43 protein-coding genes and 1 tRNA gene (1 of these 44 only partly in view) are annotated in these 45,983 nt (G+C 51.7%); 32 read left to right on the forward strand and 12 right to left on the reverse strand.

Features of this window, described 5'->3' with window-relative positions; all coding sequences use genetic code 11:
* Both bacA and folB read right to left on the reverse strand, forming a co-directional pair.
* On the reverse strand, positions 1-747 hold the 5' portion of the coding sequence (gene bacA, locus A1SC_RS09385; protein ID WP_016249227.1) for an undecaprenyl-diphosphate phosphatase. The gene continues 75 nt to the left of window position 1, outside the view; the window shows 747 of its 822 coding nt (coding positions 1-747); it begins with the start codon at positions 745-747; its stop codon lies beyond the left edge, outside the window.
* A gap of 90 nt (positions 748-837) precedes the next feature.
* Positions 838-1,206, reverse strand: a complete 369-nt coding sequence (gene folB / locus A1SC_RS09380; RefSeq protein WP_010378860.1) for a bifunctional dihydroneopterin aldolase/7,8-dihydroneopterin epimerase — start codon at positions 1,204-1,206, stop codon at positions 838-840.
* A gap of 105 nt (positions 1,207-1,311) precedes the next feature.
* Here folB and plsY point away from each other — a divergent pair, with 105 nt between their 5' ends.
* The gene (gene plsY / locus A1SC_RS09375) at positions 1,312-1,929 is read left to right on the forward strand and encodes a glycerol-3-phosphate 1-O-acyltransferase PlsY (RefSeq protein WP_001272800.1); all 618 of its coding nucleotides are present in this window, start codon (positions 1,312-1,314) and stop codon (positions 1,927-1,929) included.
* A 44-nt stretch (positions 1,930-1,973) separates the two neighbouring features.
* Here the strand turns inward: plsY and tsaD are convergent, their stop codons facing one another.
* A complete protein-coding gene (gene tsaD / locus A1SC_RS09370; RefSeq protein WP_016262566.1) occupies positions 1,974-2,987 on the reverse strand; it encodes a tRNA (adenosine(37)-N6)-threonylcarbamoyltransferase complex transferase subunit TsaD in 1,014 nt (337 codons plus the stop codon).
* 237 nt (positions 2,988-3,224) lie between these two features.
* Between tsaD and rpsU the strand changes: the two genes are divergently transcribed.
* The 3 genes from rpsU (at position 3,225) to rpoD (ending at position 7,332) form a co-directional block, all read left to right on the forward strand.
* Positions 3,225-3,440 (forward strand): 30S ribosomal protein S21, encoded by a 216-nt coding sequence (gene rpsU / locus A1SC_RS09365; protein WP_001144069.1) that lies wholly within the window; start codon positions 3,225-3,227, stop codon positions 3,438-3,440.
* 110 nt (positions 3,441-3,550) lie between these two features.
* The gene (dnaG, locus tag A1SC_RS09360; protein WP_016262567.1) at positions 3,551-5,296 is read left to right on the forward strand and encodes a DNA primase; all 1,746 of its coding nucleotides are present in this window, start codon (positions 3,551-3,553) and stop codon (positions 5,294-5,296) included.
* A gap of 194 nt (positions 5,297-5,490) precedes the next feature.
* Complete coding sequence (rpoD, locus tag A1SC_RS09355; RefSeq protein ID WP_000437384.1) at positions 5,491-7,332, forward strand: RNA polymerase sigma factor RpoD; 1,842 nt, start codon at positions 5,491-5,493, stop codon at positions 7,330-7,332.
* A gap of 79 nt (positions 7,333-7,411) precedes the next feature.
* Here rpoD and mug read toward each other — a convergent pair whose 3' ends face one another.
* A complete protein-coding gene (mug, locus tag A1SC_RS09350; RefSeq protein ID WP_000227305.1) occupies positions 7,412-7,918 on the reverse strand; it encodes a G/U mismatch-specific DNA glycosylase in 507 nt (168 codons plus the stop codon).
* Between the two features lie 125 nt (positions 7,919-8,043).
* Here mug and A1SC_RS09345 point away from each other — a divergent pair.
* Positions 8,044-8,119: transfer RNA gene (locus A1SC_RS09345), tRNA-Ile, on the forward strand.
* A 58-nt stretch (positions 8,120-8,177) separates the two neighbouring features.
* Here A1SC_RS09345 and nfeF read toward each other — a convergent pair.
* Entirely contained in the window at positions 8,178-8,942 is a 765-nt protein-coding gene (gene nfeF / locus A1SC_RS09340; RefSeq protein ID WP_016262568.1) for an NADPH-dependent ferric chelate reductase NfeF, read from the reverse strand.
* 277 nt (positions 8,943-9,219) lie between these two features.
* On the opposite strand from nfeF, the gene nfeR reads away from it, so the two are divergent.
* Positions 9,220-9,849 carry a DNA-binding transcriptional regulator NfeR gene (gene nfeR / locus A1SC_RS09335; RefSeq protein WP_000017992.1) on the forward strand — a complete coding sequence of 210 codons (630 nt, stop codon included), beginning with the start codon at positions 9,220-9,222 and terminating at the stop codon, positions 9,847-9,849.
* Between the two features lie 117 nt (positions 9,850-9,966).
* Here the strand turns inward: nfeR and aer are convergent, their stop codons facing one another.
* Positions 9,967-11,487, reverse strand: coding sequence for an aerotaxis sensor receptor Aer (gene aer, locus A1SC_RS09330; RefSeq protein ID WP_000094660.1), 1,521 nt, complete (start codon positions 11,485-11,487; stop codon positions 9,967-9,969).
* Between the two features lie 418 nt (positions 11,488-11,905).
* Here aer and ygjG point away from each other — a divergent pair, with 418 nt between their 5' ends.
* Entirely contained in the window at positions 11,906-13,285 is a 1,380-nt protein-coding gene (gene ygjG / locus A1SC_RS09325; protein ID WP_032141512.1) for a putrescine aminotransferase, read from the forward strand.
* 43 nt (positions 13,286-13,328) lie between these two features.
* Here ygjG and A1SC_RS09320 read toward each other — a convergent pair whose 3' ends face one another.
* Positions 13,329-13,661, reverse strand: coding sequence for a tRNA-binding protein (locus A1SC_RS09320; protein ID WP_000450593.1), 333 nt, complete (start codon positions 13,659-13,661; stop codon positions 13,329-13,331).
* Positions 13,662-13,879: 218 nt separating this feature from the next.
* Between A1SC_RS09320 and ebgR the strand changes: the two genes are divergently transcribed.
* The 7 genes from ebgR (at position 13,880) to fadH (ending at position 25,921) form a co-directional block, all read left to right on the forward strand.
* Positions 13,880-14,863, forward strand: coding sequence for a transcriptional regulator EbgR (ebgR, locus tag A1SC_RS09315; RefSeq protein WP_016262569.1), 984 nt, complete (start codon positions 13,880-13,882; stop codon positions 14,861-14,863).
* A 183-nt stretch (positions 14,864-15,046) separates the two neighbouring features.
* Positions 15,047-18,139: a beta-galactosidase subunit alpha gene (ebgA, locus tag A1SC_RS09310; RefSeq protein WP_016262570.1), complete on the forward strand. Its 3,093-nt coding sequence runs from the start codon at positions 15,047-15,049 to the stop codon at positions 18,137-18,139.
* Positions 18,136-18,585 carry a beta-galactosidase subunit beta gene (locus tag A1SC_RS09305; protein WP_016262571.1) on the forward strand — a complete coding sequence of 150 codons (450 nt, stop codon included), beginning with the start codon at positions 18,136-18,138 and terminating at the stop codon, positions 18,583-18,585. Before ebgA ends, A1SC_RS09305 begins: the two co-directional genes overlap by 4 nt.
* Before the next feature lie 62 nt (positions 18,586-18,647).
* Complete coding sequence (locus A1SC_RS09300) at positions 18,648-20,081, forward strand: amino acid permease (RefSeq protein WP_001285444.1); 1,434 nt, start codon at positions 18,648-18,650, stop codon at positions 20,079-20,081.
* A 140-nt stretch (positions 20,082-20,221) separates the two neighbouring features.
* Positions 20,222-21,292: a protein YgjJ gene (ygjJ, locus tag A1SC_RS09295; protein WP_000671503.1), complete on the forward strand. Its 1,071-nt coding sequence runs from the start codon at positions 20,222-20,224 to the stop codon at positions 21,290-21,292.
* Positions 21,293-21,308: 16 nt separating this feature from the next.
* Positions 21,309-23,660: an alpha-glucosidase gene (gene ygjK, locus A1SC_RS09290; RefSeq protein WP_016262572.1), complete on the forward strand. Its 2,352-nt coding sequence runs from the start codon at positions 21,309-21,311 to the stop codon at positions 23,658-23,660.
* A gap of 242 nt (positions 23,661-23,902) precedes the next feature.
* Complete coding sequence (gene fadH / locus A1SC_RS09285; protein ID WP_016262573.1) at positions 23,903-25,921, forward strand: NADPH-dependent 2,4-dienoyl-CoA reductase; 2,019 nt, start codon at positions 23,903-23,905, stop codon at positions 25,919-25,921.
* A gap of 117 nt (positions 25,922-26,038) precedes the next feature.
* On the opposite strand, the gene rlmG is transcribed toward fadH, so the two are convergent.
* The gene (gene rlmG / locus A1SC_RS09280; RefSeq protein ID WP_000018671.1) at positions 26,039-27,175 is read right to left on the reverse strand and encodes a 23S rRNA (guanine(1835)-N(2))-methyltransferase RlmG; all 1,137 of its coding nucleotides are present in this window, start codon (positions 27,173-27,175) and stop codon (positions 26,039-26,041) included.
* 84 nt (positions 27,176-27,259) lie between these two features.
* Between rlmG and A1SC_RS09275 the strand changes: the two genes are divergently transcribed.
* The 5 genes from A1SC_RS09275 to sstT all read left to right on the forward strand — a co-directional run bounded on the left by A1SC_RS09275 (position 27,260) and on the right by sstT (position 32,646).
* Complete coding sequence (locus A1SC_RS09275) at positions 27,260-27,763, forward strand: M48 metallopeptidase family protein (protein WP_001517132.1); 504 nt, start codon at positions 27,260-27,262, stop codon at positions 27,761-27,763.
* Between the two features lie 75 nt (positions 27,764-27,838).
* Entirely contained in the window at positions 27,839-28,531 is a 693-nt protein-coding gene (locus A1SC_RS09270; RefSeq protein WP_000942580.1) for a SanA/YdcF family protein, read from the forward strand.
* Positions 28,532-28,609: 78 nt separating this feature from the next.
* Positions 28,610-29,596, forward strand: coding sequence for a Gfo/Idh/MocA family protein (locus A1SC_RS09265; RefSeq protein ID WP_016262574.1), 987 nt, complete (start codon positions 28,610-28,612; stop codon positions 29,594-29,596).
* A gap of 282 nt (positions 29,597-29,878) precedes the next feature.
* Positions 29,879-30,844: a TerC family membrane protein Alx gene (gene alx, locus A1SC_RS09260; protein ID WP_001098824.1), complete on the forward strand. Its 966-nt coding sequence runs from the start codon at positions 29,879-29,881 to the stop codon at positions 30,842-30,844.
* A gap of 557 nt (positions 30,845-31,401) precedes the next feature.
* The gene (sstT, locus tag A1SC_RS09255) at positions 31,402-32,646 is read left to right on the forward strand and encodes a serine/threonine transporter SstT (RefSeq protein ID WP_000211634.1); all 1,245 of its coding nucleotides are present in this window, start codon (positions 31,402-31,404) and stop codon (positions 32,644-32,646) included.
* A gap of 3 nt (positions 32,647-32,649) precedes the next feature.
* On the opposite strand, the gene A1SC_RS09250 is transcribed toward sstT, so the two are convergent.
* The 3 genes from A1SC_RS09250 to uxaC form a co-directional block, all read right to left on the reverse strand.
* Positions 32,650-33,201, reverse strand: a complete 552-nt coding sequence (locus A1SC_RS09250) for a YgjV family protein (protein ID WP_001517134.1) — start codon at positions 33,199-33,201, stop codon at positions 32,650-32,652.
* A gap of 82 nt (positions 33,202-33,283) precedes the next feature.
* Positions 33,284-34,771 (reverse strand): altronate dehydratase, encoded by a 1,488-nt coding sequence (gene uxaA / locus A1SC_RS09245; RefSeq protein ID WP_001199399.1) that lies wholly within the window; start codon positions 34,769-34,771, stop codon positions 33,284-33,286.
* 14 nt (positions 34,772-34,785) lie between these two features.
* Positions 34,786-36,198: a glucuronate isomerase gene (gene uxaC, locus A1SC_RS09240; RefSeq protein ID WP_000187442.1), complete on the reverse strand. Its 1,413-nt coding sequence runs from the start codon at positions 36,196-36,198 to the stop codon at positions 34,786-34,788.
* A 483-nt stretch (positions 36,199-36,681) separates the two neighbouring features.
* Here uxaC and exuT point away from each other — a divergent pair, with 483 nt between their 5' ends.
* The 11 genes from exuT to A1SC_RS09185 all read left to right on the forward strand — a co-directional run bounded on the left by exuT (position 36,682) and on the right by A1SC_RS09185 (position 43,957).
* Complete coding sequence (gene exuT, locus A1SC_RS09235) at positions 36,682-37,980, forward strand: hexuronate transporter ExuT (protein WP_001517135.1); 1,299 nt, start codon at positions 36,682-36,684, stop codon at positions 37,978-37,980.
* A 129-nt stretch (positions 37,981-38,109) separates the two neighbouring features.
* Complete coding sequence (gene exuR / locus A1SC_RS09230; protein ID WP_000406032.1) at positions 38,110-38,886, forward strand: transcriptional regulator ExuR; 777 nt, start codon at positions 38,110-38,112, stop codon at positions 38,884-38,886.
* Positions 38,887-39,229: 343 nt separating this feature from the next.
* Positions 39,230-39,892 carry a DedA family general envelope maintenance protein YqjA gene (gene yqjA / locus A1SC_RS09225; protein ID WP_000422149.1) on the forward strand — a complete coding sequence of 221 codons (663 nt, stop codon included), beginning with the start codon at positions 39,230-39,232 and terminating at the stop codon, positions 39,890-39,892.
* Positions 39,893-39,895: 3 nt separating this feature from the next.
* On the forward strand, positions 39,896-40,279 hold the full coding sequence (gene mzrA, locus A1SC_RS09220) for an EnvZ/OmpR regulon moderator MzrA (protein ID WP_016262575.1): 384 nt from the start codon (positions 39,896-39,898) through the stop codon (positions 40,277-40,279).
* Between the two features lie 146 nt (positions 40,280-40,425).
* Positions 40,426-40,794, forward strand: a complete 369-nt coding sequence (gene yqjC / locus A1SC_RS09215) for a DUF1090 family protein YqjC (protein WP_010379140.1) — start codon at positions 40,426-40,428, stop codon at positions 40,792-40,794.
* A 37-nt stretch (positions 40,795-40,831) separates the two neighbouring features.
* On the forward strand, positions 40,832-41,137 hold the full coding sequence (locus A1SC_RS09210; protein ID WP_000031410.1) for an ElaB/YgaM/YqjD family protein: 306 nt from the start codon (positions 40,832-40,834) through the stop codon (positions 41,135-41,137).
* A 2-nt stretch (positions 41,138-41,139) separates the two neighbouring features.
* Positions 41,140-41,544 (forward strand): phage holin family protein, encoded by a 405-nt coding sequence (locus tag A1SC_RS09205; protein ID WP_001517136.1) that lies wholly within the window; start codon positions 41,140-41,142, stop codon positions 41,542-41,544.
* Positions 41,534-41,833: a YqjK-like family protein gene (locus A1SC_RS09200; RefSeq protein WP_000015590.1), complete on the forward strand. Its 300-nt coding sequence runs from the start codon at positions 41,534-41,536 to the stop codon at positions 41,831-41,833. The genes A1SC_RS09205 and A1SC_RS09200 overlap by 11 nt, the downstream gene beginning before the upstream one ends.
* A 186-nt stretch (positions 41,834-42,019) precedes the next feature.
* On the forward strand, positions 42,020-42,412 hold the full coding sequence (locus A1SC_RS09195) for a DoxX family protein (RefSeq protein ID WP_000732229.1): 393 nt from the start codon (positions 42,020-42,022) through the stop codon (positions 42,410-42,412).
* 68 nt (positions 42,413-42,480) lie between these two features.
* A complete protein-coding gene (gene yqjG, locus A1SC_RS09190) occupies positions 42,481-43,467 on the forward strand; it encodes a glutathionyl-hydroquinone reductase YqjG (protein ID WP_016262576.1) in 987 nt (328 codons plus the stop codon).
* 121 nt (positions 43,468-43,588) lie between these two features.
* A complete protein-coding gene (locus A1SC_RS09185; RefSeq protein WP_000384147.1) occupies positions 43,589-43,957 on the forward strand; it encodes a DUF805 domain-containing protein in 369 nt (122 codons plus the stop codon).
* 33 nt (positions 43,958-43,990) lie between these two features.
* Here A1SC_RS09185 and yhaJ read toward each other — a convergent pair whose 3' ends face one another.
* Entirely contained in the window at positions 43,991-44,887 is an 897-nt protein-coding gene (gene yhaJ, locus A1SC_RS09180; RefSeq protein WP_001041020.1) for a DNA-binding transcriptional regulator YhaJ, read from the reverse strand.
* Between the two features lie 104 nt (positions 44,888-44,991).
* Here yhaJ and A1SC_RS09175 point away from each other — a divergent pair, with 104 nt between their 5' ends.
* Positions 44,992-45,693, forward strand: coding sequence for a pirin family protein (locus A1SC_RS09175; RefSeq protein WP_000633605.1), 702 nt, complete (start codon positions 44,992-44,994; stop codon positions 45,691-45,693).
* A gap of 22 nt (positions 45,694-45,715) precedes the next feature.
* Positions 45,716-45,880, forward strand: a complete 165-nt coding sequence (gene yhaL, locus A1SC_RS09170) for a protein YhaL (RefSeq protein ID WP_010379152.1) — start codon at positions 45,716-45,718, stop codon at positions 45,878-45,880.
* Positions 45,881-45,983: the final 103 nt, after the last annotated feature.

Here is a 45,983-nt window from a genome sequence, read left to right on the forward strand (position 1 = left end):
AATTAATTGCAGGAAGGTTTTAATCGCAATCAGCGCCACCACAAAGGCGGTGAAAAACCCAACGGCAAACATCGGGATATCACCGGTTGTCAGGAACCCCCAACTTTTGTAGAGATCGAGCGCCGTTGCGCCCATCATCATCGGCACCGCCAGCAGGAACGAGAACTCAGAAGCGGCGTAACGACTCACGCCCATCAGCATCCCACCAGAAATAGTCGCTCCGGAGCGGGAGAAACCCGGCCACAGCGCCAGACACTGGAAACAGCCAATCATAAACGCCTGACGATATGTCATATCATCCAGACCCGGCGCGCGCGGCTCTTTCGGCTTCAGGCATTCCGCGGCAATCAACAATAGACCGCCAACGACCAGCGCGTACATGACATTTATCGGGTTAAACAATGACTTAATCGTATCGTGGAATAACAGCCCCAGGACAACTGCCGGGATCATCCCCAGTAAAATGTGGATCAGCGTTAACCGGCCTTTGCTTTCTCCTTCGCGCTGCAATGGACGGCCAAAATGAATGCCAATCAGGCCAAACAAACGCCGCCAGAACATGACAACCACAGCCAGAATCGATCCTAACTGGATAACGACTTCAAAGGTTTTCGCCGTATCGCCCTCAAATCCCAACAAATGACCGACAATAATCATGTGGCCCGTGCTGGATACCGGCAGAAATTCTGTCAATCCTTCGACCACACCCAATATTGCCGCTATCAGCAGCGAGTGCATATCGCTCATCAATAAACCCCTAAATTATAAAAATATACCGCTTGTCCAAACTACTGCAGTATGACCCGCTTATAACCATTTGGTTTAACAGCTATAAAATTAATTATTCTCTTTCAGATTATTGCCACGCTCAATGATTACGCCAACATTAACAGCGCGCGCCACTGCACCTGGCTTGCTGAGTTTGATGCGCACCCACGGAGAGTTAAAGCGAGTCAGTAGCAATTCCGCCACCTCTTCCGCCACGCGTTCCACTAACGCAAAACGCGCCCCCTCGACGTGGCTAACCACCGTTTCTGCGATGTCTGCGTAGCTGAGGCAGTCCGCCACATCATCGCTTTTCGCCGCTTTACGGTTATCCCACGCCATTTCGATATCGAACACCAGCTTCTGCTCGATGGTCTGTTCCCAGTCGTAAACACCAATAGTGGTGATTACCGAAAGTTGCTCTATAAATACAATATCCATCACGACCTGCTCGCTTTTTGGCTAACCCGGATACCACTTCCGGCGAAATGTGCGTATTATCCACGGATTCATCGTTAAACACGAATTTTCAAAACGGAACAGCTTATGAGTGCAATCGCGCCTGGAATGATCCTCATCGCGTACCTCTGCGGCTCCATTTCCAGTGCCATTCTGGTTTGCCGCTTGTGTGGTCTGCCCGATCCGCGAACCAGCGGCTCCGGTAATCCTGGCGCAACCAATGTATTACGTATCGGTGGCAAGGGAGCAGCCGTAGCAGTACTGATTTTCGACGTTCTGAAAGGAATGTTGCCCGTTTGGGGCGCGTATGTATTAGGTGTCAGCCCCTTCTGGTTAGGCTTAATTGCCATAGCTGCCTGTCTTGGACATATCTGGCCGGTTTTCTTCGGTTTTAAAGGGGGGAAAGGCGTTGCCACCGCTTTTGGTGCAATAGCCCCGATTGGCTGGGATTTAACGGGCGTGATGGCGGGAACCTGGCTGCTTACCGTGCTATTGAGTGGATATTCGTCGCTGGGGGCGATTGTCAGCGCGCTGATTGCTCCGTTTTATGTCTGGTGGTTTAAGCCACAATTCACCTTCCCGGTTTCGATGCTCTCTTGCCTGATCCTGCTGCGTCATCATGACAACATCCAGCGTCTGTGGCGTCACCAGGAGACAAAAATCTGGACGAAATTCAAAAGAAAGCGCGAAAAAGATCCTGAGTGATTTTTCAGCCCGTGCTTATCCTTTTCACAGGCTGAATCATAGCCTTACGCAGCCGGTAACTCTGCCAGTGGCCAGCGCGGACGCACACTCACGCCGAGATCCGCCGTCGCGCCTGCTTTAAACCGCACCATTCCGGCATAGGCGATCATCGCGCCGTTATCGGTACAAAACTCCGGACGCGCGTAGAATACCTCGCCACGACGCTTTTTCATCATTTCCGCCAGTTTCGCCCGCAGCGTGCGGTTAGCACTCACGCCGCCTGCCATGACCAGTCGCTTAAAGCCCGTCTGATCCAGCGCTCGCTTACACTTAATCATCAACGTATCGACCACCGCATCTTCAAAGGCGCGAGCGATATCAGCACGCGTCTGGTCGTCGGTGCCGTTGTCACGAATGGTATTTGCCGCGAAGGTTTTCAGGCCAGAGAAGCTGAAATCCAGCCCCGGACGGTCGGTCATCGGACGCGGGAAGACAAAGCGCCCGGCAGTACCCTGGGCGGCCATTTTCGACAGTAACGGCCCGCCTGGATAATCCAGCCCCAGCAGCTTCGCGGTCTTATCAAACGCTTCCCCGGCAGCGTCATCAATGGACTCACCGAGCAACTCGTACTGACCAATACCAGTGACGCTGATTAACTGCGTATGACCGCCGGAAACCAGCAGCGCGACAAACGGAAATTCCGGTGGGTTATCTTCCAGCATCGGCGCTAACAGATGCCCTTCCATATGGTGTACCGGGATCGCCGGAATGCCCCAGGCAAACGCCAGCGAACGCCCAACCGTTGCGCCAACCAACAGCGCGCCGACTAATCCAGGGCCTGCGGTATAGGCCACTGCATCAATATCTTTTGCTGTCAGCCCGGACTCTTTCAGCGCCGCCTGGATCAACGGTACGGTTTTACGCACGTGATCGCGGGAGGCCAGTTCAGGCACTACGCCGCCGTAGTCAGCGTGTAATTTCACCTGACTATACAATTGGTTGGCTAACAAACCTTTTTCATCGTCGTAAATGGCGATGCCGGTTTCATCGCAAGAAGTTTCAATACCCAGTACACGCATGACTTGTTTTACCTCGCTTTATTACCGCGCAGTGTAGGACCAATGCGGGTTGATGTAAAACTTTGTTCGCCCCTGGAGAAAGCCTCGTGTATACTCCTCACCCTTATAAAAGTCCCTTTCAAAAAAGGCCGCGGTGCTTTACAAAGCAGCAGCAATTGCAGTAAAATTCCGCACCATTTTGAAATAAGCTGGCGTTGATGCCAGCGGCAAACCGAATTAATCAAAGGTGAGAGGCACATGCCGGTAATTAAAGTACGTGAAAACGAGCCGTTCGACGTAGCTCTGCGTCGCTTCAAGCGTTCCTGCGAAAAAGCAGGTGTTCTGGCGGAAGTTCGTCGTCGTGAATTCTATGAAAAACCGACTACCGAACGTAAGCGCGCTAAAGCTTCTGCAGTGAAACGTCACGCGAAGAAACTGGCTCGCGAAAACGCACGCCGTACTCGTCTGTACTAATTCCCCGAGAGCGTTGCTCTCCGATCAGACCGAGTTGTAGTTGTAAGGCCGTGCTTCCGAAAGGAATGCGCGGCTTATTTTCGTTTATGAATTGCTAAAAATCGGGGCCTATGGCTGGACGAATCCCACGCGTATTCATTAATGATCTGCTGGCGCGCACTGACATCGTCGATCTGATCGATGCTCGTGTGAAGCTAAAAAAGCAGGGCAAGAATTTTCACGCGTGTTGTCCATTCCACAACGAAAAAACCCCGTCCTTCACCGTCAACGGTGAGAAACAGTTTTACCACTGCTTTGGATGTGGCGCGCACGGCAACGCGATCGACTTTCTGATGAACTACGACAAACTCGAGTTCGTCGAAACGGTCGAAGAGTTGGCGGCAATGCACAATCTTGAAGTGCCATTTGAAGCAGGCAGCGGCCCCAGCCAGATAGAGCGCCATCAACGGCAAACTCTTTATCAGTTGATGGACGGTCTGAATACGTTTTACCAACAATCTTTACAGCAACCTGTTGCTACATCTGCGCGCCAGTATCTGGAAAAACGCGGATTAAGCCATGAGGTAATCGCCCGTTTTGCGATTGGTTTTGCGCCCCCCGGCTGGGACAACGTCCTGAAACGGTTTGGCGACAATCCAGAAAATCGCCAGTCATTGATTGATGCAGGCATGTTGGTAACCAACGATCAGGGTCGCAGTTACGATCGTTTCCGCGAGCGGGTGATGTTCCCCATTCGCGATAAACGCGGTCGGGTGATTGGTTTTGGTGGGCGCGTGCTGGGCAACGATACCCCAAAATACCTGAACTCACCGGAAACTGATATTTTCCATAAAGGCCGCCAGCTTTACGGTCTTTATGAAGCGCAGCAGGATAACGCTGAACCCCAGCGTCTGTTGGTGGTCGAAGGCTATATGGACGTGGTTGCTCTGGCGCAATACGGTATTAATTACGCCGTTGCATCGTTGGGTACATCGACCACTGCCGATCACATTCAGTTGTTGTTCCGCGCGACCAACAATGTCATTTGCTGTTATGACGGCGACCGCGCAGGTCGTGATGCCGCGTGGCGAGCGTTAGAAACTGCGCTGCCCTATATGACAGATGGTCGTCAGCTACGCTTTATGTTTTTACCGGATGGCGAAGACCCTGACACGCTGGTACGCAAAGAAGGTAAAGAGGCGTTTGAAGCGCGTATGGAGCAGGCCATGCCGCTCTCTGCGTTTCTGTTTAACAGCCTGATGCCGCAAGTTGATCTGAGCACACCTGACGGGCGTGCGCGTTTAAGTACGTTGGCGCTGCCGCTGATTTCTCAGGTGCCCGGAGAAACATTGCGCATCTATCTTCGTCAGGAATTAGGCAACAAGTTAGGCATACTTGATGACAGCCAGCTTGAACGATTAATGCCGAAAGCAGCGGAGAACGGTGTTTCTCGTCCTGTTCCGCAGCTAAAACGCACGACCATGCGTATACTTGTAGGGTTGCTGGTGCAAAATCCAGAATTAGCGACGTTAGTCCCGCCGCTGGAAAATCTGGATCAAAATAAGCTCCCCGGACTTGGCTTATTCAGAGAACTGGTCAACACTTGTCTCTCTCAGCCAGGTCTGACCACCGGGCAACTTTTAGAGCACTATCGTGGCACAAATAATGCTGCCACCCTTGAAAAACTGTCGATGTGGGACGATATAGCAGATAAGAATATTGCTGAGCAAACCTTCACCGACTCACTCAACCATATGTTTGATTCGTTGCTTGAACTGCGCCAGGAAGAGTTAATCGCTCGTGAGCGCACGCATGGTTTAAGTAATGAAGAACGCCTGGAACTCTGGACATTAAACCAGGAGCTGGCGAAAAAGTGATTTAACGGCTTAAGTGCCGAATAGCGATCGGGAAGCCCCCGACAGCCGCACTGAGAGGCAGCGGCAATGATATAAGTACGCCCTCGTAATTATCGTTGGCGGTAAACAACCGTTGGATTTCAGCATTAATATCTGAATGATATCCGGTCAATCGCCCAACACCAACCTCATGAAATAAGTGTGGATACCGTCTTATGGAGCAAAACCCGCAGTCACAGCTAAAACTTCTTGTCACCCGTGGTAAGGAGCAAGGCTATCTGACCTATGCCGAGGTCAATGACCATCTGCCGGAAGATATCGTCGATTCCGATCAGATCGAAGACATCATCCAAATGATCAATGACATGGGCATTCAGGTGATGGAAGAAGCGCCGGATGCCGATGATCTGATGCTGGCTGAAAACACAGCAGACGAAGATGCTGCCGAAGCCGCCGCACAGGTGCTTTCCAGCGTGGAATCTGAAATCGGGCGCACGACTGACCCGGTACGCATGTACATGCGTGAAATGGGCACCGTTGAACTGTTGACCCGCGAAGGCGAAATTGACATCGCTAAACGCATCGAAGACGGGATCAACCAGGTTCAATGCTCCGTTGCTGAATATCCAGAAGCGATTACCTATCTGCTGGAACAGTACGATCGCGTTGAAGCGGAAGAAGCACGTCTGTCCGATCTGATCACCGGCTTTGTCGATCCGAACGCAGAAGAAGAACTGGCACCAACCGCCACTCACGTCGGTTCAGAGCTTTCTCAGGAAGATCTGGACGATGACGAAGATGAAGACGAAGAAGATGCCGACGACGACAGCGCCGACGATGACAACAGCATCGACCCGGAACTGGCTCGCGAAAAATTTGCTGAACTGCGTGCCCAGTATGTTGTAACGCGCGACACCATCAAAGCGAAAGGCCGCAGTCACGCAGCCGCTCAGGAAGAGATCCTGAAACTGTCTGAAGTGTTCAAACAGTTCCGCCTGGTGCCGAAGCAGTTTGACTACCTGGTCAACAGCATGCGCGTCATGATGGATCGCGTTCGTACACAAGAACGTCTGATCATGAAGCTCTGCGTTGAGCAGTGCAAAATGCCGAAGAAAAACTTCATCACCCTGTTTACCGGCAACGAAACCAGCGATACCTGGTTCAATGCAGCGATTGCGATGAACAAACCGTGGTCGGAAAAACTGCACGATGTCTCTGAAGAAGTGCATCGCGCCCTGCAGAAACTGCAGCAAATTGAAGAAGAAACCGGCCTGACCATTGAGCAGGTTAAAGACATCAACCGCCGTATGTCCATCGGTGAAGCGAAAGCCCGCCGTGCGAAGAAAGAGATGGTTGAAGCGAACTTACGTCTGGTTATTTCTATCGCCAAGAAATATACCAACCGTGGCTTGCAGTTCCTCGATCTGATTCAGGAAGGCAACATCGGTCTGATGAAAGCGGTTGATAAGTTCGAATACCGTCGTGGTTATAAGTTCTCCACCTACGCAACCTGGTGGATCCGTCAGGCGATCACCCGCTCTATCGCGGATCAGGCACGCACCATTCGTATTCCGGTGCATATGATTGAGACTATCAACAAGCTCAACCGTATTTCTCGCCAGATGCTGCAAGAGATGGGCCGCGAGCCGACGCCGGAAGAACTGGCTGAACGTATGTTGATGCCGGAAGATAAGATCCGTAAAGTGCTGAAGATCGCCAAAGAGCCAATCTCCATGGAAACGCCGATCGGTGATGATGAAGATTCGCATCTGGGGGATTTCATCGAGGATACCACCCTCGAACTACCGCTGGATTCTGCGACCACCGAAAGCCTGCGTGCGGCAACGCACGACGTGCTGGCTGGCCTGACCGCGCGTGAAGCGAAAGTTCTGCGTATGCGTTTCGGTATCGACATGAACACCGACCACACGCTGGAAGAAGTGGGTAAACAGTTCGACGTTACCCGTGAACGTATCCGTCAGATCGAAGCGAAGGCGCTGCGCAAACTGCGTCACCCGAGCCGTTCTGAAGTGCTGCGTAGCTTCCTGGACGATTAATCTGTAGGCCGGATAACACGTTCACGTCATATCCGGCACTCGTCTTGCTACTCTAACGCCACCTTTCTGGTGGCGTTTTTTATCGCCCACGCACTACCAGTGCCTGATCCAACTCCCGATATGCCTCAACCAGTTTCTCCAGAGAAACTCGACTTAAACCGCTGGGATTCGGCAATACCCAAATCTGCGTCGAACCAATGGTCAGCGTTTGTTTCCCCCACTGCACGCCTCGCTGACTGAATCCCTGTTCATACGCCTGCTTACCCAGAATCGCCAACGCCTGCGGCTGATAATTCTCAATTTTTTCAATTAGCTTGCGCCCACCTGCGTGCAATTCCTGCTTTGACACTTCATTAGCCTGCACCGTTGGCCTGTCAACCAGTTTGGTGACGCCACAACGATAATCCAGCAGATGCTGCGCTTCCTGCGGCTTCAACTGACGGTCGGTAAACCCGGCCTGATAAATCACCTTCCAGAAGCGATTCGCCGGATGGGCAAACGGAAAACCAGACTCCGCGGAAGAAAGACCCGGATTGATGCCACAAAACACCACACGCAATCCTGGAGCAAGAATATCGTCAACCATATTAACTCCTGAACAACACAACCCGCAGGAAGTATAACGAATTGAAAACACATTGTTTATAAAAACAGCAGCCGCGCGGTAATGGCTGGATTGCGACACGGAGTTACTTTATAATCCGCTACCATGGCCCCTTAGCTCAGTGGTTAGAGCAGGCGACTCATAATCGCTTGGTCGCTGGTTCAAGTCCAGCAGGGGCCACCAGACACAGCAAAAGGCTGACGAGAAATCGTCAGCCTTTTGTTTTTTTCTTTCTGTTCAATCACTTCGCGTGCCAATAAGCCGCTGCGCGTACCCGTTGTGGATCATACTGTTCCGCTTCAAAGCGACGGCTTAAATTCTTAACCACTTTTCCTTCACCGGTTATCCAGATGAAGTAATCATCGGCAGGAATTGCCAACTGCGCCAGACGCGCGTCCACCGCCTGCTCATCATGCGTCAGCCATTCGATGTTAAAACCGTCAAGGTGCGCGAGATAATCCTGACAGGCGTTATCCCGCACGCTGACCAGCGCAGTAACTTGCGGTTTAACGGCAAGTTTGCTCAACGTTTCCAGGCGGCGGCGCAGTGCAGGCATTCCGGACTCATCGCAGACATACACCTGATACGCGTAATCCTCCGGCACCACCAGCGAACCTCGCGGTCCGGCCACCGTGAGTTTATCGTCTGGTTGCGCCTGCATCGCCCAGCCGCTGGCGACGCCGCCGTCGTGTATAAAGAAATCGATCGCCAGTTCATGGCGTTGTTCATCGTACAGCGGCGTATAGTCACGCGACGGCGGGCGCGGTCCTTCCGGCCAGACGATACCTTCTTCCGTTACTGTTGGCGGCACAAAATGAGCGTCAGTTTGAGGAAAGAAGAGTTTGCTGTGATCGTCAAAGCCGCGCGACGTAAAACCGTCCAGCGCCTCGCCGCCAAGGACAATACGCTGAAAACCGGCGCTGATACGCTCAACACGTAACACAGTCAGTTCACGGAAGCGCAGATCATTTCGAACGCGCTGTGGGTAGCGGGGAGAATTAGTCATTGTTATCGCCTTCGTGATGGTAATCAGATATATCTAAATAAAATTCACAAATGATAATGATTGCTAATCATGATAAATGCAAGCAATTTGTAGAATTGATATATCTGAAGTATGTGAAGGCATTCAGCACCATAGCAAGGCTGCCGGATGCGGCGTGAACGCCTTATCCGGCCTACATGTTGAGCACATCTGCGTTTAAAAATCATTTTTGCACTTGCAGTAATGCTCACATTAGATATAAATTAGATATATCTAATTAAGCAACAGGAGGCTGATTATGAGCCATCATCACGAAGGGTGTTGTAAACATGAAGGCCAGCCACGCCATGAAGGCTGCTGCAAAGGTGAGAAGTCAGAACACGAGCACTGCGGGCACGGTCATCAGCATGAGCACGAGCATGGTCAATGCTGCGGTGGTCGTCACGGTCGCGGCGGTGGTCGTCGGCAGCGTTTCTTTGGTCACGGTGAATTGCGTCTGGTGATTCTGGATATTCTTTCACGCGATGACAGCCACGGTTACGAGTTGATTAAAGCGATTGAGAATCTGACCCAGGGAAATTACACCCCAAGTCCGGGCGTCATCTATCCGACGCTGGATTTTCTCCAGGAGCAGTCGCTGATTACCATCCGCGAAGAAGAAGGCGGCAAGAAGCAGATTGCGCTGACCGAACAGGGCGCGCAGTGGCTGGAAGAAAATCGCGAACAAGTGGAAATGATTGAAGAGCGGATCAAAGCCCGCTGCGTTGGCGCTGCGCTACGCCAGAACCCGCAAATGAAGCGGGCGCTGGATAATTTTAAAGCGGTGCTGGACTTACGTGTCAACCAGAGTGACATCAGCGACGCGCAGATAAAAAAGATCATTGCGGTAATTGACCGCGCCGCTTTTGATATTACGCAACTGGATTAATCACCGATTGCCGGATGCGGCGTGAACGCCTTATCAGCCTACACGCCCGTAGGCCTGATAAGATGCGCCAGCATCGCATCAGGCATTGTGTACCAACCATGATATCCGGCATACCGATTAATGCAGCACCGTCACCGCGTCTTCCAGTCGGCTGGCGCGGTGTTTAACCATCGCTGACACCTGCGCGCTCTCTTCCACCAGCTCGGCGTTTTTCTGGGTAATCAGGTTAAGCTCATCTACCGCACGGGTCAGACTGGAAAGCCCATCAGCTTGTTCCTGCGTTGAATGGCTAATCTGAGCAATCAACTGAGTTACGTTTTTCACCTGCGCCACAATATCGTCCATCGTCCGTCCGGCAGCGTGCACTTGTTGTGAACCGGATTGCACCTTATCAGCACTGGCATCGATCAGCTTGCGAATATCGTTGGCAGCATTGGCGCTGCGGCTGGCTAAATGACGTACTTCGCCCGCAACCACCGCAAAACCTTTACCCTGCTCTCCGGCACGCGCCGCTTCCACCGCCGCATTCAGCGCGAGGATATTGGTCTGAAAAGCAATATCGTTAATCAGCGAAGTAATAGTGCCAATGCGCTGAGTACTGTCTGCAATATCATCCATCGTTTTGATCACCGTGGTCATCGCTTCCCCGCCCTGCACTGCCGCATTACTGGCGGTAATAGAAAGTTTATCGGCAGCCGAAGCCGTGGCAGAGTTCTGTTTTACCGACGCTGCCATCTGATTCATGGTCGCTACCGTTTGCTGAACATTATCTACCGTCTGCTGAGTATGTTCGTTAAGTTCATCGGTGCCTTTTGCCAGCGTTTCACTGCCGCTTCTGACGCTGGAAACCTGGCTTGATACGTCATTAATCAACCAGCGGCACATCAAACCAAGCTGCCCTACTGCCCGCAACGTCAACCCCAGTTCATCACTGCGATTCAGATGATCAACACTGTTACACTCACCGGTCGCCACCTTCAGCGCCTGGCTGGCGACATTTTCTATCGGACGAATAATCTGCCATTCAAAACAGGCAATTCCTGACAGCATCACTAACGCACAGAGGAAATAATTCACCACTGGTGCGGCGGCAAACCAGAGCATGGTCGCCAGCGCGATAAACATCAGCGCCATCACTCCACGCGCCCGCCAGCGAAGCGGCAATGAAGGGAGTTTTCCCAACCAGCCTTTACGCACCACTAAACCTTTATGGATACGCTTATTTGTGCGCCCGACATTCAACGCCTTGTACAGCGGCTCTACCGCTGCGATCTCTTTATCCGTCGCCCGCGTGCGAATCGACATATAGCCACTGATTTTGCCATCGCGCACCATCGGCACCGCGTTCGCCCGCACCCAATAATGATCGCCATTTTTATGCCGATTTTTCACGATTCCACTCCAGGGTTCCCCCTGTTTCAGGGTGTACCACATATCAGCAAAGGCCGCTTTCGGCATATCCGGATGGCGCACCATGTTATGCGGCTGCCCCTGTAACTCCCGCAATGTATAGCCGCTAATCTGCACAAAAGTGTCATTAGCATGTGTGATATAGCTTTGTAGATTGGTAGTAGACATCAGAGTGGTATCGTCAGCCAGCGGGATATTTTGCTGGGTGACATACGGATGAGAAGACATAATCGCGTCCTGTGCAGGTTATATTGTTGTTAACTTCTTGTCGGAAGTTATGTCGGCCCCGGCGCGGTTATCTTTAGCGGTTTAATTTGATTTAGATCGCAATTTGCGATTAAAGCACAAAATGTAATTCATTGATTTAAAATACTTTCACCATGTTACTATGCGATAACATTAATTACATTGCCCAAAAAACAGGCATTTGCTGCCCTGAAAGAGTGCATTTACATAACAAGCGCAAAATCCATACTCGATAGAAATCGTACCAAATAACAACAAATGTTAACAATCAGCATTAAATGTTGCATAGATGATTGCCGCATTTGTGTTTATCCCGATTTTCGCAATCGCAGCCGGAGTGGCGCAATCCCTGCAATACTTAAATCGGTATCATGTGATACGCGAGCCTCCGGAGCATATTTTGAACAGGTTACCTTCGAGCGCATCGGCTTTAGCGTGCAGCGCCCACGCCCTGAATCTCATTGAAAAGCGAACGCTGGATCATGAGGAGATGAAAGCACTTAACCGGGAGGTGATTGAATACTTCAAAGAACATGTCAATCCGGGATTTTTAGAGTATCGCAAATCTGTTACCGCTGGCGGGGATTACGGAGCCGTAGAGTGGCAAGCGGGAGGTTTAAATACGCTTGTCGACACCCAGGGACAGGAGTTTATTGACTGCCTGGGAGGTTTTGGAATTTTCAACGTGGGGCACCGTAATCCAGTTGTAGTTTCCGCCGTACAGAATCAACTTGCGAAACAGCCACTGCATAGCCAGGAGTTGCTCGATCCGTTACGGGCGATGCTGGCGAAAACCCTTGCCGCGCTGACGCCCGGTAAACTGAAATACAGCTTCTTCTGTAATAGCGGCACCGAGTCCGTTGAAGCGGCGCTAAAACTGGCGAAGGCTTATCAGTCACCGCGCGGCAAATTTACTTTTATTGCTACCAGCGGCGCGTTCCACGGCAAATCGCTTGGCGCACTGTCGGCCACGGCGAAATCGACCTTCCGCAAACCGTTTATGCCGCTGCTGCCGGGTTTCCGTCATGTACCGTTTGGCAATATTGAAGCCATGCGCACAGCCCTTAGCGAGTGCAAAAAAACCGGTGATGATGTTGCCGCAGTGATCCTTGAGCCAATTCAGGGCGAAGGTGGTGTAATTCTGCCGCCGCCGGGTTATCTCACCGCCGTACGTAAGCTGTGCGATGAGTTCGGCGCACTGATGATCCTCGATGAAGTGCAAACGGGCATGGGGCGCACGGGCAAGATGTTCGCCTGCGAACATGAGAACGTTCAGCCGGACATCCTGTGCCTGGCGAAAGCCCTCGGCGGCGGCGTGATGCCGATTGGCGCGACCATCGCCACCGAAGAGGTATTCTCAGTGCTGTTCGACAATCCGTTTCTGCATACCACCACTTTTGGCGGCAACCCGCTGGCCTGTGCGGCAGCGCTGGCAACCATCAACGTGTTGCTGGAACAGAATTTACCGGCCCAGGCTGAGCAAAAAGGCGATATGTTGCTGGACGGTTTCCGTCAACTGGCGCGGGAATATCCCGATCTGGTGCAGGACGCGCGCGGCAAAGGAATGTTGATGGCGATTGAGTTTGTTGATAACGAAATCGGCTACAACTTTGCCAGCGAGATGTTCCGCCAGCGCGTGCTGGTTGCCGGAACGCTCAACAATGCCAAAACGATCCGCATTGAACCGCCACTGACACTGAGCATTGAACAGTGTGAACAGGTGATCAAAGCGGCGCGTAAGGCGCTGGCCGCCATGCGAGTAAGTGTCGAAGAGGCGTAATACCGATGGCGGATAGCGAGGCAAATTCGCCATCCGCCATTTTTTATACGATACGCACACCCGCAGGCATCATCCGCTCCGGCGCTAATAACACGCTTTCACTGCCGTCATCAGTTTCTGCACACAACAGCATGCATTCCGAGGTTTCACCGCGCATTTTTGCTTTTTGCAGATTGCACAGTACCACCACCGTTTTACCCATCAGCTCTTCTTCGCGGTAGTACGGCACCAGGCTGGTCACGGTTTGCAGCGTTCTTTCACCGACATCAACCTGTACGATGTACAGCTTGTCGGCGTTTTCATGGCGTTTAACTTCCACAATCTTCCCGACACGCATTTCCAGACGCGCAAAATCAGCGTAAGCCACGGTTTCCATTGTTTCTCCCCTTCGAGTAAAATTTTACTAAACTATAGCAAAAGTTTTTCTGAATCCTGTAGGCTAAAAATAGAGAATGCAGGCGTGATCACATTCGTAAGCCACTGTGTTACCGTTACAGCGTCAAAGAAACGCGCTTTATTTACTGAAAACAGGTGACCCAATAAGCACTTCCTCTACAATGAAGGCGCACATCAGGGAAAGTAAAAAAGGTAAACATGGCAACACTAAAAGACATCGCAATCGAAGCTGGCGTATCCCTGGCGACAGTATCCAGGGTCTTAAATGACGATCCGACATTGAATGTAAAGGAAGAGACGAAACATCGCATTCTGGAGATCGCAGAAAAGCTGGAGTACAAGACCAGCAGCGCCCGTAAATTACAGACTGGTGCAGTCAACCAGCACAATATTCTGGCCATCTACAGCTACCAGCAGGAGCTGGAGATCAACGACCCTTACTATTTGGCGATCCGTCACGGCATTGAAACCCAGTGCGAAAAGCTGGCGATCGAACTGACCAACTGTTATGAGCACAACGGCTTGCCGGACATTAAAAACGTCACCGGCATTTTAATTGTCGGCAAGCCCACGCCTGCCCTACGCGCCGCCGCCAGTGCGTTAACCGATAATATCTGTTTTATCGACTTTCACGAGCCAGGCAGCAATTACGATGCGGTAGATATCGATCTGGCACGCATCAGTAAAGAAATCATCGATTTCTATATTGCTCAGGGTGTAAATCGCATCGGTTTTATTGGCGGCGAAGACGAGCCAGGCAAAGCAGATATTCGCGAAGCGGCATTTGTCGAGTATGGTCATCTCAAGCACGTTGTGCGCGAAGAGGATATCTGGCGCGGCGGTTTTTCCAGCTCGTCAGGCTATGAACTGGCAAAACAAATGCTGGCGCGGGAAAACTACCCGAAGGCATTGTTTGTCGCTTCCGATTCCATTGCTATCGGCGTACTACGGGCAATTCATGAACGTGGCCTGAACATCCCGCAGGATATTTCGCTTATCAGCGTTAACGACATTCCTACCGCGCGATTTACCTTTCCGCCGCTCTCAACCGTGCGAATCCATTCCGAGATGATGGGAAGCCAGGGCGTTAATCTGGTGTATGAAAAGGCTCGCGATGGTCGCGCGCTGCCGCTGCTAGTCTTCGTTCCCAGCAAATTAAAACTGCGCGGTACAACCCGCTAAATCCCCTCACACACTGTCTGGCAATCGTTTTTGCCGGACAGTGCTGCCGTTTATTTTCGTGATCCAGTTAAAGTAAATGCATTTACCTGCTACTTTTTAGTAAAAATTTTACTAAACTCCCCATCAATTACACAAACTACCATCGCCATAAATGGTTCCGATTTCTCTCTACCGGGAGGCCCTATGAATCGCTGGGAAAACATTCAGCTCACCCACGAAAACCGACTTACGCCGCGTGCGTACTTTTTTTCATATGATTCTGTTGCGCAGGCACGTACCTTTGCCCGCGAAACCAGCAGCCTGTTTCTGCCTTTAAGCGGTCAGTGGAATTTCCATTTTTTTGATCATCCGCTGCAAGTGCCAGAAGCCTTCACCTCTGAGCTAATGGCTGACTGGGGGCACATCACCGTCCCCGCCATGTGGCAAATGGAAGGTCACGGCAAACTGCAATATACCGACGAAGGTTTTCCGTTCCCCATCGATGTGCCGTTTGTTCCCAGCGATAACCCAACCGGTGCCTATCAACGTATTTTCACCCTCAGCGACGGCTGGCAGGGTAAACAGACGCTGATTAAATTTGACGGCGTCGAAACCTATTTTGAAGTCTACGTTAACGGTCAGTATGTTGGCTTCAGCAAGGGCAGTCGCCTGACCGCAGAGTTTGACATCAGTACGATGGTTAAAACCGGCGACAACCTGTTGTGTGTGCGCGTGATGCAGTGGGCTGACTCCACCTACGTGGAAGACCAGGATATGTGGTGGTCGGCGGGGATCTTCCGCGATGTTTATCTGATCGGTAAACAACTGACGCACATTAACGATTTCACCGTGCGTACCGACTTTGACGAAGCCTATTGCGACGCCACACTTTCCTGCGAAGTGGTGCTGGAAAATCTCGCTGCCTCCCCTGCCGTAACGACGCTGGAATATACCCTGTTCGACGGCGAACGCGTGGTGCACCGCAGCGCCATTAATCACCTGGCAATTGAAAAACTGACCAGCGCCAGTTTTGCTTTTACTGTCGAACAGCCGCAGCAATGGTCAGCAGAATCCCCTTATCTTTACCATCTGGTCATGACGCTGAAAGATGCCAACGGCAATGTTCTGGAAGTGGTGCCGCAACGCGTTGGCTTCCGTGATATCAAAGTGCGCGACGGTCTGTTCTGGATCAATAACCGTTATGTGATGCTGCACGGCGTCAATCGCCACGACAACGATCATCGCAAAGGCCGCGCCGTTGGGATAGATCGCGTTGAGAAAGATATCCAGTTGATGAAACAACACAACATCAACTCTGTGCGTACTGCTCACTACCCGAACGATCCGCGTTTTTACGAACTGTGTGATATCTACGGCCTGTTTGTAATGGCGGAAACCGACGTCGAATCGCACGGCTTTGCTAACGTTGGTGATATCAGCCGCATTACCGACGATCCGCAGTGGGAAAAAGTCTACGTCGAGCGCATCGTTCGTCATATTCACGCGCAGAAAAACCATCCGTCGATCATCATCTGGTCGCTGGGCAACGAGTCCGGCTATGGCTGTAACATCCGCGCGATGTACCACGCGGCGAAGGCGCTGGATGACACGCGTCTGGTTCACTACGAAGAAGATCGCGATGCTGAAGTGGTCGATATTATTTCCACCATGTACACCCGCGTGCCGCTGATGAATGAGTTTGGTGAATACCCGCATCCAAAACCGCGCATCATCTGTGAATACGCCCATGCGATGGGTAACGGACCTGGCGGGCTGACGGAATACCAGAACGTCTTCTATAAGCACGATTGCATTCAGGGGCATTATGTCTGGGAGTGGTGTGATCACGGGATCCAGGCGCAGGATGACAACGGCAACGTCTGGTATAAATTCGGCGGCGATTACGGCGACTATCCCAACAACTATAACTTCTGTCTTGATGGTTTGATCTATTCCGATCAGACACCGGGGCCGGGTCTGAAAGAGTACAAACAGGTTATCGCGCCGGTAAAAATTCACGCGTTGGATCTGAATCGCGGCGAACTGAAAGTCGAAAATAAACTGTGGTTTACCACGCTTGATGACTACACCCTGCACGTAGACGTGCGCGCCGAAGGTGAAACGCTCGCGACGCAGCAAATTAAGCTGCGCGACGTTGCGCCGAACAGCGAAGCCCCCTTGCACATCACGCTGCCGCAACTGGACACCCGCGAAGCGTTTCTCAACATTACGGTGACCAAAGATTCCCGCACTCGCTACAGCGACGCCGGGCACCCTATCGCCACTTATCAGTTCCCGCTGAAGGAAAACACTGCGCAGCCTGTGCCTTTCGCGCCGAATAACGCCCATCCGCTGAAGCTGGAAGATGAACGTTTGAGCTGCACCGTTCGCGGCTACAACTTCGCAATCACCTTCTCAAAATTGACTGGCAAACCGACGTCATGGCAGGTGAATGGCGAATCACTGCTGACTCGCGAGCCAAAGATCAACTTCTTCAAGCCAATGATCGACAACCACAAGCAGGAGTACGAAGGACTGTGGCAACCGAATCATTTGCAGATCATGCAGGAGCATCTGCGCGACTTTGCCGTTGAGCAAAGTGATGGCGAGGTGTTGATCATCAGCCGCACGGTTATTGCCCCGCCGGTGTTTGACTTCGGGATGCGCTGCACCTACATCTGGCGCATCGCTGCCGATGGTCAGGTTAACGTGGCACTTTCCGGCGAACGTTACGGCGACTATCCGCACATCATTCCGTGCATCGGTTTCACCATGGGAATTAACGGCGAATACGATCAGGTGGCGTATTACGGACGTGGACCGGGCGAAAACTACGCCGACAGCCAGCAGGCTAACATCATCGATATCTGGCGCAGCAACGTCGATGCCATGTTCGAGAACTATCCCTTCCCGCAGAACAACGGCAACCGCCAGCATGTCCGCTGGGCGGCACTGACTAACCGCCACGGCAGCGGTCTGCTGGTGGTTCCGCAGCGCCCGATTAACTTCAGCGCCTGGCACTATACCCAGGAGAACATCCACGCAGCCCAGCACTGCAACGAGCTGCGGCGCAGCGATGACATCACTCTGAACCTCGACCACCAGTTGCTTGGCCTCGGCTCCAACTCCTGGGGTAGCGAGGTGCTGGACTCCTGGCGCGTCTGGTTCCGTGACTTCAGCTACGGCTTTACGTTGCTGCCAGTTTCTGGCGGAGAAGCCACCGCGCAAAGCCTGGCGTCGCATGAGTTCGGCGCTGGGTTCTTTTCCACGAATTTGCACAGCGAGAATAAGCAATGAGGATCATCGATAACTTAGAACACTTCCGCCAGATTTACGCCTCTGGCAAGAAGTGGCAACGCTGCGTTGAAGCGATTGAAAATATCGACAATATTCAGCCTGGCGTCGCCCACTCCATCGGTGACTCATTGACCTATCGAGTGGAAAACGACTCCGCGACTGATGCGTTATTTACCGGACATCGCCGCTATTTTGAAGTGCATTACTACCTGCAAGGGCAGCAAAAAATTGAATATGCACCGAAAGAGATGTTACAGGTCGTGGAATATTATCGCGATGAAACTGACCGTGAATATTTAAAGGGCTGCGGAGAAACCGTTGAAGTTCATGAAGGGCAAATCATTATTTGCGATAACCATGAAGCGTATCGGTTTATCTGTAATAACGCAGTCAAAAAGGTCGTTCTCAAAGTCACCATCGAAGATGGTTATTTCCATAACAAATAACAACTACGGCGGCAAAAGGAGTTTGCCGCCACTGCTACCCTACTCATTTTCGGAGATGTGTTATGTCTGATACCAAACGTAATACAATCGGCAAATTCGGCTTGCTCTCGCTGACTTTTGCCGCCGTTTATAGCTTTAATAACGTCATCAATAATAATATTGAGCTTGGACTGGCCTCGGCACCGATGTTTTTCCTCGCGACGATTTTTTATTTTATTCCCTTCTGTCTGATCATCGCAGAATTTGTTTCGTTAAATAAAAACTCGGAAGCTGGTGTCTACGCATGGGTAAAAAGTTCGCTGGGCGGACGTTGGGCATTTATTACTGCCTATACCTACTGGTTCGTGAACCTGTTCTTTTTCACCTCATTATTGCCGCGCGTTATTGCTTACGCCTCGTATGCCTTCCTCGGCTACGAATATATTATGACGCCAGTTGCCACCACCATTATCAGCATGGTGCTGTTCGCCTTCTCCACATGGGTTTCCACCAACGGGGCGAAAATGCTGGGACCAATCACCTCCGTTACTTCAACGCTGATGCTGCTGTTAACGCTCTCCTACATTTTACTGGCAGGTACGGCGCTGGTTGGCGGCGTACAACCTGCAGACCCCATCACCGTTGACGCGATGATCCCGAACTTTAACTGGGCGTTCCTCGGCGTTACCACCTGGATCTTTATGGCCGCAGGCGGCGCAGAGTCCGTTGCTGTGTACGTTAACGACGTTAAAGGCGGATCGAAATCGTTCGTTAAAGTGATCATCCTCGCCGGGATTTTTATCGGTGTACTGTACTCCGTCTCCTCGGTGCTGATTAACGTCTTCGTCAGCAGCAAAGAGTTGAAATTTACTGGCGGATCGGTGCAGGTATTCCACGGCATGGCCGCATACTTTGGTCTGCCGGAAGCGTTAATGAACCGCTTTGTTGGCCTTGTGTCCTTTACCGCGATGTTCGGTTCCCTGCTGATGTGGACCGCAACGCCGGTGAAAATTTTCTTTTCCGAAATCCCGGAAGGGATCTTTGGTAAGAAAACCGTCGAACTGAACGAAAACGGCGTTCCGGCGCGCGCGGCGTGGATCCAGTTCCTGATCGTGATCCCACTGATGATTATCCCGATGCTCGGCTCCAATACCGTGCAGGATCTAATGAATACTATTATTAATATGACCGCAGCAGCGTCCATGCTTCCGCCGTTATTCATCATGCTGGCCTATCTGAATTTACGCGCCAAATTAGATCACCTGCCACGTGATTTCCGTATGGGTTCCCGTCGCACCGGTATTATCGTTGTTTCAATGCTGATTGCGATATTTGCCGTAGGATTTGTCGCCTCGACCTTCCCGACCGGTGCAAATATTCTGACCATCATTTTTTATAACGTCGGCGGTATTGTTATTTTCCTCGGCTTTGCGTGGTGGAAATACAGCAAATATATAAAAGGATTAACGGCTGAAGAACGCCATATTGAAGCGACGCCAGCCAACAACGTGGATTAAGCAGACTAATAAAAAATGAGCAGGCATTTTCCCTCTTCCTGGATGGGGAGAGGGAAAATAGTTTCTGCCTGAGTATTTTTAACATTATTAATTATGTCGATAAAAGGCTGTACTTTTTCTTTAGCTCATGGATTAACATTATGAAATTTAATAGTACGCCTTGCAGAGCATTAGTTGCTCTGCCGTTTTGCTACGCGTTTTTTGCGGCCGCTGATGAAGCACGTCCGGCAGAACATGACGACACAAAAACACCCGCGATTACTTCGACGTCTTCTCCTTCATTTCGTTTTTACGGCGAATTAGGGGTTGGTGGATATATGGATTTAGAGGGTGAGAATAAACATAAATACAGTGACGGCACCTATATTGAAGGTGGCCTGGAGATGAAGTATGGCTCCTGGTTCGGCCTGATTTACGGCGAAGGCTGGACCGTGCAGGCCGACCACGACGGCAATGCATGGGTGCCTGACCATAGCTGGGGCGGTTTTGAAGGTGGGATTAACCGTTTCTATGGCGGTTATCGTACCAATGATGGCACCGAAATCATGCTGAGTCTGCGTCAGGATTCCTCACTGGATGACCTGCAATGGTGGGGCGATTTCACGCCCGATCTGGGCTACGTCATTCCCAATACCCGTGACATTATGACCGCGCTGAAGGTACAAAACCTAACCGGTAATTTTCGTTATAGCGTCACCGCCACACCTGCCGGACATCATGACGAAAGCAAAGCCTGGCTGCATTTTGGCAAATACGATCGCTACGACGATAAATACACCTATCCGGCAATGATGAACGGTTACATCCAGTATGACCTTGCCGAAGGCATCACCTGGATGAACGGTCTGGAAATTACCGACGGCACAGGACAGCTTTATCTCACTGGCCTGCTTACCCCGAACTTCGCCGCACGCGCCTGGCACCATACCGGACGCGCCGACGGGCTGGACGTACCGGGAAGTGAAAGCGGGATGATGGTGAGCGCCATGTATGAAGCGTTAAAAGGCATTTATCTCTCCACCGCTTACACCTACGCCAGACATCGCCCTGACCACGCAGACGATGAAACCACCTCTTTCATGCAGTTTGGTATCTGGTACGAATACGGTGGCGGACGTTTCGCTACGGCTTTTGACAGCCGCTTCTACATGAAAAATGCCTCTCACGATCCCAGCGACCAACTCTTCCTGATGCAATATTTTTACTGGTAATAAGGACAGTAATCTCATGAAAATCAAAACCATTTTAACGCCAGTAGCCTGCGCCCTGCTGATGAGCTTTTCCGCCCATGCCGCTAACGCCGACAATTATAAAAACGTGATTAACCGTACCGGCGCGCCGCAGTACATGAAGGATTACGATTACGACGACCACCAGCGTTTTAACCCATTTTTCGATCTCGGTGCCTGGCATGGCCACCTGTTGCCTGACGGCCCGAACACCATGGGTGGCTTTCCGGGCGTTGCACTGCTAACGGAAGAGTACATCAACTTTATGGCCACCAATTTCGACCGCCTGACTGTCTGGCAGGACGGCCAAAAAGTCGACTTCACACCGGAGGCATACAGTATTCCCGGTGCGCTGGTGCAAAAGCTGACAGCAAAAGATGTGCAGATAGAAATGACTCTGCGCTTCGCCACGCCGCGCACGTCACTACTGGAAACCAAAATCACCAGCGATAAACCGCTGGATCTGGTGTGGGACGGCGAGCTGCTGGAAAAACTGGAAGCGAAAGAAGGGAAACCGCTTTCTGATAAAACCATTACTGGCGAGTACCCTGATTATCAACGCAAGATCAGCGCCACCCGTGATGGCCTGAAAGTTACCTTTGGCAAAGTGCGCGCCACCTGGGATCTGCTGACCTCCGGCGAATCGGAATATCAGGTGCATAAATCATTACCGATGCAGACTGAAATCAACGGTAATCGCTTTACCAGTAAGGCGCATATCAACGGTTCGACGACACTCTATACCACCTATTCCCATCTGCTGACCGCCCAGGAAGTCAGCAAAGAACAGATGCAAATCCGCGATATTCTGGCGCGTCCGGCGTTTTATCTCACCGCCTCGCAGCGACGCTGGGAAGAGTACCTAAAGAAAGGGTTAACCAATCCGGATGCGACGCTGGAGCAGACGCGCGTCGCGGTGAAAGCGATCGAAACCCTCAACGGCAACTGGCGTTCGCCGGGCGGTGCGGTGAAATATAACACCGTCACGCCGTCGGTAACCGGGCGTTGGTTCTCCGGCAATCAGACCTGGCCGTGGGATACCTGGAAGCAGGCGTTTGCGATGGCGCATTTCAATCCGGACATCGCCAAAGAGAATATCCGCGCGGTCTTCTCCTGGCAGATCCAACCTGGCGACGCCGTGCGTCCGCAGGATGTGGGATTTGTGCCGGACCTGATTGCGTGGAACCTTAGCCCCGAGCGTGGCGGCGATGGCGGCAACTGGAATGAACGTAATACCAAACCCAGTCTTGCCGCCTGGTCGGTGATGGAAGTGTACAACGTCACCCAGGATAAAGGCTGGTTGGCAGAGATGTACCCGAAACTGGTGGCCTATCACGATTGGTGGTTACGTAACCGCGATCATAACGGCAACGGCGTACCGGAATATGGCGCAACCCGCGATAAAGCCCACAATACTGAGAATGGCGAGATGCTGTTTACAGTGAAAAAAGGCGACAAAGAAGAGACGCAGTCCGGGCTGAACAATTACGCCCGGGTAGTTGAGAAAGGCCAGTACGACAGCCTGGAAATTCCGGCGCAGGTTGCCGCGTCGTGGGAATCGGGGCGTGATGATGCAGCCGTCTTTGGTTTTATCGACAAAGAACAATTGGATAAATATGTCGCTAACGGCGGCAAACGTAGTGACTGGACGGTGAAATTCGCTGAAAACCGCAGTCAGGACGGGACGTTGCTGGGCTACTCGTTGTTACAGGAATCGGTGGATCAGGCCAGCTATATGTACAGCGATAATCATTATCTGGCCGAGATGGCGAAAATCCTCGGCAAACCCGAAGAAGCCAAACGTTATCGCCAGTTGGCAGTACAGCTCGCAGATTACATCAATACTTGTATGTTCGACCCGGCCACACAGTTCTACTATGACATACGCATTGAAGATAAACCGTTAGCGAACGGCTGCGCGGGCAAGCCGATTGTCGAGCGCGGTAAAGGGCCGGAAGGCTGGTCGCCGCTGTTTAATGGTGCAGCAACGCAGGCCAATGCCGACGCGGTGGTGAAGGTGATGCTGGACACCAAAGAGTTCAACACCTTTGTCCCACTGGGAACGGCAGCGTTAACCAATCCGGCCTTTGGCGCGGATATCTACTGGCGCGGGCGCGTATGGGTGGATCAGTTCTGGTTTGCTCTGAAAGGTATGGAGCGTTACGGTTATCGCGATGATGCCCTGAAACTTGCGGATACTTTTTTCCAGCACGCCAAAGGCTTAACCGCCGACGGTCCGATTCAGGAGAATTACAACCCGCTGACCGGCGCACAGCAAGGTGCCCCAAATTTCTCCTGGAGCGCAGCGCATTTGTATATGTTGTATAACGATTTTTTCCGTAAGCAGTAATTTACAACGGCTGGCGGATGCGGCGTGAACGCCTTATCCGCCCTACATGTACGCCCGTAGGCCGGATAAGTCCCCGTAGGCCGGATAAGACGCGGCAAGCGTCGCATCCGGCATTACCACCGGGCGTATTCTTTTTGAATCCCATCACAAACCCCGCATTCCCCTTTTCCCTTTTCTCCGGCGACGGCTAAATTAGAACTCATCCGACCACATAACAATTATTTTACATACTGGACAATCTTATGAGCTACCCGTCGCTGTTCGCCCCGCTTGATTTAGGCTTCACCACGTTAAAAAACCGCGTACTGATGGGGTCAATGCACACCGGGCTGGAGGAATACCCGGATGGCGCTGAGCGGCTGGCGGCGTTTTATGCCGAACGCGCCCGCCACGGCGTGGCGCTGATTATCAGCGGCGGTATCGCACCAGATTTAACGGGCGTTGGCATGGAAGGCGGCGCAATGCTCAACGACGCCAGTCAGATCCCACACCATCGCATTATTACCGAAGCGGTACATCAGGAAGGCGGCAAAATCGCCCTGCAAATTTTGCATACCGGGCGCTACAGTTACCAGCCGCATCTGGTCGCCCCGTCCGCATTGCAGGCTCCCATCAACCGTTTCGTTCCTCATGAGTTAAGCCATGAAGAGATCCTGCAACTGATCAACGATTTCGCCCGCTGTGCGCAACTGGCGCGGGAGGCCGGATACGATGGCGTAGAAGTTATGGGTTCCGAAGGGTATTTGATCAACGAATTTCTGACTCTGCGCACCAACCAGCGTAGCGACCAGTGGGGTGGTGATTACCCTAACCGGATGCGGTTTGCCGTTGAAGTAGTACGTGCAGTGCGCGAACGCGTCGGCAACGATTTCATTATTATCTACCGTCTGTCGATGCTCGATCTGGTAGAAGGCGGCAGCACTTTTACCGAAACGGTACAACTGGCGCAGGCCATTGAAACGGCTGGCGCAACCATTATCAATACCGGCATTGGCTGGCATGAAGCGCGGATTCCGACCATCGCCACTCCCGTGCCGCGCGGCGCATTCAGTTGGGTCACGCGCAAACTGAAAGGCCATGTATCACTGCCGCTGGTGACCACCAACCGAATTAACGATCCGCAGGTTGCCGACGATATCCTCTCGCGTGGCGATGCGGACATGGTGTCGATGGCGCGACCGTTTCTGGCTGATGCCGAGCTGCTGTCAAAAGCGCAATCGGGGAGAGCTGATGAGATCAACACCTGTATTGGCTGTAACCAGGCCTGTCTGGATCAGATCTTCGTCGGCAAAGTGACTTCGTGTCTGGTCAATCCTCGCGCCTGCCATGAAACCAAAATGCCAATCCTTCCTGCTATGCAGAAAAAAAATCTGGCGGTGGTCGGTGCAGGTCCGGCGGGGCTGGCGTTTGCCATTAACGCAGCAGCACGTGGACATCAGGTAACGCTGTTTGATACTCGCGGCGAGATCGGTGGGCAGTTCAACATTGCCAAACAGATCCCCGGTAAAGAGGAGTTCTACGAAACACTGCGTTACTACCGCCGGATGATCGAAGTGACGGGCGTGACGCTGAAACTCAATCACACCGTGACGGCGGATCAATTACAGGCGTTCGATGAAACGATCCTTGCCAGCGGGATCGTGCCGCGTATTCCGCCCATCGACGGGATCGATCATCCGAAAGTACTGAGTTACCTCGATGTACTGCGCGACAAAGCGCCAGTGGGCAACAAAGTCGCCATCATCGGTTGTGGCGGTATTGGTTTTGATACGGCAATGTATTTGAGTCAGCCAGGCGAATCCACCAGCCAGAATATCGCTGAATTCCGCACAGAATGGGGGATCGACAGCAGCCTGCAACAAGCTGGTGGCTTAAGTTCGCAAGGTATACAGATCCCCCGTAGCCCACGACAAATCGTAATGCTCCAACGTAAAGCCAGCAAACCAGGTCAGGGATTGGGTAAAACCACCGGTTGGATCCATCGCACCACCCTGCTCTCGCGCGGCGTGAAAATGATCCCAGGCGTAAGTTATCAGAAGATCGATGATGACGGACTGCATGTGGTGATCAACGGTGAAACGCAGGTATTCGCAGTAGATCATGTGGTGATCTGTGCAGGGCAAGAGCCAAACCGCGCACTGGCACAACCGCTCATTGATAGCGGGAAAACCGTGCATTTAATTGGCGGCTGCGATGTGGCTATGGAGCTGGACGCACGGCGAGCGATAGCTCAGGGGACGCGGCTTGCGCTGGAGATTTAAATCGTTCTTTGAAGTGCCGGATGCGACGCTTGACGCGTCTTATCCGGCCTCGGGGTAACATGCTGAATGTAAGCCGGATAAGGCGTTCACGCCGCATCCGGCAGGTAGCTCCCAACCTTATCGACGACGCCCCAGCTTCACTGCTTTCAGCACCACAAATTTATTATTCGTCGCGATAGTGGTGCAATTGCCAAAAATCTTCTTCAGTTTGTGAAAGTAATCCAGATGGCGGTTGGCAACGATATACAGCTCACCGTTGATTTTCAGGCAGCGGCGGGCGTGGTGGAACATCTCCCAGGCAACGTTATCGGTCAGCGCATGTTGCTGGTGAAACGGCGGGTTGCAGAGCACAGCATTAAAGCGAAAAGGCTCTACGCCAGAAAGTGCGTTGTTGATCATAAACTCGCAGCGATCCAGCGCTTCAGGCATGTTGGTTTCTACGTTCAATCGGCTGGAAGCAACTGCCATCGGTGATTCATCGACAAACACCACTTTCGCCTGCGGGTTTTTATCAAGCAGCGTCAGACCAATGACGCCATTACCACAGCCGAGATCGACAATCTCCCCTTCAAGATTTTCCGGCAGATGCTGCATAAAGAAACGCGCGCCAATATCCAGCCCGGTGCGGGAGAAGACATTCGCATGGTTGTGGATAGTCCAGTCGGTGCCTTCCAGTTTCCAGCTAACGGTCTGCGGTGCATCAGCCAGCGGCGGTTCATTGAAGGTACAGTTAATCAGTCGCGCTTTTTTCCATGCCAGCGTGGTGGTGGTTGGGCCGAGCACTTTTTCGAACAGTTCCAGCGTGGAAGTGTGAATGTCGCGGGCTTTAGCGCCAGCAATAATACGTGTATCCGGCGTGACCACTTTGCGCAGCGCACGCAGTTGTTGTTCCAGCAACGCCAGCGTTTTCGGCACTTTGATCAACACCACGCCCGGCTGTTGCGGGTAGTCGGCAGTGCTGTCGAGAAACTTCACGCTCGACTCATCAATCCCGTTGAGACGCAAATTCTCGCGCGTTGCCAGCTCGCTGATATACGAATCACCAATACTGTACGGTTTATGTTCCGCCAGCGCGCAGCTTAACGCACCGAAAGCATCATTCAGGATTAACACCGGGCCGCGGATTTCTGTGTCGTCCAACTGTTGCAGCAAATATTCATCCGCCGCTTCCCACGCCTGTAGCGGGTTAACGTCATCCGTCGCCGGAAAACGTTGTAGTGTCAGTGAACGGAAACCGTTGTCTAAGTGGCTCATCGGCCCTCCTGAATGATAAAATTTCGACGTTGCCCCTGAAAAGGGTGCGTGAGTATACCCTTTTTCTCTTTTTCATGGGCAGTTATGAGCAATCTTACTTATCTTCAGGGCTATCCCGAGCAGCTACTTTCCCAGGTGCGCACGCTAATTAATGAACAGCGTCTGGGTGATGTGCTGGCAAAACGCTATCCGGGAACGCACGACTACTCCACCGATAAAGCCCTCTGGCAATACACTCAGGATCTGAAAAATCAGTTTCTGCGTAATGCCCCGCCGATCAATAAAGTGATGTATGACAATAAGATCCACGTGCTGAAAAACGCGCTGGGATTACATACTGCTGTTTCCCGCGTGCAGGGCGGCAAGCTGAAAGCGAAGGCTGAAATTCGCGTTGCTACCGTGTTTCGCAACGCGCCGGAACCATTTTTGCGCATGATCGTGGTGCATGAACTGGCGCATCTGAAAGAGAAGGAGCACAACAAAGCGTTCTACCAGTTGTGCTGTCATATGGAACCACAGTACCACCAGCTTGAGTTCGACACTCGCCTGTGGTTGACGCAACTGTCGCTTGGCCGGGGCAAAATCTGAAAATGGATTCAGGCGTTATATTTTCTCCCATTAACGCCTAAAATCGACGTCCCTCTTTCGTTAAGGATAACGACCATGCTGCGCGCATTTTTCCGCCTTCTTCGTCGCGTTTGTTTTTCCCGCCGGATTCTTAAGATTGCCTGTTTACTGTTGCTTGTAGCAGGCGCGACGGTTTTTATCAGCGATCGGGCGATGGTCAACGCCAGCCAGCAACTAACATGGAGCGATGTCAACGCAGTTCCGGTACGTAACGTGGGGTTATTGCTGGGAGCAAAGCCGGGTAATCGCTACTTTACCCGACGTATTGATAGCGCCGCAGAGTTGTACCACGCCGGAAAAGTGAAGTGGCTGTTGGTCAGTGGCGATAACGGACGAAAAAATTACGATGAAGCGTCAGGAATGCAGCGGGCGCTCATCGCTAAAGGCGTACCGGCGAAAGTCATCTTCTGCGATTATGCCGGATTCTCAACGCTTGATTCGGTGGTGCGCGCCAATAAAGTGTTTGGTGAGAACCATATCACCATTATTTCGCAAAAATTTCATAACCAACGCGCCATCTGGCTGGCAAAACAGTACGGCATCGATGCTATCGGTTTTAATGCCCCTGACCTGAATATGAAACAGGGTTTTTATACTCAACTGCGGGAAAAACTCGCTCGCGTCAGCGCGGTGATTGACGCAAAAATCCTCCATCGCCAGCCGAAATATCTCGGGCCGTCGGTCATGATTGGGCCATTTAGCGAACATGGCTGTCCGGCGCAGAAATAATGCGTATCCACGCACGCCGAAGATGAAAAAGGCGTGCTACATTGACGACAGAATCCCTTTATGGAGTAACCACGCGTTATGATACGTTTCGCCGTGATTGGCACGAACTGGATCACCCGCCAGTTCGTCGAGGCCGCCCATGAGAGCGGCAAATACAAGTTAACCGCCGTCTATTCCCGCAGCCTTGAACAGGCCCAGCACTTCGCCAATGATTTTTCTGTCGAGCATCTGTTCACTTCGCTGGAAGCGATGGCGGAAAGCGATGCCATTGACGCGGTGTATATTGCCAGCCCGAATGCCCTGCATTTTTCCCAGACGCAGCTTTTCCTCAGTCACAAAATGCATGTAATTTGCGAGAAACCGCTGGCGTCGAATCTGGCGGAAGTGGATGCCGCTATTGCCTGCGCGCGGGAAAATCAGGTGGTGCTGTTTGAAGCATTTAAAACGGCCAGCCTGCCTAACTTTCATTTGTTACGCCAGGCGCTGCCGAAAGTCGGCAAATTGCGTAAAGTCTTTTTTAACTACTGCCAGTACTCTTCGCGTTATCAACGTTATCTCGACGGCGAGAATCCCAATACCTTTAATCCGGCGTTCTCTAACGGCTCGATCATGGATATCGGCTTTTACTGCCTGGCGTCGGCAGTGGCGTTATTTGGTGAGCCGAAAAGCGTGCAGGCAACCGCCAGTTTGCTGGCAAGCGGCGTGGATGCCCACGGCGTGGTGGTGATGGATTACGGTGATTTCAGCGTTACGTTGCAGCACTCCAAAGTCAGCGATTCTGTACTGGCAAGCGAGATTCAGGGCGAAGCGGGATCACTGGTAATTGAAAAACTTTCCGAGTGCCAGAAAGTCTGTTTTGTACCGCGTGGCAGCCAGATGCAGGATCTCACCTTGCCGCAGCATATTAATACCATGCTCTACGAAGCAGAGCTGTTCACCACTCTGGTGGATGAGCATCTGGTAGATCATCCGGGTCTGGCAGTCAGTCGTATCACCGCCAAACTGCTGACCGAGATCCGCCGCCAGACCGGGGTGATTTTTCCGGCAGATAGCGTAAAGCAATAATTGTTACCGTAAAGCAGTGTAAAAGGCATGTAACAGACCATTGACTGGATGAATGGTCTGTCATACTTTGTTACCTGCAAAGGGGAGTAACTTCATTGCCGGTCGATCGTCATTACGATGTGTGAAAAACCACATCCGGTCACCGGGCAACCCGAAAGGAATACGCAGACGTATTCCTTTTTTGTTGTAAGTGAGACCTTGCCGGAAGGCGAGGTCTATGCATAAAAAGCAGCGGCTGACGTCTTCCGACGTTGGCCGTTTTTTTATGTGTAAGGAACTTCTATGAATACTGTCGGCACGCCGTTGTTATGGGGCGGATTCGCTGTCGTTGTCGCTGTTATGCTGGCTATCGACCTGTTGTTGCAGGGGCGTCGGGGTGCGCACGCTATGACCATGAAACAGGCTGCAGCCTGGTCACTGGTTTGGGTGACGCTGTCGTTACTGTTTAACGCCGCTTTCTGGTGGTATCTGGCGCAGACACAGGGACGCGAAGTCGCGGACCCGCAGGCGCTGGCCTTCCTCACTGGTTATCTGATTGAGAAATCTCTGGCGGTTGATAACGTCTTTGTCTGGCTGATGTTGTTCAGCTATTTCTCTGTTCCGGCGGCATTACAACGCCGCGTGCTGGTGTATGGCGTGCTCGGGGCGATTGTCCTGCGTACTATCATGATCTTCACCGGTAGCTGGCTGATTTCGCAGTTCGACTGGATCCTGTATATCTTTGGCGCATTCCTGCTGTTTACTGGCGTGAAGATGGCATTGGCCCATGAAGACGAATCAGGGATTGGCGACAAGCCGCTGGTACGCTGGCTGCGGGGTCATTTGCGCATGACCGACACCATCGACAACGAGCACTTCTTTGTGCGTAAGAATGGCTTGCTGTATGCCACGCCGCTGATGCTGGTGTTGATTCTGGTGGAGTTAAGCGACGTGATTTTCGCCGTGGATAGCATTCCGGCAATCTTCGCCGTCACCACCGATCCGTTCATTGTGCTGACCTCAAACCTGTTTGCGATACTCGGCCTGCGTGCGATGTATTTCCTGCTGGCGGGCGTGGCGGAGCGTTTCTCGATGCTCAAATATGGCCTGGCGGTGATTCTGGTGTTTATTGGTATCAAGATGCTGATTGTCGATTTCTACCATATTCCGATCGCCGTCTCGCTGGGCGTGGTGTTTGGCATTCTGGTGACGACGTTTATTATCAACGCGTGGGTGAATTATCAGCATGATAAGCAGCGGGTAGAGTAATTCGCTGTATATTAAGCCATTACTGGAGATAACTCATTCCAGACAAAGATGAGCTATTAATTATGTAATCGACTTATAGCTCGTTACAAAAAGACCGCATGGATGCGCGGCGAGGGCGTGTTTTACAGGGATGTTACCTCGCGCCCGTACCCGGTAGCCGCAAGGGATAAGCTGAGGGAACCGCGCGGCGGCGATTTTGTTCGCCAGAGCCCGGGGTGCAGGGGGCAGCGGCGATTGGCCGCCCCCTGCGCGCTCCCTGCGCCAGTGACTTTATATGGCATTGCACATTAAAGGAGCGCAACCGTTCTCATACTCCAAATAGTTTTGCCCATATGTTATCTAATCAGCCTTAGTAGTCAGTCCTTCCCTCTGTTTATGTCAAATAAATGTAACCATTAAGTTACAAAATATGACCTCTCTTTAAAATCCAGTATTTTTAGCTTCCCGAACCCACAACTTTCCTTATACTCAACCTTGCAAATACTTTGTTACATCCTGAAAGATGCGTCGACAGAACGCACCAGGGATGTGCGACAACACAACGAAAGGATCGAAAAATGACTACGCAACGTTCACCGGGGATATTCCGGCGTCTGGCTCATGGCAGCCTGGTAAAACAAATCCTGGTCGGCCTTGTTCTGGGGATTCTCCTGGCATGGATCTCAAAACCGGCGGCTGAAGCTGTCGGCCTGTTAGGCACCCTGTTCGTCGGCGCGCTGAAAGCTGTAGCGCCAATCCTGGTGCTGATGCTGGTAATGGCTTCCATCGCTAACCACCAGCACGGACAAAAAACCAATATCCGCCCTATTCTGTTTCTCTATTTGCTGGGTACTTTCTCCGCTGCACTGGCCGCAGTTGTCTTCAGCTTCGCCTTCCCTTCTACTCTGCATTTATCCAGCAGTGCGGGGGATATTACCCCCCCGTCAGGCATTATTGAGGTCATGCGCGGGTTGCTGATGAGTATGGTTTCCAACCCTATCGACGCCCTGCTAAAAGGTAATTACATCGGGATTCTGGTGTGGGCGATTGGCCTCGGTTTTGCCCTGCGTCATGGTAACGAGACCACCAAAAACCTGGTCAACGATATGTCGAATGCCGTCACCTTTATGGTGAAGCTGGTGATTCGCTTCGCGCCGATCGGTATTTTTGGCCTGGTTTCTTCTACGCTGGCAACCACAGGGTTCGACACGTTGTGGGGTTATGCGCAACTGCTCGCGGTGCTGGTTGGCTGTATGCTGTTGGTGGCGCTGGTGGTTAATCCACTGCTGGTATGGTGGAAAATTCGTCGTAATCCGTTCCCGCTGGTACTGCTGTGCCTACGTGAAAGCGGCGTGTACGCCTTCTTCACCCGTAGCTCTGCGGCGAATATTCCGGTGAATATGGCGCTGTGCGAAAAGCTGAATCTGGATCGTGATACCTATTCCGTTTCTATTCCGCTGGGAGCAACCATCAATATGGCGGGCGCGGCGATCACCATTACGGTGTTGACGCTGGCAGCGGTCAATACGCTGGGTATTCCGGTGGATCTGCCCACGGCGCTGCTGTTGAGCGTGGTTGCTTCTTTGTGTGCCTGTGGCGCATCAGGCGTAGCAGGTGGTTCTCTGCTGCTGATCCCGCTGGCCTGTAATATGTTCGGTATCCCAAACGACATCGCCATGCAGGTGGTCGCCGTCGGCTTTATTATCGGCGTATTGCAGGACTCCTGCGAAACCGCGCTGAACTCGTCAACTGACGTGCTGTTCACCGCGGCAGCATGCCAGGCGGAAGATGAGCGTCTGGCAAATAGCGCCCTGCGTAATTAATGCTTAACCCCTTTCGTCTACGGCGGAAGGGGTTTTCTCTACTTTAAACGGATCAATTCCCCTTTTCTGCATCCGCCAGAAACGAATGATATTCAGGCCATTCATCAACAGAAAACTGCCTTCAATCATCGTGCCACCAATCGACCCGGCCCAAAAGTTGTGAATCACCCAGCAACACGTTGAAAACCACATCACGCAGCGCATAGTCAGCCCTTTACAGCGAAACAGCGCCCAGGTACTGACGATCGTGCCAATAACCGGCAGTAATTCAACAGGATGATGGAACTTCGCCAGGCCAATTCCGCCAGTGAGCACAATGAAGATTGTCATCACCCATAAGCTGCGCGTGCGTAGGGTAATCAGTGTACGGATGGCGTTAAGGATGGCACTGGCACCGGCAGGATAGGTGCCCAGGAGAAAGAAATGCACGCCGATAACGGCGCTATAGACCGAAAGCTGCTTTTTGAAGCGACGTTCGTCACGGTTGAAAAATGTTGTGATACCAATCAGAAAGGCGATGACACCCACGCCCTGGGCCAGCCAATACGCGGTCATGATAAATCCTTAGCAGGTATGGAAAAGCAAACGGCGCTTCACATTATGAAACGCCGTTTTTTATTAACAACTCATTTCGATCTTATAACGTTACGCCGCTTTTAAAGATCGCCAGTTCGCGGAAGTCGTTACGCTCGTTGCAAGTTTGCTTACCGTTGGCAAACTCAACGATGGTGTCGATAAACTCTTCCAGCAACTGCGGCATCGCTTTACCGTGGATCAACTGACCCGCGTCAAAGTCGATCCAGTGTTTTTTCTTCGCCGCCAGTTCGCTGTTGGTGGCGATTTTCACTGTTGGAACAAAACCACCATACGGCGTACCGCGACCAGTACTGAACAACACCATATGGCAGCCTGCGCCCGCCAGTGCGCTGGTTGCCACGGCATCGTTACCCGGCGCGCTTAACAGGTTCAGTCCCGGCGTTTTCAGACGTTCGCCGTAACGCAACACATCAACCACTTCACTGGAACCCGCTTTCTGAGTACAACCAAGTGATTTGTCTTCCAGCGTGGTAATACCGCCTGCTTTGTTCCCCGGTGATGGGTTTTCGTAGATCGGCTGGTCATGGGCAATAAAGTACTGTTTGAAGTCGTTAACCATAGTGACCAGTTTTTCAAACGTCGCTTCATCGCGGCAATGACTCATCAGCAACTGCTCTGCACCGAACATCTCCGGCACTTCTGTCAGTACGGTAGTACCGCCATTAGCAATCACGTAGTCAGAAAAACGCCCCAGCATCGGGTTAGCGGTAATACCAGAAAGACCGTCGGAACCGCCGCACTCCAGACCAAACTTCAGTTCACTGAGTTTGCCCGGCTCGCGCTTGTCGTTGCGCATCACGTTATACAACTGATGCAGATGTTCGATCCCGGCTTCGATTTCATCGTCCTGCTGCTGGCAGATCATGAAATGAACGCGTTCAGGATCAATATCCCCCAGCGTTTCGCGGAAAGCATCAACCTGGTTGTTTTCACAACCCAAACCAATCACCAGTACTGCGCCCGCATTCGGATGGCGCACCATGTTTTGCAGCATAGTACGAGTATTGATGTGATCGTCGCCCAACTGCGAGCAGCCGTAGGTGTGGCTGAAGAGGAACACACCATCAGTCCCTTCGGCGTTGTTAGTCTCTTTCAGGAAACGATTCTGGATCTGCCGCGCGATGCCATTGACACAGCCAACGGTCGGCAAGATCCACAACTCATTACGCACCCCGACATCGCCGTTAGCGCGACGATAGATCTGCACTTCACGATCTGCCGCTTGTGCTGGCAGATCGTGAAAATCAGGTTGATAGCGATACTGATCCAGATCGCTCAGATTCGTGCGCGTATTGTGGGCGTGAACGTGTTCCCCCGCCGCAATATCCGCCAATGCATAACCAATCGGCAGACCATATTTAATGACGTTGGCTCCTTTTGCGATATCCGTTAACGCAAATTTATGTCCACGAGCGACGTCCTGACGCAGCGTAACAGTCTGGCTATCGACACTGACTTCTGTGCCTTCAGCCAGATCCGCTAAAGCGACCGCGACGTTATCCAGCGCATGGATCTTGATGTATTGCATATCAACCCCAGACCTTAGTTCAGTTCAATGGCGAAGTAGTCACGCGCATTGTTAAAGCAAATATTTTTCACCATCTCGCCCAGCAGGTTGATGTCCGCCGGTGCTTCGCCTGCTTCCACCCAGCGACCGATCATCTGGCACAGAATGCGGCGGAAGTATTCGTGACGGGTGTATGACAGGAAACTACGGCTGTCAGTCAGCATACCGACAAAGCGGCTCAGCAGACCGAGCTGCGCCAGTTGGGTCATCTGACGTTCCATACCGTCTTTCTGGTCGTTAAACCACCAGCCGGAACCGAACTGCATTTTGCCCGGCATACCTTCGCCCTGGAAGTTACCGATCATGGTGCCCAGCACTTCGTTATCGCGCGGGTTCAGGCAGTAAAGAATGGTTTTTGGCAGCAGGTTTTCTTCGTTCTGTTTGCTCAGCAGCTTAGACAGTTCTTCCGCCATCGGACGGTCGTTGATGGAGTCGAAGCCTACATCCGGCCCCAGCAGTTTGAACTGACGCAGGTTGTTATTACGTAGTGCGCCAATGTGGTACTGCTGCACCCAACCGCGACGTGCGTATTCGGCACCAAGGAACACCAGTACCGCAGTTTTAAACTGTGCCACTTCGTGCTCACTCAGAGTTTCACCAGCCAGACGGCGTGCCAGGATGCTATCCAGTTCCGCTTCGTTCGCTTCGGCAAACATCACCACATCCAGCGCGTGGTCAGACACTTTACAACCGTGAGCGGCGAAGTGATCCAGACGTTTGGTCAGGGCGGTTTGCAGATCAGCAAAGCGGCGAATGTCGGTGTCGGAAACTTCGCCCAGCTTCGCCATATAGTCGTTAAAAGTCGCCTGTTCGATGTTGAAGGCTTTATCCGGACGCCAGCTCGGCAGCACTTTAATGGTGAAAGAACCGTCTTTGGCGATCTCTGCGTGATGTTCCAGAGAATCAATCGGATCGTCGGTGGTGCCAACCATTTTCACGTTCATCTGCTGCATGATGCCGCGCGCGGAGAAGTTATCCTGCGCCAGCAATTCGTTACATTCGTTCCAGATCTCATCGGCAGTCGACGGAGACAGCAGTTTACCGGTGATACCAAACGGACGGCGCAGTTCCAGATGCGTCCAGTGGTATAACGGGTTGCCGATAGTGTGTGGAACGGTCGCCGCCCACGCATCAAACTTCTCACGGTCAGAGGCATCACCTGTACACAAGCGTTCAGCCACGCCATTGGTACGCATTGCACGCCATTTGTAGTGATCACCTTTCAACCAGATGTCATACAAATTCTTAAAGCGATAATCTTCTGCGATCTGCTGCGGCGGCAAATGACAGTGGTAATCGAAAATCGGCTGGTCTTTTGCGTAGTCGTGATACAGGCGGCGGGCAAATTCAGTATCTAACAGGAAATCTTCAGTCATAAACGGAGTCATTTTCGTCTTCCTCTCAACGAGTGAGCTAGCTTGCTTATGGTGCGATGCTGACAAAGTTATCACACCAATTTCCAGAGCCAGAAGATATTTTCGTGAGTTAGATCAATAAACGTAGTTAAAAAAATTACTCTCAAAGTGGTAAACACCGCCGCAAGCCGCGCCATTTCTGGCCTCGTCATTATCCAGTAATGTCCCTACAAATATTCGCACATTTGTGATGGCTCTCACCTTTTAAAGTTGTATGACAAGTTATCTTTCTGCCGTCGCAAATCATAAGTCGACGGAATGCAAATTGCTGATTCATTCATTTGTTAGATGAATCGGGTTGACCGGTACGGAAGCCGAATTAGCACGAAACTTTCATGGCAACGTTCGGGGCGTGCCGGTTTTTTTTTCGGTTACCCGGTCGTAACTAACATCTTCAGCCTCTGGCGGGATGATGGCCGCGATTCCTGCGGATATAACAAAACGATGAGGTTTTACATGCGTAAAATTAAAGGGTTACGTTGGTACATGATCGCACTGGTGACGCTCGGCACCGTGCTTGGCTACCTGACGCGTAACACTGTAGCGGCGGCTGCGCCAACTCTGATGGAAGAGTTAAACATCTCCACCCAACAGTATTCCTACATCATCGCAGCCTATTCTGCTGCTTATACGATCATGCAACCGGTAGCGGGTTATGTACTGGATGTTCTGGGTACAAAAATCGGTTACGCGATGTTTGCCGTGTTGTGGGCAGTGTTCTGTGGCGCTACCGCGCTGGCGGGTAGCTGGGGCGGCCTGGCGATTGCTCGTGGTGCAGTAGGTGCTGCTGAAGCGGCAATGATCCCGGCGGGTCTGAAAGCCAGCTCCGAATGGTTCCCGGCGAAAGAGCGTTCCATCGCAGTAGGTTACTTTAACGTTGGTTCTTCAATTGGCGCGATGATTGCACCGCCGCTGGTAGTATGGGCAATCGTAATGCATAGCTGGCAGATGGCATTTATCATCTCTGGTGCATTGAGCTTTATCTGGGCGATGGCATGGCTGATTTTCTATAAGCATCCACGCGACCAGAAGCATCTGACCGATGAAGAACGCGACTACATTATTAATGGTCAGGAAGCCCAGCACCAGGTTGGCACGGCGAAAAAACTGTCCGTTGGTCAGATCCTGCGTAACCGTCAGTTCTGGGGTATCGCACTGCCGCGCTTCCTGGCGGAACCCGCCTGGGGTACTTTCAACGCGTGGATCCCGCTGTTCATGTTTAAAGTTTACGGCTTTAACCTGAAAGAGATCGCTATGTTTGCCTGGATGCCGATGCTGTTTGCTGACCTCGGTTGCATCCTCGGTGGTTACCTGCCGCCGCTGTTCCAGCGCTGGTTTGGTGTGAACCTGATCGTGTCCCGTAAGATGGTTGTAACGCTGGGTGCGGTACTGATGATTGGCCCGGGTATGATCGGTCTGTTCACCAACCCGTATGTAGCGATTATGCTGCTGTGTATCGGTGGTTTTGCTCACCAGGCACTGTCTGGCGCGCTGATTACGCTCTCTTCTGACGTGTTCGGTCGTAACGAAGTGGCAACGGCAAACGGTCTGACCGGGATGTCCGCATGGCTGGCAAGTACGCTGTTTGCGCTGGTTGTGGGTGCACTGGCTGACACCATCGGCTTCAGCCCGCTGTTCGCGGTACTGGCAGTGTTCGACCTGTTAGGCGCGCTGGTTATCTGGACGGTATTGCAGAACAAACCAGCGATTGAGGTGGCGCAGGAAACACATAACGATCCCGCACCGCAACATTAACGCAAAGTATAAGTTTTAGTTTCCCTTCGAAGCCGCCTTTTCAGGCGGCTTTTTCATCACTGCGAGTAGAGCAAATCTCGCAAAAGTGGTATAACAAATATAGTCTGCTGTATCATGCCTGGAGCGCATATGGAAATCTCTGAACCACGCCGTTTGTACCAACAACTTGCTGCTGACCTGAAAGAGCGCATCGAGCAGGGCGTCTATCTGGTGGGTGATAAATTACCCGCCGAACGTTTTATTGCCGATGAAAAAAACGTCAGCCGCACCGTGGTTCGTGAAGCCATCATCATGCTGGAAGTAGAAGGCTATGTAGAGGTGCGTAAAGGCTCAGGTATTCATGTGGTTTCCAACCAGCCTCGCCATCAGCAAGCGGCTGACGATAATATGGAATTTGCTAATTACGGTCCGTTTGAGTTGCTCCAGGCACGCCAGCTCATCGAAAGCAATATTGCTGAGTTTGCCGCTACCCAGGTCACTAAACAGGACATCATGAAACTGATGGCCATCCAGGAGCAGGCACGCGGCGAACAATGCTTCCGCGATTCCGAGTGGGACTTGCAGTTTCATATTCAGGTAGCCCTGGCAACGCAGAACTCGGCGCTGGCAGCCATCGTTGAGAAAATGTGGACCCAGCGTAGCCATAACCCGTACTGGAAAAAACTCCACGAACACATTGATTCTCGTACCGTCGATAACTGGTGCGATGACCACGATCAAATCCTTAAAGCGCTGATTCGCAAAGATCCCCATGCCGCTAAACTGGCAATGTGGCAGCATCTGGAAAACACTAAAATTATGTTATTTAACGAAACCAGTGATGATTTCGAATTCAATGCTGACCGTTACCTGTTTGCTGAAAACCCGGTTGTACATCTGGATACGGCTGCCAATAGCAATAAATAGCCCTCTCTTCTGACAGGCGCTGCCAGGTGCCTGTGCGCTTTATCAGTAAGCGAAAAGTATAAAGTGTCAGCCTGTGTAAATCCTCTCGCCACCCTCCCCTGCAATCAGCAAAATCAGACCCCACGGACATGTAATTTTGATAACGAACAACGTTGACCTTTGTTACAATTAGATTCAATTTGAATTTATGCTATTAAATGTTTTCTTATCTCACGTTTTAACAGGGAATAGTTCAGGCCGTGTTGGTGTCCCGACCCGCAATCCATACAAAAACAGTAATAACCTGGCGGGAGTGCATCATTTAAAACCGGCGTGGCGTTAACCGATTCACCAGGAATAATGAATGGAACTTTTGACCCAATTACTGCAAGCCCTGTGGGCGCAGGATTTTGAAACGCTGGCCAATCCATCGATGATTGGCATGTTGTATTTTGTCTTGTTTGTAATTTTGTTCCTTGAAAACGGCTTGCTTCCGGCAGCCTTTTTACCGGGCGACAGCTTACTGGTGTTGGTCGGTGTATTGATTGCTAAAGGCGCGATGGGGTATCCGCAAACGATTCTGTTACTGACCGTTGCCGCCAGCCTTGGCTGCTGGGTCAGTTACATACAGGGGCGATGGCTGGGCAATACCCGCACCGTGCAAAACTGGCTTTCCCATTTACCCGCGCACTATCACCAACGCGCACATCATCTTTTTCACAAACACGGTTTATCCGCGTTGCTGATTGGTCGCTTTATTGCGTTTGTCAGAACATTACTGCCGACTATTGCCGGGTTGTCAGGGCTGAATAATGCCCGTTTTCAGTTCTTCAACTGGATGAGCGGTCTGCTGTGGGTGTTGATCCTGACAACCTTAGGATACATGCTCGGCAAAACGCCGGTATTTTTGAAGTATGAGGATCAGCTCATGTCATGCCTGATGCTGCTCCCGGTGGTACTGCTGGTGTTTGGTCTGGCAGGTTCTTTGGTTGTGTTATGGAAAAAGAAATATGGAAATCGGGGGTAAGGGATGCAAATACCTCGCATGTCGCTTCGTCAGCTAGTCTGGTCCGGCGCTGCTTTACTGCTGGTCGGCATGCTGCTGCTGGCCTGGTCCGCGGTTCGTCAGCAAGATTCAACGCTGGCGATCCGTGCCGTTCATCAAGGCACGACGATGCCAGACGGTTTTTCCATCTGGCATCACCTTGACGCTCATGGCATTCCTTTCAAAAGCATCACTCCCAAGAATGACACTCTACTGATTACATTTGATTCCAGCGACCAGAGTGCCGCCGCAAAAGCTGTTCTCGACAGAACATTGCCTCATGGCTACATCATTGCACAGCAGGACAATAATAGTCAGGCTATGCAGTGGCTGACCCGGCTGCGAGATAACTCTCATCGCTTCGGATAACTTCCTGTTATCCGAAACATATCACTCACTTTGGTGATTTCACTGTTACTGTCTATGATTAATGAGGCGGTGGTTAACACTACCGCTTCGTTGTCTGGACAATCGTTCCTCTGTAATGGGTCCGAGTCACAATGGAAGGTTCAAGAATGAAATACCGCATCGCTTTAGCTGTTTCTCTTTTTGCTCTTAGTGTCAGTAGTTATGCCACTACTCTTTGTCAGGAAAAGGAGCAAAATATCCTTAAGGAGATCAGCTATGCTGAAAAACACCAAAACCAGAATCGTATCAACGGCCTGAACAAAGCCCTTAGAGAAGTACGGGCCAATTGTTCAGATAGCCAACTGCGCGCCGATCATCAGAAGAAAATCGCAAAGCAGAGAGATGAGGTAGCGGAACGCAAACATGATTTAGCCGAGGCCAAGCAAAAAGGCGATGCGGATAAGATTGCCAAACGCGAACGGAAACTGGCAGAAGCGCAGGAAGAGCTGAAAAAGCTGGAAGCGCGCGCCTACTAATCCACAATAGTCACTACTTACTCACCTGGAGAAAACTATGTCGAAAGAACACACTACGGAACATCTGCGTGCTGAGTTGAAATCCCTGTCTGATACGCTGGAAGAAGTACTAAGCGCTTCAGGAGAGAAGTCGAAAGAAGAGTTGAGTAAGATTCGCAGCAAAGCGGAGCAGGCACTGAAACAGAGCCGTTACCGTCTGGGTGAAACCGGTGATGCAATTGCCAAACAGACCCGTGAAGCGGCGGCACGTGCCGATGAATACGTGCGTGAAAATCCGTGGACAGGCGTAGGCATTGGCGCTGCCGTCGGTGTAGTGTTGGGCGTTCTACTGTCTCGTCGTTAATTATGGCGGACACTCAGCACGCGCAAGGGCCCGGTAAAAGCGTTCTGGGCATCGGGCAGCGAATTGTCACTATCATGGTTGAAATGGTGGAGACACGTCTGCGGCTGGCGGTGGTTGAACTGGAAGAAGAAAAAGCCAATATCTTTCAGTTATTACTGATGCTGGGTCTGACGATGCTTTTTGCTGCATTTGGTCTTATGAGCCTGATGGTGCTGATTATCTGGGCGATTGATCCGCAATATCGCCTGAATGCAATGATTGCCACCACCGTGGTGTTGTTCCTTTTAGCGCTGATTGGCGGTATCTGGACATTACGCAAGTCGCGGAAATCGACCCTGTTGCGCCATACGCGCCATGAACTGGCGAACGATCGGCAACTGCTCGAGGAGGAGTCCCGTGAGCGGTAAAGTCGAACGTGAACGCCGCAAGGCACAGCTACTTAGCCAGATCCAGCAACAACGGCTGGATCTTTCCGCCAGTCGTCGTGACTGGCTGGAGGCAACAGGCGCTTACGATCGTCGCTGGAATATGCTGTTGAGTTTGCGCTCCTGGGCGCTGGTTGGCAGCAGCGTGATGGCTATCTGGACAATTCGCCATCCGAATATGCTGGTTCGCTGGGCCAGACGCGGTTTTGGCGTATGGAGTGCCTGGCGTCTGGTTAAAAGTACGATTAATCAGCAGCAGCTTCGCGGTTAATTACCTCTCTGGCCGGAGTCATTCCGGCCTTATCCCTCAAATTTTTTGAAAATTTTTGACAGTTTTCCTTGCTAACAATCACCATTCACTACGTTTATGCTTCTCTCCATCGACAGCAACGACGCTAATACCGCGCTCTTGCAGAAAAAAACAATCAGCGGCCTGAGTGGCGCAGTGGAGAGTAAGATGAAAAAATTAGAAGATGTTGGTGTACTGGTAGCGCGTATTTTAATGCCAATTCTGTTTATTAGCGCAGGTTGGGGGAAAATTACCGGTTATGCAGGCACGCAACAATACATGGAAGCGATGGGTGTCCCGGGCTTTATGCTGCCGCTGGTGATCCTGCTTGAGTTCGGTGGCGGTCTGGCAATCCTGTTCGGTTTCCTGACGCGTACCACCGCACTGTTTACCGCTGGCTTTACACTGTTGACGGCATTTTTATTTCACAGCAACTTTGCCGAAGGCATGAACTCGCTAATGTTTATGAAAAATATGACTATTTCTGGTGGATACCTGCTTCTGGCGATTACCGGTCCGGGCGCATATAGCATCGACCGCCTGCTGAATAAAAAGTGGTAAGCACAGGCTATACTTAACGATAAAAAACGAGGAGGAAGCTCCTCGTTTTTGCTATTGGAGGAAAAAAAATGGGTCAACTGATTGACGGTGTCTGGTATGACACCTGGTACGACACAAAATCCACCGGCGGTAAATTTCAACGTTCAGCTTCCGCATTTCGTAACTGGCTCACTGCCGATGGCGCGCCTGGGCCGACTGGCAAAGGTGGTTTTGTCGCAGAAAAAAACCGCTACCATCTCTATGTTTCACTCGCCTGCCCGTGGGCACACCGCACGCTGATTATGCGTAAACTCAAAGGTCTGGAACCGTTCATCTCTGTTTCCGTGGTGAACCCACTGATGCTGGAAAATGGCTGGACCTTTGATGACAGTTTTCCAGGTGCAACCGGCGACACGCTCTATCAACACGAGTTTCTGTATCAGCTTTACCTTCATGCCGATCCGCACTATAGCGGTCGTGTCACCGTTCCCGTGCTGTGGGACAAAAAGAATCACACCATCGTCAGCAACGAATCAGCGGAAATCATCCGCATGTTCAATACCGCTTTTGATGCGCTGGGTGCGAAAGCTGGTGATTACTACCCGCCTGCACTGCAAACGAAAATTGACGAACTCAATGACTGGATTTACGACACCGTTAACAATGGCGTCTATAAGGCCGGTTTCGCCACCAGCCAACAGGCCTATGACGAAGCAGTGGTAAAAGTATTTGAATCACTGGCGCGCCTGGAACAGATCTTAGGGCAGCATCGCTTCCTGACAGGTAACCAGCTCACCGAAGCCGATATTCGCCTGTGGACCACATTGATCCGTTTTGATCCGGTGTATGTCACCCACTTCAAGTGCGATAAGCACCGCATCAGCGATTACCTGAACCTGTACGGCTTCCTGCGCGATATCTACCAGATGCCGGGGATTGCCGAAACTGTCAATTTCGATCATATCCGTAATCACTACTTCCGCAGCCATAAGACCATCAATCCCACCGGGATTATTTCGATTGGTCCGTGGCAGGATCTCGATGAACCACACGGGCGGGATGTTCGCTTCAGCTAAACAAAGGTACCCTTCACGATGCCTTATTAATTCATCAAGTTAATATTTACTGTAATTTCATTCATGTCTATTCTTAATTTGCTGCTTTAAAAACAAGTGATTGAGCAAAATTGAGGCAAAAATGGACTGGTATCTGAAAGTACTGAAAAATTATGTCGGTTTCCGGGGACGTGCGCGGCGCAAAGAGTACTGGATGTTTATTCTGGTCAACATCATCTTTACGTTCGTGCTGGGGCTGCTGGACAAAATGTTAGGCTGGCAACGCGCCGGTGGCGAGGGCATTCTGACGACCATCTATGGCATTCTGGTGTTTTTACCGTGGTGGGCGGTTCAGTTCCGTCGCCTGCACGACACCGACCGCTCGGCATGGTGGGTGCTACTGTTCTTAATCCCGGTTATCGGCTGGCTGATTATCATCGTGTTTAACTGCCAGGCGGGTACACCAGGTGAAAACCGGTTTGGGCCAGACCCAAAACTGGAACAAGAATAATAATTAAGCACCTTGCAAAAGGTGCTTAATGGATTATTTTGCCGTAAACAATTTAGGGATTTCTCGCAAACACCAGGATTTTGCCTCCCCCATACTGTCGCGACGCCAGGCCATAATAATATCGATTTCGCTGGTCGATTCTGGGCTGACTACACGCAACCGCCCTTCAGCAATATCTTTTTCGACCATCGGGTACGGCATGGTTGCCACGCCAAGCCCCGCCAGTAACGCCTGCCGTTTATCTTCAATGGTGCTGACCGTTAAGCGCGGCTGTTTGTCCAGCAACTGCACCGTCAATACCGGACGCTCACGGGCGGTATCTGCCACCGCGATCCCACGATATTTCACACGCGTAACCTCCGAAAGCGGCTCCGGCTCCTGATGAATCGGGTGATTCGGCGCGGCGACGTAGACATTCATTAAGGTATAGAGCTTGCGCGAGTTGATCTCCGACGAAGAACGAAAATGCATATCCGGCGCGATAACAATATCTGCCCGGCCCTGCTCCAGTCGCTCCCACGCCCCCGCCAGCACCTCGGTGATGATTGCCAGTTGGGTATTGGCTTTCGCCGCCAGTTTGTCGATTAACGGGAAAAAGGCCGATGTCGGCACCAGCGCCTCGGTCACAATAGTGAGATGTGTTTCCCAACCGCGCGCGAGGGCTTCGGCATCAGTAGTCAGTTTATCTGCTGCCTCCAGCAGAACACGTCCCCGCTCCAGCAACATACGCCCGACATTGGTGAATTTTGTCCGATGCCCCGAGCGGTCAAACAGCACCACATCCAGCTCTTCTTCCAGTTTTTGCATGGTGTAGCTAAGCGCAGAAGGCACGCGTCCCAGCTCATCTGCTGCTGCCGCAAAACTGCCACGGCGATCAATAGCATCCATAACACGCAGTGCTTCCAGCGTTAATGCCCTTTCTTTGGCCATATCGTTCTCATTCAGGAAATTTGAACATACCGGGCAGAATATCTGGCTAACAATGTAGCGTCCAGCCCCTTACCATAAAAGGAAGTAAAGAGAGGTCAAGAATTATGATTACTACCCGAACTGCCAGACAGTGTGGACAAGCAGACTACGGATGGTTGCAGGCCCGGTATACTTTTTCCTTTGGACACTACTTCGACCCTACATTGTTAGGCTATGCCTCCCTGCGTGTACTTAACCAGGAAGTGCTGACCCCAGGTGCCGCCTTCCAGCCGCGAACCTACCCAAAAGTCGATATTTTGAATGTGATTCTGGATGGAGAAGCAGAATACCGCGACAGTGAAGGCAATCATGTTCAAGCCAGCGCTGGTGAAGCCTTATTGCTTTCTACTCAGCCGGGCGTGAGTTATAGCGAACATAACATCAGCAAGGACAAATCGTTAACGCGGATGCAGCTTTGGTTGGACGCTTGTCCACAGCGGGAGAATCCGCTGATTCAAAAACTGGCGCTTAATATGGATAAGCAGCAATTAATCGCCTCGCCCGATGGCGCGAAGGGTAGCCTGCAACTGCGCCAGCAGGTGTGGCTGCATCATATCGTGCTCGATAAGAACGAAAGTGCGAGCTTTCAACTACACGGCCCGCGTGCCTATTTGCAATCGATTCACGGTCAGTTTCATGCGATTACGCACAACGAAGAGAAAGCGGCGCTGAGCTGCGGCGACGGGGCGTTTATTCGTGACGAGACTAACATTACGCTGGTTGCCGATTCCCCACTGCGCGCTTTGCTGATAGATTTACCCGTCTAGTTGTTTTTACAGGGAGAAGATGGTGAGTAAAAAATCGACGAAGAAACGTCAACAAGTGAAGTCCGTAGTGGCGAAAGAAGCCACCCGCGCTACTAAAAACTTTGGCTATGAAGAGATGTTGAGTGAGCTGGAAGCGATAGTCGCTGATGCTGAAACGCGGTTAGCCGAGGATGAAGCTACCGCGTAAAGACAGGTTGCCGGATGCGGCGTAAACGCCTTATCCGGCCTACAAAACCAACAAATTGCACAATCCGCAGGCCGGATAAGATGCGCCAGCATCGCATCCGGCA

The sequence above is a fragment of the Escherichia sp. KTE52 genome (assembly GCF_000408325.1).
GTDB lineage: Bacteria > Pseudomonadota > Gammaproteobacteria > Enterobacterales > Enterobacteriaceae > Escherichia > Escherichia marmotae.

Coding starts and splice junctions, on each gene's coding strand:
- rpsU (WP_001144069.1), top strand. CDS start 3,225: ATGCCGGTAATTAAAGTACGTGAAAACGAGCCGTTCGACGTAGCTCTG.
- A1SC_RS09320 (WP_000450593.1), bottom strand. CDS start 13,661: ATGGAAACCGTGGCTTACGCTGATTTTGCGCGTCTGGAAATGCGTGTC.
- yqjA (WP_000422149.1), top strand. CDS start 39,230: ATGGAACTTTTGACCCAATTACTGCAAGCCCTGTGGGCGCAGGATTTT.
- A1SC_RS09185 (WP_000384147.1), top strand. CDS start 43,589: ATGGACTGGTATCTGAAAGTACTGAAAAATTATGTCGGTTTCCGGGGA.
- rpoD (WP_000437384.1), top strand. CDS start 5,491: ATGGAGCAAAACCCGCAGTCACAGCTAAAACTTCTTGTCACCCGTGGT.
- tsaD (WP_016262566.1), bottom strand. CDS start 2,987: ATGCGTGTACTGGGTATTGAAACTTCTTGCGATGAAACCGGCATCGCC.
- ebgA (WP_016262570.1), top strand. CDS start 15,047: ATGAATCGCTGGGAAAACATTCAGCTCACCCACGAAAACCGACTTACG.
- mzrA (WP_016262575.1), top strand. CDS start 39,896: ATGCAAATACCTCGCATGTCGCTTCGTCAGCTAGTCTGGTCCGGCGCT.
- folB (WP_010378860.1), bottom strand. CDS start 1,206: ATGGATATTGTATTTATAGAGCAACTTTCGGTAATCACCACTATTGGT.
- sstT (WP_000211634.1), top strand. CDS start 31,402: ATGACTACGCAACGTTCACCGGGGATATTCCGGCGTCTGGCTCATGGC.
- alx (WP_001098824.1), top strand. CDS start 29,879: ATGAATACTGTCGGCACGCCGTTGTTATGGGGCGGATTCGCTGTCGTT.
- A1SC_RS09275 (WP_001517132.1), top strand. CDS start 27,260: ATGAGCAATCTTACTTATCTTCAGGGCTATCCCGAGCAGCTACTTTCC.
- ygjK (WP_016262572.1), top strand. CDS start 21,309: ATGAAAATCAAAACCATTTTAACGCCAGTAGCCTGCGCCCTGCTGATG.
- A1SC_RS09210 (WP_000031410.1), top strand. CDS start 40,832: ATGTCGAAAGAACACACTACGGAACATCTGCGTGCTGAGTTGAAATCC.
- ygjJ (WP_000671503.1), top strand. CDS start 20,222: ATGAAATTTAATAGTACGCCTTGCAGAGCATTAGTTGCTCTGCCGTTT.
- mug (WP_000227305.1), bottom strand. CDS start 7,918: ATGGTTGACGATATTCTTGCTCCAGGATTGCGTGTGGTGTTTTGTGGC.
- aer (WP_000094660.1), bottom strand. CDS start 11,487: ATGTCTTCTCATCCGTATGTCACCCAGCAAAATATCCCGCTGGCTGAC.
- yqjC (WP_010379140.1), top strand. CDS start 40,426: ATGAAATACCGCATCGCTTTAGCTGTTTCTCTTTTTGCTCTTAGTGTC.
- A1SC_RS09300 (WP_001285444.1), top strand. CDS start 18,648: ATGTCTGATACCAAACGTAATACAATCGGCAAATTCGGCTTGCTCTCG.
- rlmG (WP_000018671.1), bottom strand. CDS start 27,175: ATGAGCCACTTAGACAACGGTTTCCGTTCACTGACACTACAACGTTTT.
- plsY (WP_001272800.1), top strand. CDS start 1,312: ATGAGTGCAATCGCGCCTGGAATGATCCTCATCGCGTACCTCTGCGGC.
- uxaA (WP_001199399.1), bottom strand. CDS start 34,771: ATGCAATACATCAAGATCCATGCGCTGGATAACGTCGCGGTCGCTTTA.
- exuR (WP_000406032.1), top strand. CDS start 38,110: ATGGAAATCTCTGAACCACGCCGTTTGTACCAACAACTTGCTGCTGAC.
- A1SC_RS09195 (WP_000732229.1), top strand. CDS start 42,020: ATGAAAAAATTAGAAGATGTTGGTGTACTGGTAGCGCGTATTTTAATG.
- nfeF (WP_016262568.1), bottom strand. CDS start 8,942: ATGACTAATTCTCCCCGCTACCCACAGCGCGTTCGAAATGATCTGCGC.
- A1SC_RS09305 (WP_016262571.1), top strand. CDS start 18,136: ATGAGGATCATCGATAACTTAGAACACTTCCGCCAGATTTACGCCTCT.
- A1SC_RS09265 (WP_016262574.1), top strand. CDS start 28,610: ATGATACGTTTCGCCGTGATTGGCACGAACTGGATCACCCGCCAGTTC.
- uxaC (WP_000187442.1), bottom strand. CDS start 36,198: ATGACTCCGTTTATGACTGAAGATTTCCTGTTAGATACTGAATTTGCC.
- A1SC_RS09250 (WP_001517134.1), bottom strand. CDS start 33,201: ATGACCGCGTATTGGCTGGCCCAGGGCGTGGGTGTCATCGCCTTTCTG.
- dnaG (WP_016262567.1), top strand. CDS start 3,551: ATGGCTGGACGAATCCCACGCGTATTCATTAATGATCTGCTGGCGCGC.
- yhaJ (WP_001041020.1), bottom strand. CDS start 44,887: ATGGCCAAAGAAAGGGCATTAACGCTGGAAGCACTGCGTGTTATGGAT.
- fadH (WP_016262573.1), top strand. CDS start 23,903: ATGAGCTACCCGTCGCTGTTCGCCCCGCTTGATTTAGGCTTCACCACG.
- A1SC_RS09175 (WP_000633605.1), top strand. CDS start 44,992: ATGATTACTACCCGAACTGCCAGACAGTGTGGACAAGCAGACTACGGA.
- A1SC_RS09270 (WP_000942580.1), top strand. CDS start 27,839: ATGCTGCGCGCATTTTTCCGCCTTCTTCGTCGCGTTTGTTTTTCCCGC.
- ebgR (WP_016262569.1), top strand. CDS start 13,880: ATGGCAACACTAAAAGACATCGCAATCGAAGCTGGCGTATCCCTGGCG.
- nfeR (WP_000017992.1), top strand. CDS start 9,220: ATGAGCCATCATCACGAAGGGTGTTGTAAACATGAAGGCCAGCCACGC.
- yqjG (WP_016262576.1), top strand. CDS start 42,481: ATGGGTCAACTGATTGACGGTGTCTGGTATGACACCTGGTACGACACA.
- exuT (WP_001517135.1), top strand. CDS start 36,682: ATGCGTAAAATTAAAGGGTTACGTTGGTACATGATCGCACTGGTGACG.
- A1SC_RS09205 (WP_001517136.1), top strand. CDS start 41,140: ATGGCGGACACTCAGCACGCGCAAGGGCCCGGTAAAAGCGTTCTGGGC.